At 59.6% G+C, this 50,278-nt stretch carries 51 protein-coding genes (1 of these 51 only partly in view); 27 read left to right on the top strand and 24 right to left on the bottom strand.

Features of this window, described 5'->3' with window-relative positions; all coding sequences use genetic code 11:
* Positions 1-232: 232 nt before the first annotated feature.
* The 3 genes from K0F88_RS23710 to K0F88_RS23700 all read right to left on the bottom strand — a co-directional run bounded on the left by K0F88_RS23710 (position 233) and on the right by K0F88_RS23700 (position 2,683).
* Positions 233-949 (bottom strand): hypothetical protein, encoded by a 717-nt coding sequence (locus tag K0F88_RS23710; RefSeq protein ID WP_219096720.1) that lies wholly within the window; start codon positions 947-949, stop codon positions 233-235.
* A gap of 283 nt (positions 950-1,232) precedes the next feature.
* Positions 1,233-1,595, bottom strand: a complete 363-nt coding sequence (locus tag K0F88_RS23705) for a DUF6124 family protein (protein ID WP_094467760.1) — start codon at positions 1,593-1,595, stop codon at positions 1,233-1,235.
* Between the two features lie 515 nt (positions 1,596-2,110).
* Positions 2,111-2,683 (bottom strand): cytochrome b, encoded by a 573-nt coding sequence (locus K0F88_RS23700; RefSeq protein ID WP_094467761.1) that lies wholly within the window; start codon positions 2,681-2,683, stop codon positions 2,111-2,113.
* Between the two features lie 205 nt (positions 2,684-2,888).
* Between K0F88_RS23700 and K0F88_RS23695 the strand changes: the two genes are divergently transcribed.
* The 7 genes from K0F88_RS23695 to K0F88_RS23665 are packed head-to-tail and all read left to right on the top strand — an operon-like array spanning position 2,889 to position 9,234.
* Positions 2,889-3,566: a thermostable hemolysin gene (locus tag K0F88_RS23695; RefSeq protein ID WP_219096719.1), complete on the top strand. Its 678-nt coding sequence runs from the start codon at positions 2,889-2,891 to the stop codon at positions 3,564-3,566.
* Positions 3,556-5,037: an AMP-binding protein gene (locus K0F88_RS23690; protein ID WP_219096717.1), complete on the top strand. Its 1,482-nt coding sequence runs from the start codon at positions 3,556-3,558 to the stop codon at positions 5,035-5,037. Before K0F88_RS23695 ends, K0F88_RS23690 begins: the two co-directional genes overlap by 11 nt.
* Positions 5,034-5,708 (top strand): TenA family transcriptional regulator, encoded by a 675-nt coding sequence (locus tag K0F88_RS23685; protein ID WP_219096716.1) that lies wholly within the window; start codon positions 5,034-5,036, stop codon positions 5,706-5,708. Before K0F88_RS23690 ends, K0F88_RS23685 begins: the two co-directional genes overlap by 4 nt.
* Positions 5,695-6,504, top strand: a complete 810-nt coding sequence (locus tag K0F88_RS23680; protein ID WP_219096715.1) for an SDR family oxidoreductase — start codon at positions 5,695-5,697, stop codon at positions 6,502-6,504. The genes K0F88_RS23685 and K0F88_RS23680 overlap by 14 nt, the downstream gene beginning before the upstream one ends.
* Positions 6,501-7,145, top strand: a complete 645-nt coding sequence (locus K0F88_RS23675; protein ID WP_219096714.1) for a tetratricopeptide repeat protein — start codon at positions 6,501-6,503, stop codon at positions 7,143-7,145. Before K0F88_RS23680 ends, K0F88_RS23675 begins: the two co-directional genes overlap by 4 nt.
* 11 nt (positions 7,146-7,156) lie before the next feature.
* Positions 7,157-7,819: a response regulator gene (locus K0F88_RS23670; protein ID WP_219096713.1), complete on the top strand. Its 663-nt coding sequence runs from the start codon at positions 7,157-7,159 to the stop codon at positions 7,817-7,819.
* Positions 7,816-9,234 (top strand): ATP-binding protein, encoded by a 1,419-nt coding sequence (locus K0F88_RS23665; protein ID WP_219096711.1) that lies wholly within the window; start codon positions 7,816-7,818, stop codon positions 9,232-9,234. The genes K0F88_RS23670 and K0F88_RS23665 overlap by 4 nt, the downstream gene beginning before the upstream one ends.
* 190 nt (positions 9,235-9,424) lie before the next feature.
* Here K0F88_RS23665 and K0F88_RS23660 read toward each other — a convergent pair whose 3' ends face one another.
* Positions 9,425-9,640, bottom strand: coding sequence for a DUF4287 domain-containing protein (locus tag K0F88_RS23660; protein WP_094467769.1), 216 nt, complete (start codon positions 9,638-9,640; stop codon positions 9,425-9,427).
* A 222-nt stretch (positions 9,641-9,862) separates the two neighbouring features.
* Between K0F88_RS23660 and K0F88_RS23655 the strand changes: the two genes are divergently transcribed.
* On the top strand, positions 9,863-10,261 hold the full coding sequence (locus K0F88_RS23655) for a carbohydrate-binding module family 20 domain-containing protein (protein WP_219096709.1): 399 nt from the start codon (positions 9,863-9,865) through the stop codon (positions 10,259-10,261).
* Positions 10,262-10,486: 225 nt separating this feature from the next.
* Here K0F88_RS23655 and K0F88_RS23650 read toward each other — a convergent pair whose 3' ends face one another.
* Positions 10,487-11,371 (bottom strand): LysR family transcriptional regulator, encoded by an 885-nt coding sequence (locus K0F88_RS23650; RefSeq protein ID WP_219096708.1) that lies wholly within the window; start codon positions 11,369-11,371, stop codon positions 10,487-10,489.
* Between the two features lie 133 nt (positions 11,372-11,504).
* On the opposite strand from K0F88_RS23650, the gene K0F88_RS23645 reads away from it, so the two are divergent.
* Entirely contained in the window at positions 11,505-13,166 is a 1,662-nt protein-coding gene (locus K0F88_RS23645; RefSeq protein ID WP_219096707.1) for a GMC family oxidoreductase, read from the top strand.
* A gap of 141 nt (positions 13,167-13,307) precedes the next feature.
* Complete coding sequence (locus K0F88_RS23640) at positions 13,308-14,930, top strand: MFS transporter (RefSeq protein WP_219096706.1); 1,623 nt, start codon at positions 13,308-13,310, stop codon at positions 14,928-14,930.
* A 58-nt stretch (positions 14,931-14,988) separates the two neighbouring features.
* Here K0F88_RS23640 and K0F88_RS23635 read toward each other — a convergent pair whose 3' ends face one another.
* The 8 genes from K0F88_RS23635 to K0F88_RS23605 all read right to left on the bottom strand — a co-directional run bounded on the left by K0F88_RS23635 (position 14,989) and on the right by K0F88_RS23605 (position 20,934).
* Entirely contained in the window at positions 14,989-16,290 is a 1,302-nt protein-coding gene (locus K0F88_RS23635; protein ID WP_219096705.1) for an MSMEG_0569 family flavin-dependent oxidoreductase, read from the bottom strand.
* A gap of 52 nt (positions 16,291-16,342) precedes the next feature.
* Positions 16,343-16,480, bottom strand: coding sequence for a hypothetical protein (locus tag K0F88_RS32575; protein ID WP_257605337.1), 138 nt, complete (start codon positions 16,478-16,480; stop codon positions 16,343-16,345).
* A gap of 27 nt (positions 16,481-16,507) precedes the next feature.
* The gene (locus tag K0F88_RS32570; RefSeq protein WP_257605336.1) at positions 16,508-16,678 is read right to left on the bottom strand and encodes a hypothetical protein; all 171 of its coding nucleotides are present in this window, start codon (positions 16,676-16,678) and stop codon (positions 16,508-16,510) included.
* 1 nt (position 16,679) lies between these two features.
* The gene (locus tag K0F88_RS23625) at positions 16,680-17,702 is read right to left on the bottom strand and encodes a sll0787 family AIR synthase-like protein (protein WP_219096704.1); all 1,023 of its coding nucleotides are present in this window, start codon (positions 17,700-17,702) and stop codon (positions 16,680-16,682) included.
* A complete protein-coding gene (locus K0F88_RS23620) occupies positions 17,695-18,255 on the bottom strand; it encodes an MSMEG_0567/Sll0786 family nitrogen starvation N-acetyltransferase (RefSeq protein ID WP_219096703.1) in 561 nt (186 codons plus the stop codon). Before K0F88_RS23620 ends, K0F88_RS23625 begins: the two co-directional genes overlap by 8 nt.
* Before the next feature lie 14 nt (positions 18,256-18,269).
* Positions 18,270-19,352 (bottom strand): MSMEG_0568 family radical SAM protein, encoded by a 1,083-nt coding sequence (locus K0F88_RS23615; protein ID WP_219096701.1) that lies wholly within the window; start codon positions 19,350-19,352, stop codon positions 18,270-18,272.
* Positions 19,339-20,316 carry a Nit6803 family nitrilase gene (locus K0F88_RS23610; protein WP_219096700.1) on the bottom strand — a complete coding sequence of 326 codons (978 nt, stop codon included), beginning with the start codon at positions 20,314-20,316 and terminating at the stop codon, positions 19,339-19,341. The genes K0F88_RS23615 and K0F88_RS23610 overlap by 14 nt, the downstream gene beginning before the upstream one ends.
* A gap of 135 nt (positions 20,317-20,451) precedes the next feature.
* Positions 20,452-20,934, bottom strand: coding sequence for an MSMEG_0572/Sll0783 family nitrogen starvation response protein (locus tag K0F88_RS23605; RefSeq protein ID WP_007969977.1), 483 nt, complete (start codon positions 20,932-20,934; stop codon positions 20,452-20,454).
* 254 nt (positions 20,935-21,188) lie between these two features.
* On the opposite strand from K0F88_RS23605, the gene K0F88_RS23600 reads away from it, so the two are divergent.
* The gene (locus tag K0F88_RS23600) at positions 21,189-23,084 is read left to right on the top strand and encodes a sigma 54-interacting transcriptional regulator (RefSeq protein ID WP_219096699.1); all 1,896 of its coding nucleotides are present in this window, start codon (positions 21,189-21,191) and stop codon (positions 23,082-23,084) included.
* Positions 23,085-23,175: 91 nt separating this feature from the next.
* Positions 23,176-24,321 (top strand): FMN-dependent L-lactate dehydrogenase LldD, encoded by a 1,146-nt coding sequence (gene lldD / locus K0F88_RS23595; RefSeq protein WP_219096697.1) that lies wholly within the window; start codon positions 23,176-23,178, stop codon positions 24,319-24,321.
* Positions 24,322-24,381: 60 nt separating this feature from the next.
* On the opposite strand, the gene K0F88_RS23590 is transcribed toward lldD, so the two are convergent.
* Positions 24,382-24,750: a DUF427 domain-containing protein gene (locus K0F88_RS23590; protein WP_094467774.1), complete on the bottom strand. Its 369-nt coding sequence runs from the start codon at positions 24,748-24,750 to the stop codon at positions 24,382-24,384.
* 531 nt (positions 24,751-25,281) lie between these two features.
* On the opposite strand from K0F88_RS23590, the gene K0F88_RS23585 reads away from it, so the two are divergent.
* The 8 genes from K0F88_RS23585 (at position 25,282) to K0F88_RS23550 (ending at position 31,539) form a co-directional block, all read left to right on the top strand.
* Positions 25,282-25,704: a hypothetical protein gene (locus K0F88_RS23585; protein ID WP_219096696.1), complete on the top strand. Its 423-nt coding sequence runs from the start codon at positions 25,282-25,284 to the stop codon at positions 25,702-25,704.
* 60 nt (positions 25,705-25,764) lie between these two features.
* Positions 25,765-26,832, top strand: a complete 1,068-nt coding sequence (locus K0F88_RS23580; protein ID WP_219096695.1) for an SGNH/GDSL hydrolase family protein — start codon at positions 25,765-25,767, stop codon at positions 26,830-26,832.
* A 173-nt stretch (positions 26,833-27,005) separates the two neighbouring features.
* Complete coding sequence (locus tag K0F88_RS23575; RefSeq protein WP_219096693.1) at positions 27,006-28,955, top strand: DNA topoisomerase III; 1,950 nt, start codon at positions 27,006-27,008, stop codon at positions 28,953-28,955.
* 116 nt (positions 28,956-29,071) lie between these two features.
* Positions 29,072-29,701 carry a glutathione S-transferase family protein gene (locus K0F88_RS23570; RefSeq protein ID WP_219096692.1) on the top strand — a complete coding sequence of 210 codons (630 nt, stop codon included), beginning with the start codon at positions 29,072-29,074 and terminating at the stop codon, positions 29,699-29,701.
* A gap of 50 nt (positions 29,702-29,751) precedes the next feature.
* Entirely contained in the window at positions 29,752-30,255 is a 504-nt protein-coding gene (locus tag K0F88_RS23565) for a GNAT family N-acetyltransferase (protein WP_094467777.1), read from the top strand.
* Between the two features lie 145 nt (positions 30,256-30,400).
* Positions 30,401-30,613 carry a hypothetical protein gene (locus tag K0F88_RS23560; RefSeq protein WP_158491239.1) on the top strand — a complete coding sequence of 71 codons (213 nt, stop codon included), beginning with the start codon at positions 30,401-30,403 and terminating at the stop codon, positions 30,611-30,613.
* Positions 30,614-30,774: 161 nt separating this feature from the next.
* Positions 30,775-31,104: a hypothetical protein gene (locus tag K0F88_RS23555; RefSeq protein WP_094467778.1), complete on the top strand. Its 330-nt coding sequence runs from the start codon at positions 30,775-30,777 to the stop codon at positions 31,102-31,104.
* A gap of 132 nt (positions 31,105-31,236) precedes the next feature.
* Positions 31,237-31,539: a hypothetical protein gene (locus K0F88_RS23550; RefSeq protein WP_094467779.1), complete on the top strand. Its 303-nt coding sequence runs from the start codon at positions 31,237-31,239 to the stop codon at positions 31,537-31,539.
* Positions 31,540-31,766: 227 nt separating this feature from the next.
* Here K0F88_RS23550 and K0F88_RS23545 read toward each other — a convergent pair whose 3' ends face one another.
* The 3 genes from K0F88_RS23545 to glsB form a co-directional block, all read right to left on the bottom strand.
* Entirely contained in the window at positions 31,767-32,114 is a 348-nt protein-coding gene (locus tag K0F88_RS23545; protein ID WP_010459553.1) for a BON domain-containing protein, read from the bottom strand.
* 74 nt (positions 32,115-32,188) lie between these two features.
* The gene (locus K0F88_RS23540; RefSeq protein WP_094467783.1) at positions 32,189-33,691 is read right to left on the bottom strand and encodes an aldehyde dehydrogenase family protein; all 1,503 of its coding nucleotides are present in this window, start codon (positions 33,689-33,691) and stop codon (positions 32,189-32,191) included.
* 84 nt (positions 33,692-33,775) lie between these two features.
* Positions 33,776-34,684, bottom strand: a complete 909-nt coding sequence (gene glsB, locus K0F88_RS23535) for a glutaminase B (RefSeq protein ID WP_219096691.1) — start codon at positions 34,682-34,684, stop codon at positions 33,776-33,778.
* Positions 34,685-35,062: 378 nt separating this feature from the next.
* On the opposite strand from glsB, the gene K0F88_RS23530 reads away from it, so the two are divergent.
* From K0F88_RS23530 to K0F88_RS23515, 4 genes are read left to right on the top strand one after another with little or no spacing between them, the layout of a single operon-like run.
* A complete protein-coding gene (locus K0F88_RS23530) occupies positions 35,063-35,266 on the top strand; it encodes a hypothetical protein (protein WP_059405530.1) in 204 nt (67 codons plus the stop codon).
* Positions 35,267-35,323: 57 nt separating this feature from the next.
* The gene (locus K0F88_RS23525; RefSeq protein WP_077750138.1) at positions 35,324-35,839 is read left to right on the top strand and encodes a DoxX family protein; all 516 of its coding nucleotides are present in this window, start codon (positions 35,324-35,326) and stop codon (positions 35,837-35,839) included.
* A 54-nt stretch (positions 35,840-35,893) separates the two neighbouring features.
* The gene (locus K0F88_RS23520; protein ID WP_094467786.1) at positions 35,894-36,517 is read left to right on the top strand and encodes a glutathione S-transferase family protein; all 624 of its coding nucleotides are present in this window, start codon (positions 35,894-35,896) and stop codon (positions 36,515-36,517) included.
* A 37-nt stretch (positions 36,518-36,554) separates the two neighbouring features.
* The gene (locus tag K0F88_RS23515; RefSeq protein ID WP_094467787.1) at positions 36,555-37,253 is read left to right on the top strand and encodes a dienelactone hydrolase family protein; all 699 of its coding nucleotides are present in this window, start codon (positions 36,555-36,557) and stop codon (positions 37,251-37,253) included.
* A gap of 64 nt (positions 37,254-37,317) precedes the next feature.
* Here the strand turns inward: K0F88_RS23515 and K0F88_RS23510 are convergent, their stop codons facing one another.
* The 4 genes from K0F88_RS23510 to K0F88_RS23495 all read right to left on the bottom strand — a co-directional run bounded on the left by K0F88_RS23510 (position 37,318) and on the right by K0F88_RS23495 (position 41,318).
* A complete protein-coding gene (locus K0F88_RS23510; RefSeq protein WP_219096690.1) occupies positions 37,318-37,602 on the bottom strand; it encodes a hypothetical protein in 285 nt (94 codons plus the stop codon).
* Positions 37,603-37,604: 2 nt separating this feature from the next.
* Complete coding sequence (locus K0F88_RS23505) at positions 37,605-38,573, bottom strand: nitrilase-related carbon-nitrogen hydrolase (protein WP_219096688.1); 969 nt, start codon at positions 38,571-38,573, stop codon at positions 37,605-37,607.
* 104 nt (positions 38,574-38,677) lie between these two features.
* Positions 38,678-39,610, bottom strand: coding sequence for a GlxA family transcriptional regulator (locus tag K0F88_RS23500; protein WP_219096687.1), 933 nt, complete (start codon positions 39,608-39,610; stop codon positions 38,678-38,680).
* Between the two features lie 115 nt (positions 39,611-39,725).
* Positions 39,726-41,318: a triacylglycerol lipase gene (locus K0F88_RS23495; RefSeq protein WP_219096686.1), complete on the bottom strand. Its 1,593-nt coding sequence runs from the start codon at positions 41,316-41,318 to the stop codon at positions 39,726-39,728.
* Positions 41,319-42,173: 855 nt separating this feature from the next.
* Between K0F88_RS23495 and K0F88_RS23490 the strand changes: the two genes are divergently transcribed.
* On the top strand, positions 42,174-45,671 hold the full coding sequence (locus tag K0F88_RS23490; RefSeq protein WP_219096684.1) for a DUF4818 domain-containing protein: 3,498 nt from the start codon (positions 42,174-42,176) through the stop codon (positions 45,669-45,671).
* A 50-nt stretch (positions 45,672-45,721) separates the two neighbouring features.
* Here the strand turns inward: K0F88_RS23490 and K0F88_RS23485 are convergent, their stop codons facing one another.
* Positions 45,722-46,342, bottom strand: a complete 621-nt coding sequence (locus K0F88_RS23485; RefSeq protein ID WP_094467789.1) for a cell wall hydrolase — start codon at positions 46,340-46,342, stop codon at positions 45,722-45,724.
* A gap of 166 nt (positions 46,343-46,508) precedes the next feature.
* On the opposite strand from K0F88_RS23485, the gene K0F88_RS23480 reads away from it, so the two are divergent.
* Entirely contained in the window at positions 46,509-47,360 is an 852-nt protein-coding gene (locus tag K0F88_RS23480) for a CAP domain-containing protein (protein WP_219096683.1), read from the top strand.
* 31 nt (positions 47,361-47,391) lie between these two features.
* On the opposite strand, the gene K0F88_RS23475 is transcribed toward K0F88_RS23480, so the two are convergent.
* Positions 47,392-47,628, bottom strand: coding sequence for a hypothetical protein (locus tag K0F88_RS23475; protein ID WP_094467791.1), 237 nt, complete (start codon positions 47,626-47,628; stop codon positions 47,392-47,394).
* A 275-nt stretch (positions 47,629-47,903) separates the two neighbouring features.
* Here K0F88_RS23475 and K0F88_RS23470 point away from each other — a divergent pair, with 275 nt between their 5' ends.
* On the top strand, positions 47,904-49,667 hold the full coding sequence (locus tag K0F88_RS23470; protein ID WP_094467792.1) for an L-lactate permease: 1,764 nt from the start codon (positions 47,904-47,906) through the stop codon (positions 49,665-49,667).
* Positions 49,668-49,726: 59 nt separating this feature from the next.
* On the opposite strand, the gene K0F88_RS23465 is transcribed toward K0F88_RS23470, so the two are convergent.
* Positions 49,727-50,278: the 3' portion of a LysR substrate-binding domain-containing protein gene (locus K0F88_RS23465; protein WP_219096681.1), read on the bottom strand. 327 nt of this gene lie beyond the right edge of the window; 552 of the gene's 879 nt are visible here — the last part of the coding sequence; its start codon lies off the right edge, out of view — the gene reads right to left on this strand; the stop codon is at positions 49,727-49,729.

Raw genomic sequence — 50,278 nt, 5'->3', positions numbered from 1 at the left:
GCAGTCATTCTTGTTTTTCTCTTCATCGCATTACCTTAGGTTCGAACGTCCGCTTTTGGCCGATTTCTGCCTGTCACGACCGGCTGAAACCGACTCAAAGCCGCCGCTGGCCAAAGGCAGAAAACGGCCAATAGCAGCAGCTCGGCACGCCGAGACGTTAGGAGCAGCCTCATATAAGTAAATGACTAAGCAATGCATACCTGGGTTGGTCGCTAACGTGTGGAGATCTTCTTCATTGGATAGTTTGGTTTAAGGTCGTGATTATCTGCAATGCCGTACCAAAACCAAAAAGGCTAATGCTTCGGTCTTTGTTCGACTCGTGTGGCCATTCCACATACCTAGTCAGCACAGAGGTCCCCCCTTTCATCGCGGATACTAGAGCAGCCTCCTGTTGTGGGGAAAAGCCAGGATCAGCACGAGCAGTGACAGGCGCCGCGTTGTCGATGCGCAGCGCTATAGAAGAGCCGGGGAAGTGATCATTCCCTATCTGCACAAAATAGGACGAAGCGCCGGAGACACCTACGATCAGGCTTGTTCTGGACATTGCACAATAATGAGTATCGCTCATGCCATCTTGCATGCAGCGAAGATCCCAGTTTTCATCATAGTTGTCCTTCAGGATATCAAGCACGTTAGTCGGCAGCCCTTGTACTGAGCCGCTGCCATAGGTGTAGTCGAAACGGTATTTGGCACCGTTGAGCGTTCCCGACTCTACGCGATGAAGCACATTGTTCCTTCCCGACATCAGGTCGAAAGATACGTGACAGACGACTTTTCCTCCTTGGAAAATCGGACCTACAATATTGATCATCTCAGGCGCGGCCACTGTTGGCTTATTCTTTTTGTACCCAGACTCATACTGCGTATCGGGGCACTGTGCTGCTTGGATTACATGCGGTGCGAGGGCAGCAACCACAATTGCGAACGTGATGGGCCTAAAATTGTACATTTCATTAATCCCTTAATATGAATGGTCTGCATAGGAAAAATCAGGCCCTATCCTATACCTGAGTTACCCCCAATCCATCCCTTGCTGTGCTGTAGGCGCCACAGTAGGCGGCACACAGTCACCTGATTCGGGTCGGAAGCAGCCCTTCGCGACTGCTGAAATGGGCCGATAGCAGCCAGCAATGAGTCAATTTCGCCCAAAAGCTGAGCCTCATGGATACAGTTGCCGACTTGCCCTCCCCTCTGTGACGACGGACGAACCCACCGCCACAGAGGGATTGCCCTTACTCCTTCACCTCAACCTTATCCAACGCCTGATTCACCGCCAATTCCCCCAACATCACCACCTGAGTAATCCCCAGCAGCGTCTTGCGATGCGAGTTATCCAGCAACGCCGCGAAATTGCTGAGCATGGTAGTCGCCGAGCCCAGTGATTCGCTGGCGTTGGCCAGCAGGGATTCGGTGTCGTATTTGGGGTTGGCGAGGAACATGGGTTCGGGTTCGTGGGTGCTGGCCATGATGTTGGCACCTGGGTTGAGGTAGTGGTCGAGGGCGCGTTCGGCGGCTTCGTGGAGTTTTCTGGAATCGAGGGATTCGTAGGGGGATGCTGGATTGTTGTCTGGTGGGTTTGGTGTTGGTTTGATCATGGTGAAACCTCTAGCGCGAATATTTCAAGGAGCCATCACCCTCTCGCTACCAAACGGAGGGTGGCGGCCATACGCGGGTTGGTAGACCGGTCGCACTAGAACCCGGCGCCCACAAGTGGGCCCCACGCATGACCACCATGAACGCAAAGTCTTGTGAAACCGACTGCGTAAAGGTGAAGCCATGAGTCTAGAACGATCCGGGCTACCAAACCCGCTCACTGTTTTTCAGTGACCCAGCCACGATAGAACCCCTGTCCTAGACGCACAAGCCGGCGGATTCTGGCGCACGCGTAGGCAACGACGCAAGGCGTTGTAGCCGTTAGGACGTAACACTGAGTGTCTTTAAACGTGGGCCTTGAAACCTGTTTAAGTGCATCAACAGTTGGGCAAAACATCCGAGCCTGGATATGGGGTGTCAGGTCTGGCGTCATCGCGGGCAAGCCCGCTCCCACAGGGTTTGTGGCGCGCTCGACGTCTTGGGGTGGCAATGTATGCGGCCTGCACCGGGTTGGGGTTTATCGCTGGCGCTGGTTGATGGGATTACTGGATCGGCCGGGCAGCATGCGGGTCAGGGTGTTGTCGCGGACCCAGTAGTGGTGAAACAGCCCCGCCGCTGCGTGCAGGCCGATCAGCCAGTAACCGGTGCTACCCAGCAGCTCATGCCAGTACTTGAATTGCTTGGCCAGGTCCGGATCAACCGCCACTGGCGATGGCAGGTAGAACTCGAAATAGGGCATCGGTTTGCCGCCGGCCGAAAGCATCAGCCAGGCCAATAACGGTGTGGCGATCATCAAGACGTACAACGCCAGGTGCATCAGGTGCGAAACGCCGGTCTGCCATTTGGGCAGTGCCGGGGTGATCGGTGGCCGAGGCGTCAGGCGTCCGAGCAAGCGCACCCACACCAGGGCGAAGATGCTTAAGCCGAAGAGGCCGTGCAGCCCGAGAAACATGGCTCTCAACGGTTGGCCCTTGGGCAGCAGGCCTTTGATTTCGATGCAGGCGTACACGCCCACGAACAGCGCCAGCATCAGCCAGTGCAAGGTGATTGAGAGTTTTCCATACCGATGGGTCATTGATTCGCGGGTCATAACGGGCCTCTTGAATGTCATTGCCGGCGGCCGAGTCATTCGTGCGGCCGGGGTGCGGTGTGTCAACGCACCGACGGGGCACACCCTGCCCGCGAAGTCTTAAGGCAATCTGAAGACAGCGGAAGATGATCTTTTTGTCACCTTCAGATTCCGTTAAGAAATGGCTTCGATACTTCTCCCACACTTACTCGGGAGGCGTCTTCCAATGCCTGACTTTGAATGGAATATTCCTCTACCCCTGCGCTTCGGCCAGGCCGAAACCCCGCCGATGAGCCTGGCCAGGGCGTTGCCGGACGACTTCGAGCGCCCGGTCTTTGAAGCTTTTATTCAGCAGCGTTTTCGTAAGGCCCATGGCGCCGACATTCGTCATTTCATGCCGGAGCTGTTTGGCGTGAGCGATGCCGCCGGCACGCTGTGTGCGGTTGCCGGTGTGCGCATGGCCAATGCTGAATCGTTGTTTCTGGAACGTTATCTGGACGAGTCGATCGAGCCGTTGATCAGTGCTGCGGCCGACCGCCCGGTGGATCGTGCCGGTATCGTCGAGGTCGGCAATCTGGCCGCCAGTGACACCGGCAGCGCGCGGATGAGCATCATCGCCATCACTTACTTGCTGGCCATGGGCGGCCTGGAATGGGTGGCGTTCACCGGCAATATCGGTCTGGTGAACAGCTTTCATCGCCTGGGCTTGAAACCGGTGACGCTGTGCGCGGCCGACCCTGAGCGGCTGGGGGACGAACGCCAGCACTGGGGCAGTTATTACGAGAGCAAGCCTTGGGTGCACGTCGGCAACATCCGCGCCGGTTTCATTCATTTACGCAACATCGGGATGTTCAATCGCCTGGGTTTGTCCTCGACTCTTGAGGAGTCCAGCCATGTCGCCTGAAGTCGAGCGTTTCAAACAGACCCTGCGCAGCCATGCCGAGCGCAAGACCAGCGCCATCGCGTTGTGGGGTGACAATCAGAAGGTGGATTACGCCACGCTGTATGCCGAAGTGGTGTATCGCCAGCAACGGCTGCGCGATGAGCAGGTCAAGGTGATTGCGCTGGCGCTGGACAATGGCGTCGACGCGATGCTCTGGGACCTGGCCGCGCTGTTCGATGGCCTGACTTGCCTGACGTTGCCGCCGTTTTTCAGCACCGCTCAGCGTGCCCATTGTCTGGAACAGAGCCAGGCCGAACGGGTGATTGCCGAACCCGCGCTGGACGACGAATTGCAAGCGGCCGGCTACGAGAAGACCGGTGAGTTCTGGCGCCGCACGTTCAGCGGCCCGAACCGTATGCCGGAAGGGACCGCCAAACTGACGTTCACCTCGGGCACCACGGGTACGCCCAAAGGCGTGTGCCTCAGCGCCGAGAGCTTGTTGACGGTCGCTCGCGAACTGAATCAGGCGAGCAAACCCGCTGATCCGCAGCATCATCTGGCGTTGTTACCCCTGGCGATTTTGCTGGAAAACCTCGGTTGCTACGCCGCGCTGTATGCCGGGGCCAGGTTGAGTTTGCCCAGTCAGAAAACCCTGGGCATTCAGGGGGCCAGCGGTGTTGATGTGCCGCGTCTGCTCGGTTGCCTGGCCACCCGGGCGCCGGAGAGCCTGATCCTGGTGCCGCAGTTGTTGCAGATGTTGGTCAGCGCCGCCGAGCAGAAAGCCTTCAGTCCTTACTCGTTGCGGTTTGCGGCGGTGGGTGGTGCGCGGGTGTCCGAGGAGTTGTTGCACCGCGCGCAACGCATCGGCATTCCTGTTTACGAAGGTTACGGCCTGTCGGAGTGCGCCTCGGTGGTGTGCCTCAATCGCCCCGAAGCGCGCCGCCCCGGCAGTGTCGGCAAGCCCCTGCCCCACGTAACGATTCGCCTGGCCGAGGACGGCGAAGTGCTGGTCAAGGGCTCGACCTTGCTCGGTTATCTGGGAGAGGCGCCGCACACCGATGAATGGTGGCCGACCGGCGATCTCGGCGAGTTCGACCCGGACGGCTTTCTCTACCTCAAGGGTCGCAAGAAGCACCAATTCGTCACCAGTTTCGGGCGCAACGTCAATCCTGAATGGGTCGAGGCCGAATTGACTCAGCGCCGCCATATCGCCCAGGCCTTCGTCTACGGCGAAGCCATGCCGCACAACCATGCGCTGCTCTGGCCCCACCGCCCGGACTGCACCGATGCCGAACTGGCTGCCGCCGTCGCCGAGGCCAACGAGGTCTTGCCCGGTTATGCGCAGGTCCATCACTGGACACGTCTCGATCAACCCTTCACCCCTGCCAATGGCTTGCTCACCGCCAATGGCCGCCCGCGCCGTGACGCCATCGTCGAGCGTTACCGGGCGCAACTGACTGAATCTGTACTTTCCGAGGAATCCGCATCATGAGTTTTTTCGACACGCTGCAAGAAGCCACGCAACACGAACGCCATGAACTGTTCAACCTGCCGGTCATTCGCGATGCCCTTGAGGGCAAGGTCAGCCTCGAAAGCTACCGCGCTTTTCTGGCGCAAGCCTATTACCACGTGCGCCACACTGTGCCGTTGATGATGGCGTGCGGGGCGAAATTGCCGTCGCGCCTGGAATGGCTGCGCAAAGCGGTGTGCGAGTATATCGAGGATGAATACGGCCACGAACAGTGGGTGCTGGACGATATCGAAGCCTGCGGCGGCGACCGCATTGCCGTGCGCGACGGTCGTCCGAGCCTGCCGATTGAATTGATGGTCAGCTACCTCTACGACCTGATTGCCCGCGACAACCCGGTCGGCCTGTTCGGCATGGTCAACGTGCTGGAAGGCACCAGCATTGCCCTGGCGACCCATGCCGCTGGCAGCATCCGCGAGCGTCTGGCGTTGCCGGAAAGCGCCTTCAGTTACCTGAGCTCCCATGGCTCGCTCGACATCGAGCACATGCAGACTTATCGCCGGTTGATGAACACCCTCGACGATCCGGCCGATCAGGCGGCGGTGATTCACGCCTCCAAAGTGGTTTACAGGCTTTACACCGACATGTTCCGCGGCTTGCCGCGTGACGGGGAGGCCCTGCATGAAGTTGCATGAAGCCCGCGTGGTGCTGACCGGTGCCAGCGGCGGCATCGGCCTGGCGATCGCCACTGCGTTGTGTGCCAGCGGTGCCCGGGTGCTGGCGGTGGCTCGGCACCAGGAACCGCTGCTGCCTTTGCTTGAACGCTATCCGCAACACCTGTGCTGGGTCGGCGCGGACCTGACCGTGCTGTCCGACCGACGCAAGGTGCTGACCGCGGCCGAAGCGATTGGCGGGGTCAACTTGCTGATCAATGCCGCCGGGGTCAATCATTTCGCCATGCTCGAACAGCTGGAGGACAGCGACATCCACGCGATGCTGGCGGTGAACATCAGCGCGCCGATCTGCCTGACCAAAACCCTGCTGCCGCTGCTCAAGCAAGCCGAGAGCGCGATGGTGGTGAACGTCGGCTCGACTTACGGCTCCATCGGCTACCCCGGTTACGCCAGTTATTGCGCGACAAAGTTTGCCTTGCGCGGGTTTTCCGAGGCCCTGCGCCGGGAACTGGCGGACACCCGGGTCAGCGTGCTCTACGTCGCCCCGCGTGCCACCCGCACCAGCATGAACAGCCCGGCGGCGCAGGCGTTGAACGATGCGCTCAAGGCCAACGTCGACGATCCGCAAACTGTCGCCGCCGCAGTGATGCATGCGATTGCCGGTGACCGGCGCGACTTGTACCTCGGCTGGCCGGAGCGCTTTTTTGTGCGCCTCAACAGCCTGCTGCCCAATCTGGTGGACCGTGGCTTGCGCAAGCAATTGCCGCTGATCCGTCGCCTGAGTCAGAAGCCCGACAACGAGACCCTCAAACCATGAAGAAAATCATCGCTTGCCTGCTGCTGGGGGCTCTGAGCCAGAGCGTCTGGGCACTGGAACCCGCCGATCAGCAACGCCTCCAGGGCATTCAGCAAAGCTGGGCGCACATTCAATACGAAGTCCCGGAAGCGCAACGCACCGCTGCGTTCGAGAAACTGGCAGCCCAGGCATCCGCGTTCACTCAGGAACGTCAATCGGTGGCCGAAGCCTGGATCTGGTCCGGCATCGTCAACAGCAGCTGGGCCGGTGCCCAGGGTGGCCTCGGTGCGCTGAGCAAGGTGAAGGCGGCGAAAGCCGATCTGGAGAAAGCCATGACGCTGGACCCCAAAGCCCTGCAAGGCTCTGCCTACACCAGCCTCGGCGCGTTGTATGACCGCGTCCCCGGCTGGCCCATCGGTTTCGGTGACTCGGACAAGGCCGAACAGTTACTCAAGCAGGCCTTGCAACTCAACCCGAACGGCATCGATAGTCTGTACTTCTGGGGCGATCACCTCTACCGTGAAAAACGTTACAGCGAAGCTAAAGTCGCGCTGCAAAAGGCCCTGCAAGCTGCTCCAAGGCCAGGCCGGGAAATCGCCGACGCCGGGCGTCGCAAAGAGATCGAAACGCTGCTGGTGGACGTGAACAAGAAAATCGACTGACAGGAGTCCGTGTGCGCTTATTACTGATTGAGGACGACGTGGCCCTCGGCGAGGGCATCCATCAAGCCTTGGGCCGCGAAGGTTATACCGTCGACTGGCTGAAGGACGGCACCAGCGCCTTGCATGCGCTGCTCAGTGAAACCTTTGACCTGGCGGTGCTCGACCTCGGTCTGCCGCGCATGGACGGGCTTGAAGTGCTGCGGCGCTTGCGCGACAGCGGCTCCAACCTGCCGGTGCTGATCCTCACCGCCCGGGACGCGACCGAAGACCGCATTGCCGGGCTGGATGCCGGGGCCGACGATTACCTGATCAAGCCCTTTGATCTGGCGGAACTCAAGGCTCGCCTGCGGGCCTTGTTGCGGCGCAGTGCCGGTCGCGCCCAGGTGCTGATCGAACACGCCGGCATCAGCCTGAACCCCGGCACCCAGCAAGTCAGTTATCAGGGCGAGCCGGTGGCGTTGACGCCCAAGGAATATCAGCTGCTCCACGAATTGCTCTCGCCGCCGGGCCGGGTCATGACCCGCGATCACCTGATGCAGTTGCTGTATGGCTGGAACGAGGAAGCCGAAAGCAACACCCTGGAAGTGCACATCCATCACCTGCGCAAAAAATTCTCCACCGACCTGATCCGCACCATTCGCGGTGTCGGATACCTGGTGGAGGAGCGCCGATGACGTCGATCCGGCGCCGCACGCTCACGCTGATCATTGGCCTGATGCTGGTCGGGCTGGCGGTGATCAGCCTGTTGAACCTGCACGACAGCAATCACGAAATCGCCGAAGTCTACGATGCCCAACTCGCGCAAAACGCCCGGCTGTTGCAGGGTGTGATGCGCATGCCGATGGCGAGCAAGGAACACGCCGATCTGTATCAGGCCTTCAACAAGGCGCTGGGCGAGGCCGAGCCCAGGGTCGACGGCCATCCCTACGAATCCAAAATGGCCTTTCAGGTCTGGAACCGTAACGGTGAAGTGCTGGTGCACACCGCCAGTGCCCCCTCCTTCAACGCGCCTCCGTCGACACCCGGTTTCAGCGATGTGGTGGACCTCAACAACCGCCATTGGCGTGCGTTCCTGCTGGTAGACAAACAGAACGACCTGAGAATCTGGGTCGGCGAACGGGACGACGTGCGTTCGGATCTGGTGGACCGGATCCTGCGCCATACCTTGGGGCCCAATGTGCTGGGCAGCCTGATTCTGGCGGCGATGATCTGGCTGGCCATCGGCTGGGGCCTCAAGCCGCTGGAAGACATGGCAGCGACCTTGCGCGCGCGGCACAGCGGTTCGCTGGAGCCGCTGCAACTGACCCCGTTACCCAGTGAACTGGAGCCGATGCAAGCGGCGCTCAACCGCATGCTCGCGCAGATTCAGGAAGTGATGGGCCGCGAGCGGCGCTTTATCGCCGATGCCGCTCACGAAATGCGCACACCGCTGGCGGTGCTGCGTGTGCATGCGCAAAATCTGCTGGAGGCCGGCACCGAGCAAGAGCGCCGCGAATCCCTGGAGTTTTTGATTGCCGGTGTCGACCGCACCAGCCGCCTGGTCAATCAATTGCTGACCATGGCCCGCCTCGAACCCAAAGCCATCGCGCCGGTACTGCGCAGCATCGACCTGGCCAACACCGTGCGCGACAGCCTCGTGCAGCTCACGCCGTGGTTGCTGAGCAAGAACCTTGAACTGGCCTTCGACGTCACCGATCGCCCCTTTGAAGTGGTGGCCGACGCCGCCGCTATCGACATCGCCTTGAACAACCTGATCAGCAACGCGGCCAACTTTTCCCCTGAGCATGGGGTGATCACGGTGCAGCTCAGTCAGGCGGACGGCTTCTATTCGCTGAGCGTCGAGGACCAGGGGCCCGGCATCGACGAAGCGGATCGCGGGCGGTTGTTCGAACGCTTCTACAGCCGTGGCAATGCCCATGGCGCGGGTCTGGGCCTGACCATCGTCAACACCATCGCCACCCGGCTGGGCGGACGCATCACCCTGACCAACCGCCCGGAAGGCGGCTTGCGCGCCACGCTGTCGATTCCCGACAGCCAACCCCGCGATCCGCTACAACGCACCACGCGCGAGTTGCCGCCGAATGCTTGAGTGATCCGGACAGGATGTGGTGAGCCAGCTGACGCCATCGCGGGCGAGCCCGCTCCCACAAGGATTTGTGTCGACCGCAACACTCAACAACGACACCAAACCCTGTGGGAGCGGGCTTGCCCGCGAAGACGGCGGCACATCCAGCCTCCCTCTGACAGTCATACCCCGCAGCAAGCCATTTACAGTTCCCTCACTTTTTAGCACTCGCCAAATAATGCGCCACCAACGCATTGGCATGCCCATGCCCCATTCCATGCTCATCCTTCAACCAAGCCACCATTTCCATATGCTTCTTGCCACTCACCGTCCCGAGCAGCTCCAGCCAATGGCTGATGGGTTGCCCATACTTTTTCTCGATGGACGGGAAGTACGACGCCGGGCCTTTCACTTTTGTCTCTTCGGTCATGCTGCAAGCTCCCTTTATCACGACGGAGTGTCGGATAACGCTCCTTGTCGTCATCCCTCGAATTGAAGGCCAGGATGGCTGCGCAGTCCAGTGGGAATAATCAGTTAATAAGCAACGATGGAAGCTATCGCAAAGCGCTCTAACGAACTGTCAGTTCTTACAGGTCATTTTTAGTTTGGCCGGGGATACGCTGTCCCCCTGGAGTGAATTGAGGGATTCATCATGTTTCGCAATCATCTATTGCCGCTGGGTGTTTTCATGTTGGCGATGCTGCCCGTTCACGGCAATGCCGCAGGCGCCCAGTGGACGCCCATCACAGACGAAGTGGAATTCAAGTGCGCTAACGGCAACACGACGCCGGGCTACAGCGTTTATGTGGTTGGCAACCATCCGACGTTAGGGAACTGGGACCCGGCCAAGGCTGTAAAACTCAACGATAAACCCGGCTACCCTACATGGACCGGCAAGGTCCTTTTTCCAGGCGCGGACGACGGCAAAGATGTGGAATGGAAATGTATCGTGCGCAACGAGACCGTACCGACCGACGTGCAGAAGTGGCAGAACAATCCCAACAACATCGTTAAGTTGGCTTTCACTGCGAAGAGTGTCGGCACGTTCTGAAGCGTGAGTAAGCGTCTGGAAAAATGAATCTGACACGCTCCCGCTCCTGTGGCGAGGGAGCTTGTCGGAACGCCGCACCGTCCCGTTCGGTCGCGAAGCGGCCCGGTCTCTCCTGAAAAACGCAGGGGACTGCTGCGCAGTCCAGCGGGAGCAAGCTCCCTCGCCACAGGGGTTGTGTTGGTTGCTTCATTGTTTGGCTGATCAGCGTCTGTGATGGGTGCCAGGCTATCCCATCAACAACCCCTGCTCCGCCTCGCACAACTCCACCACGTAATCCCACATCACCCGCAGCCTTACCGACTTGTGCAGCTCGCGCCGCGTGCTGATCCAGTAACTGCGCTCGATGCTTTCATCCGGAAACAACGGCACCAGCTCCGGATCGGCGCTGGCCATGTAGCACGGCAACACCGCGATCCCCAGCCCCGAGCGCGCCGCTTGTTGCTGGGCGATGACGCTGGTGCTGTGGAACACCACCTGCGGGTTGCGGCAGAAGCTGTTGAGGAACATCAGTTCCTGGCTGAACAGCAGGTCGTCGACGTAGCCGATCCACGCGTGGCGACCGAGGTCTTCGCGGCTGAGCAGCGGCGGTGCCTTGTCGAGGTACGTCTGGCTGGCGTAGAGCGCCAGGCGATAGTCGGTGAGTTTTCGGGTGACCAGCATGTCGGCGGCCGGGCGTTCGAGGTGGATGCTGATTTCGGCTTCGCGGTTGAGGATGCTGACGAAGCGCGGCACGGCCACCAGTTCCACTTCCAGTCCGGGGTAGCGTTCGAACAGGCCGTTCATGCGGCTGGCGAGGAACATGATGCCCAGCCCTTCAGTGACGCCGACGCGGATTTTGCCCAGTGGCGCGGTGGATTGGGTGATTTCCTCTTGCGCCAGCAACGCGACGTTTTCCATGGCTTCGGCGTGTTTGAGCAGCGCTTCGCCGGCCGGGGTCAGTTCGTAGCCCTGGGCGTGCTGGACAAACAGCGCGGTGCCGAGGCTCTTTTCGATGGCCTCGATGTGCCGGGCAACAGTGGCGTGAGTGGTGTTCAAGCGGCGTGCAGCGGTGAGCAAACGTCCGCTGCGCTGCAACTCGAGAAAAAACCGCAGGTCATTCCAGTCGAACATGAGTCGTCCTTGGGTCTACGCTGTGTGAGGCGCTGTCTGAAAACGCACAGCGGCTGCGCAAAAACTAACATTCTTTTGACGAAAGCTAACAACTAGGATGACCGACAACAAGAACAACAATACGAGGTCAGGGATGCAGACTTCCCTTGATGAATTCGACTACATCGTGGTCGGCGCCGGGCCGGCCGGGTGTTTGCTGGCCAATCGGCTGTCAGCCGACCCGCAACACCGCGTATTGCTGCTCGAAGCCGGCGGCCGCGATAACTACGCATGGATTCACATCCCCGTGGGTTACCTGTTCTGCATCGGCAACCCGCGCACCGACTGGTGCTTCAAGACCGAAGCGCAACCCGGCCTGCAAGGTCGTGCGCTGAGTTACCCGCGCGGAAAAGTGCTGGGCGGCTGTTCCTCAATCAACGGCATGATCTACATGCGCGGCCAGGCCGGCGACTATGACGGCTGGGCCGCTGACGGCAATCCGGGCTGGAGCTGGAACGACGTCCTGCCATTGTTCAAGAAAAGTGAAAACCATTTTGCCGGCGACTCGGAGTTTCACGGCGCCAGCGGCGACTGGCGGGTCGAGCGTCAGCGGCTGTCGTGGCCAATTCTGGATGCGTTCCGCAGCGCCGCCGAGCAAAGCGGCATTGCCAGCATCGATGACTTCAACCAGGGCGACAACGAAGGCTGCGGCTATTTTCAGGTCAACCAGAAGGCCGGGATTCGCTGGAACGCGGCCAAGGCGTTTCTCAAACCGATCCGCAATCGCGCCAATCTCACCGTACTGACCGACGTTGAAGTGGACCGTGTGCTGCTGGAAAACGGCCGTGCTTCGGCGGTCAGCACTCGCTACCAAGGTCAGGCGAAAACCTTCAAGGCGCGCAAGGAAATCGTGTTGTGCGCAGGCTCCGTCGGTTCACCAAGCATCCTGCAACGCTCCGGCATCGGCCCTCGCCCGCTCCTGGAAAAACTGGGGATCGGCGTGGCCCATGAGCTGCCGGGCGTGGGCGCCAATCTACAGGATCACCTGCAACTGCGGCTGATCTACAAACTGGAAAATGCGCGCACCTTGAACCAGATCGCCGGCAGCGTGTGGGGCAAGATGGGCATGGGCCTGCGCTATCTGTACGACCGCAGCGGCCCGCTGTCGATGGCGCCGAGTCAGCTCGGGGCGTTTGCCCGGTCGGGGCCGGAGCAGACTTCGGCGAATCTTGAATACCATGTGCAGCCGCTGTCGCTGGAGCGCTTCGGTGAACCGCTGCACGCCTTCCCTGCTTTTACCGCGTCGGTTTGCGATCTGAGGCCGCAGAGTCGGGGGCGGGTGGAGATTCGTTCCGCCGATCCGCAGGAAGCGCCGCTGATTCAACCCAATTACTTGAGCCATCCAGAGGATTTGCGGGTGGCCGCCGATGCCATTCGCCTGACCCGACGCATCGTCGCCGCCCCGGCCCTGCATGCGTTCAAACCGGTCGAGTACTTGCCCGGCGACAGCTTGCAGACTGAAGAAGAATTGCACGAAGCCGCTGCGCGGATTGGCACGACGATTTTCCATCCGGTGGGGACCTGTCGGATGGGCAATGATAGGGATGCGGTGGTCGATGCCGAGTTGCGGGTTCACGGCATTCCCGGCCTGCGCATCGCCGATGCTTCGATCATGCCGCGCATTACCTCGGGTAATACGTGCTCGCCTACGCTGATGATTGCCGAAAAGGCTGCGCATCTGATCCTAAACCCTGCTGTACACACCGAACCTGTGGGAGCGGGCTTGCCCGCGAAAGCGGTGGATCTTCAACATTGATGTGCACTGACACTCCGCCATCGCGGGCAAGCCCGCTCCCACAAAGGATCGCGCTGGATTTACAGACGTAGAAATTACCCGCTGCAAGGAACACGCAACACCAGTGGAACAACAAAAACAATCACTGTGAGGGATACCGATATGTCAGAACATGTTCAGCCCCTGGATGCCACGCGCAGCGTCGACACCAGCCCCGATACTCGCAAAGTCATCTTCGCGTCGTCACTCGGGACGGTGTTCGAGTGGTACGACTTTTTCCTCTATGGCGCCCTCGCGGCGGTGATCAGCAAGCAGTTTTTCGCCGGGGTCAACGACACCACAGCGTTCATCTTCGCGCTGATGGCGTTTGCCGCCGGTTTCATCGTCAGGCCGTTCGGCGCGTTGGTGTTCGGGCGATTGGGGGACATGATCGGGCGTAAATACACGTTCCTCGCCACCATCATCCTCATGGGCCTGGCGACCTTCTGCGTCGGGTTGCTGCCGACCTACTCAAGCATCGGCATCGCCGCGCCAATCATCCTCGTGGTGCTGCGCATGCTTCAGGGCCTGGCCCTGGGCGGTGAGTACGGCGGCGCCGCGACCTATGTCGCGGAACACGCGCCGATGGGTAAACGCGGCTTCCACACCAGCTGGATTCAGTCCACCGCCACCCTCGGCCTGTTGCTGTCGCTGCTGGTGGTGCTCGGTTGCCGCTACTTCACCGGCGACCAGTTTGAAGTATGGGGCTGGCGCATTCCGTTTCTGTTTTCCATCGTGCTGCTGGGCATCTCGACCTGGATTCGCTTGAGCCTGCACGAGTCGCCGGCCTTCGTGAAAATGAAAGAGGAAGGCAAGCTCTGCAAGTCGCCGCTGCGCGATTCCTTCGGTAAATGGGAAAACCTCAAAGTCGTTTTGATTGCCCTGTTCAGCATCAACGCCGGGCAAGCGGTGACCTTTTATGCGGCGCAGTTTTACGTGCTGTTTTTCCTCACGCAGTTCCTGAAGATGGACCCGGCCCTGGCCAACAGCCTGCTGATTGTCAGCGTGATCATCGGCGCGCCGTTCTTCATCTTTTTCGGCTGGCTGTCGGACAAGGTCGGACGCAAACCGGTGCTGATGATCGGCCTGTTGCTCGCAACTGCGTTGTACTTCCCGATCTTCAAATCCATCGCCCACTACGCCAACCCGGCCATCGACCAGGCCAGCCGCCAGGCACCGATTACCGTGCTGGCGGATCCGGCCACCTGCACGTTCCAGTTCGATCCGGTGGGCAAGGCGAAATTTGACAGCCCGTGCGACAAGGTCAAAACCTTCCTGGTGAAACAGGGCCTGCCCTACAAAACCGAAGCGGCACCTGCCGGCAGCGCGGTGCAGGTCAGCGTCGGTGACGTGAAACTGGATGGCTTCGATGAAGCGGCCTTGCGCGGTGCGGTGACCTTGGCGGGCTATCCGTCACAAGCCGATACGCAACAGGTCAACAAGCCCATGATCGTGGGGCTGATGGTGGTGCTGATCATCATCTCCGCCATGTGCTACGGCCCGCTGGCGGCGCTGATGGTCGAACTGTTCCCGACCCGTATCCGCTACACCTCGATGTCCCTGCCGTACCACATCGGTAATGGCTGGTTTGGCGGCTTCCTGCCGACCGTGTCGTTTGCCTTGGTGGTGTATACCGGGGACATCTTCTACGGACTGTGGTACCCGGTGGTGATTACCGCGGTGAGCCTGGTGGTGGGGATGATCTGTCTGCGTGAGACCAAAAACGTGGATCTGGACACCAACTAAGGGCAATACACACCCCACAACGCCCCGCCATGCGGGGCGTTTTCAAGTGTGGCGGCGATCACATCGCAAGGGTTCGTTTTGCCTGCTGCCTTGGTTCAACGTGCAGCGCCTTGATGTAATCCACCAGATACCGCGCATCCTGCGCGACCCCGGAAAAACGTCCTGAGCCCCAGGTGTATAACCACGGCAACCCGAGGAAGTACAAACCCGGCTGCGCGGTGATTCCGCGCTGGTGCCCAGGATGACCGCGACCGTTGAACACCGGGGCTTCGACCCAAGTGAAGTCCGGACTGAAGCCGATGCACCAGATGATGCTGGTGATGCCTTCGTCCACCAGATCCAGTTCACCGCGTTCCTGCCCTGGCACCCAGACCGGCGTGTAAGGCGCACCCGGCGGAGCGTCAATCGCGTGCTGTTCGATGTACTTGTCGATCGACGTATTGATGCGGTTATAGACCGCATCGGCGCTGTCCAGGCTCTCGCCCAGGTTGTGGGCGAATTGCATGCGAGTGCCCTGCAAGCCCTCCAGTCGACCGAACAATTCCATGCCTTCGCGAGCGAAGCTGCGCAGGTCAATGTCTCGCCCGCCGTCGCGCCCGGTGACGTAATGGTTGGTGTTGTCGCGCACGCCTTCACGCAGCGGGTGCGTATCGACACCAATCTCGTAATAGCCCATCTCCGCCAGCCAATCGACCACGTCCTTGCCACGGTAGAAACGCGCACAACGCGGCGCATCCCCCACCGCCAGATAGACCTTGCGACCCGCCAGGTGCAAGTCTTCGGCAATTTGCGCGCCCGACTGCCCAGAACCGACCACCAGGACATTGCCTGCTGGCAAGGCTTGCGGGTTGCGGTATTGCTCGGAGTGAAGCTGATGAATGCCGGCCGGCAGACGTTCGGCCAGGCGCGGGATGATCGGCGTGTGGTAACCGCCCGACGCGACAATCACCTGGTCGGCTGTGAACTCGCCTTGCGAGGTGTGAACCTCATACCCCCCAAGGCTGCGGGGAACCACGCGCTGCACCGTGACACCTTCGCGGGCCGGGGCGTTCACCGACTGGACGAAACCGGCCAGGTATTGATTGATCTCGTCCTTCTTCATGAAGCCGTGAGGATCGCTGCCGTTGAAATCATCGATGTAGGTGTAACCCGGCAATGCGCATTGCCAGTTAGGCGTGACCAGACTGAACGCATCCCAGCGCTGGTTGCGCCAGGTGTGGGTCAGGCTGTGTTTTTCCAGCACCAGATGATCGATACCTGCCTGTTGCAGGAAGTAGCTGGCGGACAATCCGGCCTGACCGCCGCCGACGATGATCACGCTGTGGTGGGGAGGTTTGATTGAGGTGAGGTGGCTGGTCATGGCGCGCTCCGGTGCTCGGTAACGAAAAGGGTTATGAGAGAAAATCGTTGAATCAGAATGAGCCCCAGCCTGCGCCGATCACCTGCCCGGCGCCTTCGGTACGCATGCTGAGAACGTCCACCTGCCCCGCGAGATGAACGGGGTCGACGAGATAGCTGGCCTGGCCCTTGAGCGAACTCAGGGTGTCCATGGCCGAACTGCAATAGAAACCTTTGACCTACTTGACGCGCTCCGAGGCATTGTCCAAGGCACTTTCGAGGCGTTGCAGGAAGTCCGTCAGCGGGTAACTCGCGCCCTCCTCCAGGTAGTGGAAAATCACGGTGGAGGGCGAGTAACCGGTCGCTTCCTTGCCATTGGGCCAGCGGATTTTGAAGTTGACGGCGGGCATGTCAGTGCTCCTGATGAGTGAGTGTTAAGGGCGTCAGATCGAGGTCGCGGTAGCTGAAGCCGGTGAAGGTTTGCTCGCGCAGGTTCCAGAATTCGCCGTGCCGGTCGCCGAGCTGGACGTTCAACACACCACTGGTGTTGACCCGACCGATGCGCTCGCAGCGCACACCTTCGAAGGCAAATGCGGTCTGTACCTGCGGCCAGTCGCGCTCATCCAGCGTCATCAGGAAACCGTAACTGGGGAACACTTGTAGCCAGCGCATGAGGTCGGCATCCGGCGGACGTGGCAACGCGGTCAAATCGACGGTCGCGCCGCAGCCGGTGGTTTCCAGCAACATCAACAGGCTGCCCAGTATCCCGGCGTTGCTGATGTCTTTCGCCGCGTGCAGCAGTTGTGCGTCAGCCAGGCGCGGCAACACGTCGAGCTTGCTGCGCAGGCGCTCGGCGGGTACGCCTTCGAAGGCTTTCCAATACGTGCTGTCGGCATGCCAGGCGCCTTCCAGGTCCACTGCCATGGCGATGACCTGGCCGGGGGCGACATGCAGGGTCGACAGCAGTTTTTGCGCAACACCGGTGATCGCCACGGCCAATGCGGTCGGGTTACCTGCCGAGAGGCTCGTATGCCCGCCCGCCAGCAGCAAGCCATAGGCCTCGCAAGCGGCACGAATCCCCACCAGTATTTGCTCGGCAGCGACGTTGTCGTGATGCCAATACGCATTGACCACCGCTGTCGCGCGACCGCCCATAGCGGTGATGTCGCTGACGTTGGCCATGACCGCCGACCATCCGGCAAACCACGGCGACGCCTCGACGAAGGCCGGCAACATGCCCTCAATGGCCAGCAGCTGAAAATGATCGCCACAGGCAATCGCTGCGGTGTCATCGCCGGGCAAGGCGTAAAGCTGCTCGCGGGTCAGCGATTGTCCGGCGCCACCGATCACCGCCGCCGGGTGCTGGATCGCCTGTTTCGAGCGCATCGCCGGGGTGTTGCGCAAGGTATCGAGCAGCGCTGTCAGATCAGTCATGTCGAGCCACCTTCAGCGCGCGCAACGAAACCTGACGCGGCATCAGCGGGTAGTTCGGCAGATCCGCCTGCATCAAACAATGCGGCTGACCGAGCAACTCGAGTTGTTCGAGGGTTTGCCAGCGCAGGCCATGAAAATAGACTTCGTTCTGCGCCTGCACCGTGGCGCGAAAAACCTCGCAGCCCAGCTCCTTGGCCCGCGACACGGCTTCGTTGACCAGCGCTTTGCCAATCATGCTGTGCCGCCGATACGCCGGGGCCACGCACAACCGCCCGCCAAACCACAGGCCCGGCTCCGGCTGATAGATGCGCACCGCGCCCACCACCTGATCGGCGATTCCGCAATTACCGGCCAGGGCGACGATGGCGATCGCCTGGAAATCATGGCTGTCCTTGTCCTGTATCAGCAGTTGTTGCTCATCGGAAAACACCGAACGTCGCAAGGCGAAATAGGCCTGTTTCTCCCACTGTTCGCTGGCGGATTTGACCAACAACTCTCCCGCGCGAAACGGTTCGAAAGTACTGTCGACCAAGGCATAGGCGAGATTCGGCATGGGAATTCTCCGGTTTATTCGTAGCTTTTCAGGGCCGAGCACGCGCCGCATTTGGCGCAACCGGCGTTGATCTGATCGGAGTGCAATCCGTGACGGCGCAGGCTCGCGCCGATCTGCGGATACAGGCGGGCCATCATCGCGCTGTCGGGTTTGGGGTGATGGGCCAACGGCGTGCCGTCGATGGGCACGAACGGCACCACGAACGGATACACACCCAGCGCGCATAAACGCTCGCTCATCGCGCTGATGGCCGCTTCGCTGTCGCCCAGGCCGGCGAGGATGTAGGTGCTGACCTGGCCACGTCCGAAAACTTCGACTGCCGCGCTGAAGGCTTCGAAATAACGGCTCAGCGGCACTTCGGCCTTGCCCGGCATGATCCGTTGGCGCACTTCATCAGTGATCGCTTCCAGGTGCATGCCGAGGGACACCACGCCGCTGTCGGCCAGGCGTTGGAACCAGCGATCGTCGTCCGGCGGTTCGCACTGGGCCTGAATCGGCAGATCGACCGCAGCGGTGACCGCAGCCGCGGACTCACACAGAATCGCCGCGCCCCGGTCCGGGGTTTGCGGGGTGCCGGTGGTCATCACCATGTGTTTGACACCATCGAGTTCCACTGCGGCTTTGGCCACTTCCGCCAGTTGTTGCGGACGTTTGCGGGCGATGGTTTTGCCGGCAGCAAGCGATTGGCCGATAGCGCAGAACTGACACGAACTGCCGCGATCATTGAAGCGAATGCAGTGTTGCAACACCGTGGTCGCGAGCACGTCGCTGCTGTGCAGCGTGGCGATTTTCCAATAGGGAATGCCGTCCGCAGTGCTCAGACCGTAGAACTTCGGCACACCGGGCATCTGCACTTGGCCGACCTGCAAGCCTTCGCGAAAGATCAGCGCCTGGCTGCCATCGGCGCTGGGCTGCGCTTGATAGGGTGAATCCTGAGAGGCCTGATTGAGGATCGGCACCATCATGGTCCGGCTGCCGAAGCTCAGTGCTTTGTGGTCAGAAGGCCCGGCGCCACCTTGTCGAGACAAGCCGTTTTGCGCGGCAGGCCAACGCACGCCATGGCATTGCAGCTCGGCCAGCAATTCATTGGTTTGCATGATCGAACTCCTCGGTGGCCACGGCCGCAAAGTGCGCGCCGCGCTCGTGCACATGGACCGTCGGCGTGCGGTCGATCAGCAGGCTGAGCAATTCCGGACGGCTGTAATGCCCGACCGAATCCATCATGCGCTTGCGCTTGTCGATCAAGGCCAGATCGAGGTCGGCAATTACTACGCCTTCGCCGGAGCGCAGCGGCTCGCCCAGTAATTTGCCCTCGGGAGACACGATCGCGGTGAAGCAGCCACCGGAAATCGGGCCGAGGCCGCAACCGGTGTCCTGCATGATCTGGCCCTGCTGATCGGCATCCAGCCACGCGGTGGCGTTGACCACGAAGCAGCCGGACTCCAGAGCGTGATGGCGGATGGTGACTTCGATCTGCTCGGCAAAAATATCGCCCACCAACGAGCCGGGAAACATCGCGGCATGGATCTGCTCGCCTTCTGCCATCAAGGCATAACGGGCCAACGGGTTGTAATGCTCCCAGCACGCCAGCGAACCGATGCGCCCGACCGCGCTGTCGATGGCGCGCAGGCCGGAACCATCGCCCTGCCCCCAGACCATGCGCTCGTGGTAGGTGGGGGTGATTTTGCGTCGATGCTGAATCAGGCTGCCGTCGGCATCGAAGAGCAATTGCGCGTTGTAGATCGTGCCGCCATCACGCTCGTTAACGCCGATGGAAACGACCATCCCTGCCTGCTTGCAGGCTTCGCCAATCGCCAGTGTGGCGGCGGATGGAACGGTGACGGACTGATCCAGCAGCTTGAGGTGTTGTGCGCCCATGGCAAACGCGGGCTGCACAAACGAAAAATACGGGTAGTAAGGCACCACCGTTTCCGGGAACACGGCGAACTGCACGCCTTGTCGACCAAGGGCGATGATCTGTTGGCAAACCTTGTCCACGGTGCCTTCGCGGCTGTAAAGCACCGGGCTGATCTGTACGGCGGCTGCGCGAATGATGGGCATGATGGGTCCTGAAGTAAGTTGTGCTCGGAAGATCGACGCGGTCCTGTGGGAGCTGGCTTGCCTGCGATTCAGGCGGCGCGGTGTATCAGACACACCGCCATCGCGAGCAGGCTCGCTCCCACAAAGGTTTCGCTGTCAGGCCGTCCAGGTATCGATGATCATCGCGCCCTCACGGCGCATCAGCAGGCGCAGGTCCATCACGTCCAGCGGGTTGATCGGGCGGATGCCTTCGATCAGCGCCTTTTCGGTCTGGCCGTACAACGCTTGCAGCGCGAAGCGGCAGGCGTAGACCTCACCGCCCTCTTCCATGAACTGGATGAGTTGCTTGTTCACCGCCAGGTGACCGGGGAACGCTTCGGCACCCAGGGTCGGAAAACCCCGTTGCACGCCCAGTTGCACGCCCGGTCCGTACAGCAGGATTTTGGTTTCGAAGCCTTTGCGCAGCAGGCGCTTGGCCTGAAGCATGTTGACCAGGCCGATGGAGCCCTCGAAGGCGATGGTGTGGAAGGTGATCAGGACTTTTTCGCCGGGTTCGGCCTTGATGTCCTCGAAGACTTTCTCTTCGTAATTGACCAGGAAGTCGCCGTCTTTGTAATGGGGAATATCCACGGTTGGCATAGTGTCGCTCTCCAGTTGCTTGGTGCTTGAACGCCAGCCTGTTTTGGCTGCCGGGTTGCAGGAGATAGAGCGAACGCCGTGCCAGAAAATAAAACTAATTCCCGTGCAGTCGTAAGTGTTTGATTAGGTTGAGAATCGCCATCTGATCCGCTTTTTCATGGCGCATCTGAGGCTATCGGTGAATCACGCATTCCCGTAGAAATACGAATATTCGTAGCGACAAATCACGAGATTTCGTAGCAATGACCGAAGCCATGAACGAAACAGACTCTCTCAACGGCTGGGCCGACCTTGCGTATTCATCGCGACACATGGTGTTCGAGCATTGCGCCGAAGCCATTGCGCTGCTCAATCCGTTTGCCGATCGCCTGGGCGACCTGAACATCGCCGCCTGCAAATTGCTCGGCTACCCGCGCCAGGAATTGCTGGAGCTGCCCGTGAGCAAGCTGTTCGGCCATCAACTGGCTGACCTGATCGTGTTCACCCAGGCCGTGATGGACAAGGGTCGCGGCTGGACCGAAGAGCTGAGCTGCAACTGCAAGAGCGGTGAACGCATCGAACTGGAAATCTCCGCCACCACCCTGCAGATCAAGGGTGAGCAACAGTTGATCCTGGTGATGCGCGAGCTGAGCCATGAGAAATACCAGCGCGACCAGGCCCACACCGAGCGCACCATGCGCGGCGGGCTGATCGAGTGGCGCAACATCCTCAACCTGTTCCAGGAAAGCGAACGCGATAACCAGCTGTTGCTCAGTTCGGTCGGCGACGGCATCTACAGCATCAACAGCGAAGGTTTGGCGACCTTCGTCAACCCGGCGGGCGCACGGATGCTGGGCTGGGAACCGCAGGACATGATCGGCAAGAACATCCATCGCATTCACCACCACACCCATGCCGACGGCAGCCATTACCCGGTGGAAGAGTGCCCGATCTACAAAGCCGTGCGCGACGGCGTGGTTCATGAGGGGCGTCAGGAGGTGTTCTGGCGTCGGGACGGCAGTTCGTTCCCGGTGGAATTCACCAGTACCCCGGTGATTTCCGATGGCCGAATCGTCGGCGCGGTGGTGGTGTTTCGCGACATCACTGAACGGCGCAGCACCGAAAACCAACTGCAAAGCGCCCTTGAAGAACTCAAGGTGCTCAAGGATCGACTTGAGGAGCAAAACGCCTACTTGCAGGAAGAGATTCACATCGAGCACAACTTCCGCGAAATCGTCGGCCAGAGCGAGCCGATCAAGAAGATCATCAAGCAGATCGACGTGGTCGCTCCAACCGATGCCAGTGTGCTCATCAATGGCGAGTCCGGGACCGGCAAAGAGTTGATTGCCCGCGCGATCCACCAGGCCAGTCGCCGCAATGCTCACCCGCTGATTCGGGTCAATTGCGCGGCGATCCCTGCAGAACTGTTTGAAAGCGAGTTCTTCGGGCATATCCGTGGCGCCTTTACCGGCGCCGTACGGGATCGCGTCGGGCGCTTTGAACTGGCCGATGGTGGCACGCTGTTCCTCGACGAAATCGGCGAAATCCCGTTGGAGCTGCAAAGCAAATTGCTGCGGGTGTTGCAGGAAGGTCAGTTCGAACGGGTCGGCGAAGAGCGCACGCGCAAGGTCGATGTGCGGATCATCGCCGCGACCAACCGCGATCTGCGCCAGGAAGTCGCGGCGAAACATTTTCGTGAAGACCTGTACTTCCGGCTCAACGTGTTCCCGATCCAGTCGCCGGCGCTGCGTGACCGTCCGATTGATATTGCGCCGCTGGCGGCGCACTTCCTCAAGCAGACCGGCAAACGCCTGAACATGCCCGGCAGGCGCCTGCGCAACAGCGACATCGAGCGCCTGCAACGCTATTCGTGGCCGGGCAATATTCGCGAATTGCAGAACGTCATCGAGCGCGCGCTGATCACCTCGATCGGCGCTGATCTCAACCTGGATCTGCCGGATGAATCGACACTCGATCAGGGAAGTGTTTCCCTGAACCTCACCCACCAGACCATTCTGACCGACGCGCAAATTCGAGAACTGGAGCGCAGCAACATGCAAGCCGCACTCACCGCGACCAAGGGCAAGCTCTTCGGCAAAGGGGGCGCGGCGGATCTGCTGGGCATCAAGCCCACGACACTGGCTTCCCGGCTCAAGCGGCTGGAGAGTTAGGCCGGGATAAAACAACCTTTCGTTGCATACGCTAACCTGATTCCACGGCTCGATGCCGTCACAGCCCCGACCCATTTCAGACCGAGGCCCCATGATCATTTCATCCGCATCCGACTACCGCGAGGCAGCACGCCGCAAACTCCCGCGTTTCCTGTTCGATTACATCGACGGCGGGGCTTACGCAGAACACACACTGCGGGCCAACAGCGCCGACCTGACAGGCATCAGCCTGCGTCAGCGCATCCTGAAAAACGTCGAAACCCTGAGCCTCGAAACCACCCTCTTCAATCAACCGCTTTCAATGCCGGTCATTTTGGCGCCGGTCGGTCTGACGGGCATGTTCGCCCGCCGAGGTGAAGTGCAGGCGGTCAGAGCGGCGGAGAACAAAGGCATCCCGCTGTGCCTTTCAACGGTGTCGGTGTGTTCGATCGAGGAAGTCGCGGCGCAGACCCAGCAATCCATCTGGTTCCAGCTGTACGTGTTGAAAGACCGGGGATTCATGAAAAACGCCTTGGAGCGTGCGAAGGCCGCCGGGGTGAAGAACCTGGTGTTTACCGTCGACATGCCCACGCCCGGCGCCCGCTACCGGGATGCGCATTCGGGCATGTCCGGGCCGTTTGCGTCGTCGCGGAGAATGCTTCAGGCCATGACCAAACCGGACTGGGCGTTCAACGTCGGCGTCATGGGGCGTCCGCACGACCTGGGCAATATCTCGAAGTACCTGGGCAAAGCCGTCACGCTCGAAGATTACATGGGCTGGCTGGCCAACAATTTCGACCCGTCGATCAGCTGGGCCGATCTGCAGTGGATTCGTGATTTCTGGGAAGGCCCGATGATCATCAAGGGCATCCTCGATCCTCAGGATGCCAAGGACGCGGTCAGTTTTGGCGCGGATGGCATTGTGGTGTCGAACCACGGCGGGCGGCAGCTGGACGGCGTGCTGTCCACCACCAAGGCGTTGCCGCCGATCATGCAGGCGGTGGGCAATGATTTGACGGTGCTGGTCGACTCGGGCATCCGCTCGGGGCTTGATGTCGTGCGGATGCTGGCCATGGGCGCGAAAGGCGTATTGCTGGGGCGATCCATGGCCTATGCGCTGGCGGCCGACGGGCAACGCGGGGTAGAGAACATGCTGGATATTTTCGCCAAGGAAATGCGCGTAGCCATGACCTTGACCGGAGTGACGTCGATCAGTCAGATCGATGAATCGACGTTAGTCGAAGCTGTACGGGGCTGAACACAAACGCTGAAAACACCCCAGCTCCTACAGAAGGCCGCCGTGGCGTTTTCGCGAGCATCACTCAACGTCTTTGAGCAGCTCAAACGTAACTTGATCGGGATAGAACGCCACATAGCCGCGAATCTGTTCGACCGACACTTTGGGGTCTTCATAACGCCACACCGCATTAGCGCCCTCATGCCCGGGGATTTGCAGGCTGTAATAGGTGGCGTCGCCCTTGTACGGGCAATAGGTCGTGTGGTCGGTGCGGGCAAAATACTGTTCGTCGATGTCCTCCCAGGGAACGTAGTACACCGGCGGATAATTGGCCTCGAGCAGCACCAGCGCACGCGAGGAGGCGGCCACTTGAATACCGTGAAACTTCACCAACAGGAAGCTAGGCTCCTCGGCGATGGTGATGACAGGACTAGGACCGGAGCTTTTCATGGAATGCGTTCCTCATGACGGTGATGGACCTGTGGGGGACGGCTCGCGCTGCGGCCCCAAAACCTGAGACCTCGAATGTCAGGTATAACCCAAAATTCGCCAGCGCGACGGCTTCGCAGCCGAACGGGGAAAATGGCCATCGCCCAATGGCCAGTGTCAGAGCGCCATCGCTGGAACAACCATGTCTGCAATTTGCCGGACTTGGGAAGGCGTAAACAAGTGATCGAGGCACGTACACAAGAAACCTGACTACGCTGAAATATCGTCTACGATTGTTTTCAGCGTTCACTTCCCTACTGCGCAGATAAGCGTTCGTGGCGTGGGGTTTCGAGTCTCAGACATCTGAGGGTCCTCCACATGCCTGCCAACGCGTTTTCCCCCGCTCAAAACGTTATCGCCCTGGGTGCTCGCGCGGGGCCACCGGAATGCGGGCTCATCCCCCTGCCACCCTCCTTTCTCTCCCGGCGACGTCATGACCACGACGTTGCCGACCTGTACGACTGATCCACTCGCCACCGCCGGAGAATGGTCATGCCAGATTCGCTCACTGCGCCATCGGGGGCCGGGACGCTGCTCTATCGCGGCGACGTGAACGCGTGCAATCCCTGGTTCAAGACATCGGTGCAACTCACCGCTGGAGAGCGCTATTTCTTTCGGGCGTCAGGGTCCTGGACCGACTGGACCCAGGTGCACGATGCCAACGGCCTGCGCATGGCCAACCTGCGACGTTTCGAACGCTTCATTCGCTGTCGCTCAGCGGATGCCACCTGGTTCACGCTCGTGGGGGCAATAGAAAAGGATCGCGAGAGTTTTTTTGCCATTGGCGATGGACGTCGATGGTCGGAGGGCTGGGTGGCGCCGGCATCCGGTCAGCTGTTCTGCTTCGCCAACGACGTGCGATTGATGTACTTCAACAATCACGGGGCCATCACCCTGGAGGTGTGGGCCACCTGAAAAACAGATCACGCGCTGATCTGATCGTTGCGCCTTCAACCCAACAATAAGGATGCCGTCATGAATTACGAAAGCGAAGACGCGTTATCGAAAATAAACCTGGCGATCTACCAACACGAGCAGGTGGGTCAACCCTTGCCGAAGGGAGCCAAAGGCTTTTTCTTTGGTTCAAATGGCGTGAACGTGGTGGCCCAGGGCGACTCCTGGTTTGACTACCTGCCGGGGGTCGACATCATCAAATGGCTGAAGTTGACGTCCGGCTACAAAATCAAAAGCTTTGCTACGGGTGGTGACACGCTGGAAAACATGGTTTACGGGACCGAGTTCAAGGAAGGTGCCTGGACCCGCAAGACACCGGAGTTTGCCGAGGTGCTTGCCGAAATCAAAAATACCAAACCGGCCTTCTTCCTGTTTTCCGCCGGCGGTAACGATATTGCCGGGGATGAGTTCGCAGCGTTCCTGAATCACGCCGACTCCAATCCACCCGACCTGATGCGTACCGGCTATGTCGATTACGTCATCAACACGGTGTTCAAAGGCGCCTACGAAAACATGATCAAACGGGTCAAGGCGGCACACCCGAAGGTCAAGATCATTTTCCACGGTTATGGCCGGGCCATTCCCACCGGGAAAGGTGTAGTCAATTTCGGCAACTATCGCTTCATCGGCCCCTGGATCCGGCCGTCAATGACCAAAAAAAACATCCTTGACCCAGTTGTTCAACGCAAAATCGTTGCCGACTTCATCAACAAGCTCAATGAGATGCTGAAATCTGTCGCCAGCAACAATACGGACGTTTATTACCTGGATCTACGGGATCACATCAAGGACGACGACTGGATCAATGAGCTGCATTTGAACAATCCCGCCTACCGGCGCGTGGCCACCCTGTTTGAAGACCTGATGGACTCCCTGCTGTCGAAAAAAGACAGCGCCATTCAACTGGCCGCGAAGGCTGTCGCCATCAAGTCGTTCCAGCTACTGGAGCAATCGCTGGTAACGGCGCCAACAGGGGAGCCGGCGCCCATCCTGGCACGACGGATGCCCCCGAAATCCGCGGCACTCGGCGCACGGTCCAGAGGCGTTAAACCGGCCAAGTCCAAAGCGGCGGCGAAGCGTAAATCCTAGTAGAACCACTGGCCGTCGGTCGCTATGCGGCCGACGAGGCCGATGGGTATCCATCACCCCTCGGCAATCAATCGCAACGCATCTGCTGTACATCCATACAGATAATGATTGATCCATTGCTCATCACCGGCCATTCTGTGCGCCTCTTGCACACTTGATGAACGATGGTGGTTATGCAGCTGTACCTCTGTGAAAAACCTTCCCAGGCCAAAGACATCGCGGCGGTACTCGGCGCCAAGCGTCGGGGCGACGGTTGCTGGCTGGGAACGGACGTCACGGTGACCTGGTGCATCGGCCATCTGCTGGAAACCGCGCCGCCGGACGCCTACGACGCGCGCTACAAGCGTTGGGTGCTGGCGGATCTGCCGATCATTCCGGAAAAGTGGAAGATGACGGTCAAACCGCGCACCGCCAGCCAGTACAAGGCGGTCAAACGCCTGCTAGGCGAGGCTGATGAGTTGGTGATCGCCACCGACGCCGACCGCGAGGGCGAGATGATTGCCCGGGAGTTGGTCGAGCATTGCCGCTATCGCGGGCCGATCCGGCGACTGTGGCTGTCGGCGCTGGACGATGCGTCGATCCGCAAGGCGCTGGCGGCGCTCAAGCCGGGGGCCGAGACGTTCAGCCTTTATCATTCGGCGCTGGGACGTTCCCGGGCCGACTGGTTGATCGGGATGAACATGAGCCGCCTGTTCACGCTGCTGGGGCGTCAATCCGGTTATCAGGGCGTGTTGCCAGTGGGCCGGGTGCAGACGCCAACCTTGCGGCTGGTGGTGGATCGCGACCGCAGCATTGCCGACTTTGTGCCGGTCGCCTATTGGGCCATCGACGTGCAGCTGTTGCACGACGGCACGGCGTTCACCGCCCAGTGGCGTGCGGCATCCGACGTTTGTGACGATCAGGATCGCTGCCTGAATCAGGCGCTGGCCCAGCAAGCGGCTGCGGCCATCAGCAGCGCGGCGAGTGCCCGGGTGGTCAAGCTGCGCACCGAGCGGATGCGTGAAGTCGCGCCGTTGCCGTTCGACTTGGGCACCTTGCAGGAAGTCTGTTCGAAGAAGCTCGGGCTCGGCGCCCAGGAAACCCTCGACATCGCCCAAGCGCTCTACGAAACCCACAAGGTCATCACCTACCCGCGTAGCGACTGCGGTTTCCTTCCGTTGAGCCAGCACAGCGAAGCCCCGGGCATTCTCGCCGCGCTCCGCCAGGCCGATCCGTCCCTGAACGCCTTGAACGATCACCTGGAGCCACAGCGCCGCTCACGGGCCTGGAACGACGCCAAGGTCACGGCTCACCACGGCATCATCCCGACGGCGGCGGCCAAGCATCTCGATCGACTGGTGGGCAAGCAACGGGCGGTCTACACCCTGATTCGCGCGCGCTATCTGGCGCAGTTCCTGCCCAACCATGAATACGATCGCACCCAGGCCGACTTCGACTGCGCCGGTGAAGCCCTGCGCGCCGTTGGCAAGCAGATCGTAGAGCCCGGCTGGAAACGCGCCCTGCCCGAGGCGCTCGCCCCGGCCAAGGGTCGCGAGGCTCCGGCACCGCAAACACTCCCGGCATTGGCCGAAGGCCGTGACTGCGCGGTGGCCGATGTGAAGCTCAAGGACCTCTGGACGCAACCGCCCAAGCCGTTCACCGAAGGCGACCTGATCAAAGCGATGAAGAACGTCGCCAAACTGGTGGAAGACCCGCTGCTCAAACAGAAGCTCAAGGACACCACCGGCATTGGCACCGAGGCGACCCGCGCCTCTATCATCCAGGGCCTGCTCGACCGCGGTTACCTGATCAAGAACGGCAAGGCCCTGGCCGCGACCCCGGCCGCCTTCAGCCTGATCGATGCGGTGCCGCGCGCCATCGCCGACCCCGGCACCACGGCCATCTGGGAACAGGCGCTGGACATGGTGCAAAGCGGCGAGATGAGCCTGGAAGAATTCGTCACCAAACAAGCCGCGTGGATGAGTAAACAGGTCGCCCGTTGCGCCGGCCTGAGCCTGACCATCAGTGGACCGGCGAGCCCGGCCGGCCGTGGCGCCACCCCATGGAAAAACAAACGAAAACCCGCCAAGCGCAAGCCGTCGACAGGCGCCAAACGCGCGGCGAAACCGGCCAGCAAAGCTTGAGGGCACTTCGAATGGACCGTGATGGTCTAGTGTTCTTCAAGCCCGGCGATGGCCCCATTTTCTGAAACGGCATCGCAGCCTCGTTTCACTCGACAGCTGCTACAGGAACCTTGTTTATGATTATCGTGCACCACCTGAACAACTCCCGCTCCCAACGTATTCTCTGGTTGCTGGAAGAACTGGCCATTCCTTATGAGCTGAAACGCTATCAACGCGACCCAAAAACCAATCTGGCCCCGCCGGAATTGAAAGCGATCAACGCCCTGGGCAAATCGCCGGTCATCGAAGATGGCGCGCAGAAACTGATCGAGTCTTCCGCGATCATCGACTACCTGATTCGTCGTCATGGCCAGGGGCGCCTGCAACCCGATCCGTCTACCCCCGCCTACGACGAATACGTCCAGTGGCTGCACTTCGCCGAAGGTTCGGCCATGCTGCCGCTGATGTTGAACCTGTACGTCGGGCGTCTGGGTGAAGCCGGTGCGCCGCTGCACCCGCGCATCAACTCCGAAGTGGCCAACTACCTTGGCTACCTCGATACGGCCTTGAGCCAGTCCGATTATTTGCTGGGTGACACATTCAGCGCCGCCGATATCCAGATGAGCTTTATCGGCGAGATTGCCCGCGCCCAAAGCAAGCTGGGCAACTACCCTCATGTAGCGGCCTGGGTTGAACGTTTCCAGGCACGCCCTGCTTACGTGGCTGCGTTGAAGACCGGCGGGACCTACGACTTCGCGCCTCACTGAGTGATGCCGAAAGGGCCACGGACGGCCCTTCGATCTGGAGAGAACCCAGCATGCCCTCGATAGCACTGCATGCCGCACACCGCGACGAACTGGAAACGATTGAAAACCTGATGCAGTTCTACATGCATGACTTCAGCGAGTTTCTACCGCTGAAACTCGGCGAGCACGGTTTCTTCAATATCCGGCCGACACTGGATTACTGGCGTAACCCCGCAACCCGGCCGTTTCTGATCAAAGTGGAGGGAGAGCTCGCCGGTTTCGTGACGGTGGACGACGGCGTTCATATCGAGGGTGCCGAGCACAACATCGGCTACTTGTTCATCAGCCGACGCTTTCGTGGCCAAGGTGTCGCGAAGTTTGTCGTGTCCACCCTCTTGAGCCGGTTCCCCGGTCAATGGCAGATTTTCCATATCGACGCAAACCCGCCTGCACGGCGCTTCTGGGCCAAGGTGATGCCCGAGTTCGCAAGCGATGAATTCACCCTGCATCAACGGTCGGTAGACGGTTATCCCTGCACCTTCTATCGCTTCCAACATCTGCTGCCATCGTCCTGACCCGGGTGTTGCGTCGCTGCTTTTTAATTCCAAAGCGCTTTGTCCGACAATATGTAGTGACTAAAAATAATCACTACATAACGGTTGACGCCTCCGATTTGCCCTTGCATGATGCAGACATCTCCCCGATCGGGAGTACAGCAACATGTTTGAGCAAGCTCGTCTGACCGCCGAGCTGTTTTTCCCGGATACACGCTGCCCACAAGGCAGATTGAAGAAGCTGACCTGGCCCGAACGTCCAGTACAAGGACGAGAAGCGCTGGCGATCAATCCTCATGAAGCTTGTGGCCGACCCTCAAAAGTCGGCGGCGGCCTCCAGGTTTTCGCTGCTTCTCTTCGTTGTGACGCTATTGCGTAGCAGTTATTCAACACGACTACATGCAACAGACGCGAGACCCCGTCGAATTGACGGCCGACCGCCGACGTCCTGGTTTCGGTGCCAGGGATCAACTAACCGATGGGCTACCTGTATTAGCGAATCAACTTTGAAAGATCACCAACTTGGTCAAGGGGCATATTATGAATCTGAACAATCAACCTACTATCGATGAACTGGCTCATCTGTTCGCGGCGCAAAAAGACAGCCACGACAGCCACATTCTGTGGATCAGCAAATCGGGCCAGGTTCAAATCGACTGCCTGTCGCCGCACGCCCATGAAGCGGAGTTCGACCAGAACAACCAGAACCTGTTGGCCCGACTGAAGATGTACCGTCGCGGCCAGGGCTATGTCGGCAAAAAAGCCGCGGCTGACAAGGACTTCATCGGTCATGTTCTGCAAACGCTGAAACAGGCGTGGTCCTCGATGCAGAACCAGAACGAAGTTCGGGTGATTGACCGGTTCTACTGATATCCCCCACTGCTCATCAATAAAAAAAGGCCCCGCTCGTCCTATCGAGCGGGGCCTTTTTTTGTTTGTCGCGAGCGTAATAAATACAGCTATCGTTAAGCGTATTCGCTGTTGTGCCCATGGAGACTTGCGATGAAAAGTTCCCTGACTTTCCTGTTATTACTGGCTACCGCAACTATTGCTCAAGCAAACAGTGTCGAAGGCGTTCCTTCTTTCGATGTGGAATGCCCCGGAAAAATCATCATTCACGCGGATCAGGACGGTCCGGTGTTGATCAACAACAAAGAAGCTGACACAAAAGCCATCAGCGAGCGTCGCTTCGAAGCCAAGGGTTCGGGCATCACGATTTCGATCGTTCTCGCCGATGACGACTCGGTGACCGTGAGCTCCACGGGCAAGGCGCCCAATGGCGTCTGCCAATCACTGGACGACTGACTCCGTCGCCACCGCCCCTAACACCAGTTTCATAAACGCCACTGACGCCGCGCTGTGAGAGTTGTTCTTGCGCCGAATCACCTCCAGCAAGGTGCTCACCGAGCCTTTCGGCCTTTGCTTCAGCTGGGGGAAACCCAAAAAATTCAATCGATTGTTGCTTGATCTGAAATGCCCGCGTCGCAGCGCTCCCTGTTCACGGGAGCGCTGCACTCACAAGGTCGCCCTGATCAGTGATCGTCTTTTGCTGACGATGATGGCCGACGCTCGGCGGTTTCTTCGGCGTTAGGGGGAACTGGATTACTGCCTGGCGTGAACACGTGGGTCAGCAAGTCCCTGGCATCGATTTCCACGACGCCCGGCACCGAACGGGCCAGCGCAACAGCCTGCTCACACTGTTTATGGGTGTTGACCCGACCGCTCAACGCCACCGTACCCGCAAGGGTTTTGACATGGATCTGCAGGCCGAGGCTGGGTTCGGCCAAGGCCAGGGCCGACTTAACCCGGCCGGTGATCCATGTGTCGTGCACGACCGTTTCCAGATCGTGGGAGTAATGCCGAAAAGAATGAAGTTTCATGACGCAGCCCTCACTCAAGACACAGACGCAAACACACCTTAATTATAGTGCGATCGTTGCCTGTGCCCGGAATGTCAGCGTTTGACCGACAGATCGGTCTGGGTCATGCGACTGCGAATGGTGAACACGCCATCTCCCGAAAGAATCGCGCTGCGGGCAAACAGGCGACCGCTCTCCCAGTTCGAAAGCCCCAGTTCCGGCTTGTTCAGCGCGTACTGCCCATCGACCCAGCGGGTAATCCCGTTGCCCACAAACGGCGCGTTGACCGCGTTGTAGAAACGTTCATGCGCGGCCCCGTCTTCGCTGATCAGCGACACGGTGAACTGCGGGCTGTAGCGATTGAACAAGGCGATGGCGCTGTCCAGGTCATCGACGATCTTGAGGCTGACTTCCGGGGTCTCTTCCCATTCCCACTCGCGCCCCAACTGATCCTCGGGCAACGGTTCGGCCAGTGCCTCGGTCTGGTAGCCTTCGGCGCGATACACCTCAACGCTGCCGGTTTGCCATTCAGTCGGCAACCACGATTCGCTGCCCTCGACGATATGCAACTTGCAGCCTTGGCCCCGGGCGGTGCCGGCCTGCTGGAGGGCGTCGAGAAACACCGGCACCAGCTCAACGGCGCGGTCGCGCTGGATCAGGCAGACGTTCAAGGTATTGCAGACTTTGCGGTCCAGAGAATTGCGCACCACGGCGGCGAAGCGCTGGGCATCAGCGTCTTTGTCGGCGATCAGCCAGGCGCCACCCGTGCCGTGCAGACTGACGGCGGTGCCGGCCTGTTGGGCGATGCTGCCCAGTTGACTGACCGCCCGGCCCGAACCCCGGGCCACGGCCAGCGACAGACGTCGGTCGGCGAACATCGCCCAACCGGCGGCGTGATTGACGCTTTCTACCAACGACACGGCGCCGTTCGGCAAACCGGCGTCGCTGAGTGCCGGATTCAATGCGTGAGTGACGATGGCCTGAGCGGTGCCCAACGCATCGCTGCCAATGCGCAGCACGGCGGTGTTGCCGGTGCGCAACACACCGGCGGCGTCGGCGAACACATTCGGCCGGCCTTCGAACACGAACGCGACGATGCCCAGCGGCGACACCACTTGTTCGACTTTCCAGCCGTCGTGCTCGACGCAACTGATGACCTTGCCGCGAGTCGCCGACGCATCGCGCCAGGCGCGCAGGCCGGCGATCATGTCGCGGCGCATGCGCTCATCGGCCAGCAGTCGCGTGGTGGAGCGCCCGCGGGCCTTGGCACGCTCAATGTCGGCCAGGTTGGCGGCCTCGATCAGCGCCCAGCAATCGGGAGTTTCCAGCCGTTGGGCAAACAGATCGAAGAACGTGCTGATCGCCTGATCCGAGACGCTGGACAGCGCGCTGAACGCCGCTTCGGCGCGCTCAATGGCGACGGCCGCCGCTTGCTGGTCAGCCACCGGAATCAGCAACAACTCGCCGCTGACCTGCTCCACCAGCAAATGGTCCCCGGGCTGAAAGCGCGCGGCCAGTTCGGGGCTGACGACAGTGACACGATTACCGGCAAAAGGGATCGGCGTGCCAGCGACTAGACGTTCGAGCGCAAAAGACATGAAGCGGTTTCACCATGCTGTGGGCGGCTGGAAAATGTATAGGAAAATCCACGGAGCGTCATTAACCGCTCAGGCCCTAATGCCTCAGAACACCGACCAGCCGATCCGCTGGCTCAACAATTCCAGCGCCGCCATGCCGGCCAGCGAGTTGCCGGCGGCATTCAGTTCCGGTGACCAGACGCACACCGTGAACTGCCCCGGCACCACCGCGACGATTCCCCCGCCCACACCGCTTTTGCCCGGCAAACCGACGCGGTAGGCGAAGTTGCCGGCTTCGTCGTACAGCCCGCTGGTGGCCATGATCGAGTTGACCTGCTGGGTCTGGCGGGCGGTGAGGATCTGTTCGCCGCTGTGTTTGCAAAACCCGTCGTTGGCCAGGAAGCAGAACGCCCGGGCCAGGTCCACGCAATTCATGCGCAGCGCGCAATGGCTGAAGTAGCTGCGCAGCACGGCCTCGACGTCGTTGTGAAAATTGCCGAACGACTGCATCAGGTACGCCATGGCCGCGTTGCGCGCGCGGTGCTGGTATTCGGATTCGGCGACCTTGCCGTCCACCATGACCTGCGGGTTGCCGGACAACCGACGGACGAAGTCGCGCATCGACAGAGCCGGCGCGGCAAAGCGTGACTGGTTGATGTCGCAGATCACCAGGGCACCGGCGTTGATGAACGGATTGCGCGGGCGGCCGCGCTCGAATTCCAGCTGCACCAGCGAGTTGAACGGTTGCCCGGAAGGCTCGTGGCCCAGCCGTTCCCAGATCGCCTCGCCGGAGTGATCGATGGCCTGCACCAGGCTGAACACCTTGGAAATACTCTGCACCGAGAACGGCGTGTCGGCATCGCCCGCGCAATACAGCTCGCCATCGTTGCCATACACGGCAATGCCCAACTGATTGGCCGGCACCGTGCCGAGGGCGGGAATGTAGTCAGCCACCTTGCCCTGACCGATAAGCGGCCGGACAGCATCAAGGATCTCGTTCAACAGCGCTTGCATGCCGGGTTCCGAAGTCTCGCCCCGTGGGATTGCGGGGACACGGAGGCTAGACGCCATTGGCTGGCGCTGGATCACAGATTGCTTAAACACCTCGCTCAAAATCTCCAACATCCCTGTGGGAGCGGGCTTGCCCGCGATTGCGGACTGCCAGTCAACATCATCGTTGAATGACACACCGCTATCGCGGGCAAGCCCGCTCCCACAGGGATGCGATGGTGCCTGTGTATCGGAGTGTGTACAGACGCCCTTGTGACACACCCCATCCATAAAACCCCGCACCAAAGACACATCGCAGATACACCCGCTTGATGAACTGTGCGTGTCGATTGGCCCTGCCGATCAAAGCGCTCAACTCACTCAACGCTACGGAGTATCACCATGTTCAAGCTCTCGACTTCTTCCCTGACCCTCGGCCTGATCATCGCCGGCGGCCTGGCCCTGTCCAACGTGGCTTCGGCTTCCGAATCCGAAGCGTTCAGCATGAAACAACTGGCTCACGGCTACAGCCAGGTCCAGGCCGACACCGCGGAAAAGCCCGCTGAAGGCAAATGTGGCGAAGGCAAGTGCGGCGCCGGCGAGTAACCCGATTGCGCGGGGCAACCGCTGCCCCGCCTTCCTGACTGAACGGAGATCAAGCTCATGAACACCTCACTTTCATCGGCCGTGAAAGGCCTGCACCTGAACCTCGACCGTGCCGGCAGCTGGCTCGCGCCTTTGACGCTGCGATTGTTCATTGCCTGGGAATTCTTCGAGTCGGGCCTGGAAAAATGGAACGGCGAGAACTGGTTCGCCGACATCCAGGACGCCTTCCCGTTTCCGTTCAACCACGTGCCGGCCACGCTGAACTGGGAACTGTCGATGTGGGCCGAACTGATCTGCGCCCTGGCCATCCTGGTCGGCTTCGGAACGCGGGTATCGGCCATCATTCTGATCGTCGTCACGATTGTCGCGACCGCTGCCGTTCACTGGCCGGCCGATTGGTCTACATTGAGTGAGCTTGCCCAGGGTTACGCCATCAGCAACAAGGGTCACGGCAACTTCAAGCTGCCGCTGATCTACCTCGCCGCCATGATGCCGTTGTTGCTCTCGGGTGCCGGCAAGCTCAGCCTGGATGCACTGTTGGCCCGATTTTTCTGGCGTCGCACTCAGCATTGACCGACCAGAGGCTCGGGCGCGTCCTCCACTCCCTTGAAAAACGGAGCAATCGCCATGAGCCTCACTCTCTACGGTTTTGACGGCAGTACCTATGTGCGCACAGTGAAAATGCTGCTTGCGGAAAAAGACGCGGACTTCGACCAGGTGCAGGTCAACGTGATCAAAGGCGAGCCGCACCTGCCGGAACATCTGGTGCGGCACCCCTTCGGCAAGGTGCCCGTCATCGACCATGACGGCTTCCGGGTCATCGAAACCGGCGCGATCGTGGCCTATCTGGACGAAGTCCTGCCCGGACCCTCCATCACACCGGATAACGCCCACGACCGCGCTCGCACCCACATGGCCCAGGGCATCTACGATTCCTATGGCTACGGCAACCTGGTGCAGGTGTTCGGCTACCATCTTTTTCCTGACTTCATTGGCGGGCAGAATGAAGAGTCGCGCCGCAAAGGAATCGAGAACTCGAAACGGGTGTTGCGCGAGTTGATGAAAATAAAAGGCACCGATCCGTATATCGCAGGTCTTGAACCCAGTATCGGTGACTTTTACCTGGCACCGGGCTGCGCCTACATCGCGATGACGCCGGATGCGCCTCAGGTGTTTTCGGTGGACGGTTTCGACGGATGGTGGAAACGTATGCAGTCTCTGCCAAGCTACAAGGCCACGCAGCCGAAATAAGCCTCAACCCCACTCACTTGCGTAGACAGGAGCCACCATGAGCGTGACCACCCAATGGATCGAGATCGACAGCGACGAAGGCACCTTCGGCGCTTACCTGGCGATTCCGCATACCCGCAAAGGTCCGGGGATCGTGCTGATCCAGGAAATCTTCGGCGTGAATGAACACATCCGTTCAGTCGCGGAGCAATATGCCGCCGATGGTTACCTGGTGATTGCGCCGGACCTGTTCTGGCGCAATGGCCACCGCATCGAACTGACTTACGACGAAGCCGGCTGGAAACGCGCCGTCGAGCTGATGAACGCCACGGACATCGAAAAGGCGCAGAGCGACATCAAACTGGCCATCGAAGCGCTGGATGCGCAACCTGGCCTGGACGGCGGCATCGCCTCCATCGGTTATTGCTTCGGCGGCTTGCTGTCCTACCTCACCGCCACCAATGGACTGGTGGATGTGGCTATCGCCTACTACGGTGGCGGCATCCAGAATCATTTGGACCGTGCCGATGAAATCGAGGTGCCGTTGCTGATGCACTTCGGCGAACAGGACAGCCACATTCCACTGGAAGCCGTGGAAAAAATCGCCGAGCGTTTCGACAACAACGACAACGTGGAAATTGTTGTCTACCCGGAGGCCGAACATGGTTTTAACTGCTCGCACCGCGACAGTTACAACCAGCGTGCAGCGGCTGAGGCGCATGGCAATACGTTGATCTTTTTGGGGCAGGAGTTGTAAAAGCCGACGCCATGCAAAAGGCACCTTCATCAAGCGATGAAGGTGCCTTTTTTCTGCGCCACGCTTACTTGATCAGCATTCCCAGCGGACTCAGCGGCCCGATCGGCATCAGTTCGAAGGTCAGCAAATCGACTGCCCCCAGCGGCAATGCCTTGAGCAAACGATCAGCCTCATCGACCGAATCAACGGTCATCAGGAAGATCACCCCCGCTTCGTTGTCGCGCATCCAGAACTGTTCCATCTTGCCGTCCAGGTACAGTTGCAAGGTAGCGGGCACTTCGGCGGGCAGGTAAGCGACGCGCTGTTCGGCGGTCAGGGGTTTGAGTGTTCCGATGGCCATGACTTTCATGATCACACCTCTTCCGTTTGCGCAGTGACAGACAGCTTCGGCTGGTCGTTGCGTTCGTGAACATGGCGATGGGGCGTGCGGTCGATATTGAGGCTCAGTATTTCCGGGCGGCTGTAATGACCGCGGCCGTCCATCTGACGTTTACGGATTTCGATCTGGAACAGGTCGATGTCAGCGATCACTTCGCCCTCACCTTCCGTCAGTGCGCCGACCACTTCACCTTGAGGATCGATGATCGCGGTGTAGCAACCGCCGGAGATCGGACCGATCTCGCAGCCGGTATCGGCCATGATTTGCGCCTGCTGTTCCGGGTACAACCACGCGGTCGAGTTCACCACGAAGCAAGCCGATTCCAGGGCGTGCATGCGGATGCTGACTTCCATCTGGCGGGTGAACAGCGGACCGGCGAATGAGCCCGGGTACATCGAGGCGTGAATCTGTTCGCCATCTTCGATCAAGGCGTAACGGGCCAGCGGGTTGTAATGTTCCCAGCAGGCCAGTTGGCCGATACGCCCGACCGCGCTGTCGGTCGCACGAAGGCCTGAACCATCGCCCATGCCCCAGATCATGCGTTCGTGATAGGTCGGCGAAATCTTGCGACGCGCCTGAATCAAGGTACCGTCAGCATCGAACAGCAACTGGGTGTTGTAGAGCGTGCTGCCGTCGCGTTCGTTGACGCCGATGGACACCACCATGTTGGCTTCTTTGGCTGCCTTGCCGATGGCATCAGTGGTTGCGGAAGGGACAACCACGGCTTGTTCCAGCAGTTTGTAGTGCTCGGAACCCATTTTGAAAGGGCTCTGCACAAAAGAAAAATAGGGGTAGTACGGCACGATGGTTTCCGGGAAAACGGCGAACTGCACGCCCTTCTCGCCGAGTTCACGAATCTTGTTAACGACTTTTTCTACCGTGCCTTCACGGCTATAGAGAACAGGAGCAATCTGGACGGCGGCGGCTTTGACAATCGACATGGCGGTGATCTCGCTGAGGGAATGGGCTTCAACGAGATCAAGATTACGGCAATCATATTTCGTCTCAAATGCCTAATACACCACCTTTTAGGACATGCCCGGCGTCAAGCTCGGTTGGCGCGCTGGATCACTTGCGGCGGCTGCCCGAACGCCCGGATAAACGCCCGGCGCATGCGCTCGCGATCACCAAATCCGGTGTCGGTGGCCACCACATCGATGGAGTGCCGACCGGTTTCCATCATCAGCCGGGCGGCTTCCACCCGCAGGTTTTCGATGGCTTTGGCCGGAGATTGACCGGTTTCGGCATGAAACACCCGGCTGAACTGCCGTGGGCTGAGATTGGCTGCGCCGGCCAGTTCTTCGACCGACAGCGCTGATTTGAGGTTGTGTTTGGCATAGGTCAACGCGGCCTGGATACGATCGGTCTTGGGCTCGAGTTCGAGCATCACCGAAAACTGCGACTGCCCACCAGCCCGTCGGTGATACACCACCAGTTGCCGGGCCACCACACGTGCGACCTCGGCGCCCAGATCCTTTTCCACCAGCGCCAGTGCGAGATCGACACAAGCGCTCATGCCGGCGGCGGTCCAGATGTTGCCGTCGTTGATAAAGATGCGATCTTCTTCGACCTTCACTTTCGGGTACGCCCTTTGCAGTGCCGGGGCATGACACCAGTGAGTGGTCGCCCTCCGACCATCCAGCAAACCAGCCTCGGCCAGCGCAATCGCGCCGGTGCAGATCGAACCCAGGCGTCGGGTGGTCTGGCTAGCGTTGCGCAAAAACGCCACCATGCCCGCTGATGTCGGCCGGATCAGGTTGTCGCCCATGACCAACAACGTATCGAACGTGCGTTGGTCGAATGCGCTGGTTTCCACACCGAATCCGGCAGAGGTTTTCACTGAACCGCCCTGCTCGGAAAGCAACGCGATGCTGTACATCGGCTCGTCGGACGCCATATTGGCCAACTCGAAGGTGGCGCACATGGCGAGGCCCAGCACCTGGAAGCCGGGGTAAACGATGAGTCCGATGGTGTGCACGGCGACGGCCCCTTATGACCTTAAAGGTGGTGTGCCGACTTTACAGTCAGCAGACCTGCACTGTACGCCCGTCGCCATGCGCTGTGTAAGAACCGTCGATGACCTCCTCAGGGCATTAATCCCACGGCCGGACCTTCAACCGCAGAAGTCCCTTGATACCGGGCGCTCGGGGTTGATCAAACGGCAGATCAATTTCGATAAAGTCGTCGCCTGTTATATGGACCGTTTTAGTGATTGCGCTGTGTGGGTCTTCCATCCAGGCAAGGCTGACATTCCAGTCACCGTTCGCGTTTTCGGGTGGCGTCAACTTGACGATGGCGGTTCCTCGAAAAAGATCCGTGCCTTCATAGTGGGCATCGGGCCAGAAGCGATGATTGATGATGTAGTCCGGCACTTTGGCGGCAAAGGTCATCACATACGAAAGTGCCTTGTCCTTATCAACTTTGCCGCGTTTGGAGAGAAATACGCTGGACAAATACACCGTTCGCTTAGCGGTATCAGGGCCAGTGAGTTCTTCGTGTGAGCGACAAGCCGGCGAGTCTTCGATCGATTGTCGCCGCGTGAGAAACCAGCGCTTGCCTTTGGGGGCGGCACGAAATTCGAATTGGTATCCGGCTTCAAGTTTCTTGTGGTCATCCACTTCTTTCTGAATGACTTCGGGCAAGGAAACACTCTCGACCAACAGGCTGATATCGACCCGAACGTCTCCAAAGAGGAAACGCACCAGGTTCTGATAAGCCTCCTCGGAGTTGACGATGCCGAAATAGCCGGAGTGCGACCGATACGCATAAGCCGTGGCTACCTGGACCGGCTTAAGGTTTTCATCCAAGCCCCACAGGGACGCGTTATCGATCCGCACCAAGCCGTCGGAACCGTTGCCGACAAACGCCCGAACGACACCTTGCGCCACCTCGTAATCACCGCGATTGGTGCCGACCATGCAAAAGATCCGCTCCGGCTTTAATGCACCTTCGGGTATCAGATCCACCCGCCCCTTGAACTTGTGAGAAATATCCTGAAGATTCAGATACCTCGCCATGATGTCCCGGTTGAACGTGTTCTTCTGGTCATCTGTCAGCCAACTGGGGACGTTCAAGCCAAGCACATCGATGCCATTGTGCGGCGTGGCAAAGGTGAACAATTTGTTGACCGTCCTGCGTGCCTCTTCGAAGTCCGAGTCGATGCTTTGAAGGAATGCCCGGGCCACCAGGCCACCCATTGAATGCGCCACCAGATAGCATTGAAACTTTTTCGGGTCCATGACCGAACCATCGGCCTCGCGATACTGGCACACCAGGGTTTTGATTTTGAGGATCAAGGCGTTCAGCCGCCTGGCATATTCTTCGATATTTCGGGAGTTGCCATCCCCTAGATAAATCGATCCGTCATCGTAATACCGCAGTATCACGATCGAGCGCGGAGGGATGCCGGGGATGGGTTTGCCTTCGTCATCCTTGGGCGGTTCCCACCCTTCATCCATGATGTCCAACCCATTCTGGTAGACATGCTGGTACTGGTATTCAGTTGTCAGACGCACCAAGGGCGATTCGAAAACGAACTTCTCGGGACGCTGGGCCTTATTGGCAGTGGCGCGATACAACGTTGAACCGACGTTGAAACCACAGAACGGATCCGCGGCGGTTTCATTTCGTTCGTCGACCGTCATCGCGTAACCACGGATGTAAATGATGGGATAACCGTGTGGCATGTTTGCACGCCTCTTTTCGCAGTGGCAGGACGGTGCGTTGATGTAAGTTGGCTAGTTCAACCCGGCACCGAGTGTATTGATGGTGTTACAACCAAACTTCGATAGCACGCTACAGAGTTTCAATAAATGACCACCCCCATACTTCGATCATGGTGGTGATAATAGGAGCGCATCGAATTGGCCATGGAACATTTCGAAATCAGCCCGCCAGCGATATTTCGATTGGGCATTACCCATAGGGCTGTGGATCCAAATAAAACTCACACCCTCATAATCAGGGTATTTATTTAACAAAGACTTGCATCGATCTCCTATGAGCTGCTTTACACAACACTTCTGTAACAAACGTATGATTGGCCACCGACAGACATGGATCCAAAAAGTTCCACTCAAACCCGACGCCCTCACTGACAACGTGACCCGCCCTCTCAGTGCAACAGCTTTATTAATCCAAACTAAATAAATGTCCCAGAGCAAGGCGCCGGGCTCAAGACCGGCCCCGCCAACGTGGACCCACAAACTTCAACCCGCCAAAAGTTAAACTAGATATCGCACTAATATTATTTTGCAGCTTTATTACAAAACACTCTGATGGGCACTCAACGAACTGCAACTCGACCTTCCCTGATTAACCCCGCACGCCATTCAAGCGACGTATTAAATCAGTAACCATCCAACACGAAACATCGCACCTTCGTTTAACACCCGACAACTTCCCCAACATTCATTCACACTCAATAAAGCAGCCAGAAACGAATACCTCAACACGCAGGCTATTTTCAGCCTGCCACCCGCTTTCTTGATCAGGTCTATACATTAAAAGTAACAACCGGCCGACACTCCGAGGAAATGGCCATGGATAACAACAAGGATTCGGGTACTAACCTGGCGTTCTGGCTGCCAGGCAGCGCAGTTATCCTCAGCTTGGTCGTATCAACGTTTGCATTGACCCGTGAACCGTTTCTGGAACCACGGCCCCTCGGTGCACAGTTTCAGGCGCAATTGCCCATTGAAGCGCGGTTGTGGCAGGACCCGTTCGACGCGCTGGAGCGTTATCGCAAGAAGCTGAATGACAGTGACAGTCCGGACGCCAAGCAGTTGTGCAGTCCTTGGGTTTCCTTGCCGCCCGGGGCATCCACTGCTCCGGACATCATGGTGTCGCTGGTGGAAGGCGGCCCTTACGCCGACGAAGTCGAGCGGCGGCGCCGTACGCGTTACGCTCTGCTTGCCGGGTTCAAGAACTCGCACCGGGTGCCAGATCAGGAACAGTACATCCATTGTCTGAGACTCAAGGCCGACCTGTCGGTTGATCCCTCCGCCACCGAGAGGTTTCTGGACGTTCCCTATGAAATCTTTGTCTCCAACCCGCTCGATCCGCCCGCAGCGCTTGACGGAACTCCGACGCCACCGAACCAGACGGTTGTGTTCTGGCTGAAACAAGACGCGCTGGGCTCGCAGCCGCTGCAACAACTGGAAAAATTGCGCCAAAGCCTGGCGTGCAAGACAGCCTTGAACGGTTGCCCACTCGCCTGCGCCGGTGTGACCGACAATCACACCGTCCTCAAAGTCATCGGCCCCGCCACCTCAACCATCCTGCGTGGCATGTATCAGGATGAAGCCAACGCCCAGGCAACCGCCAATGTCGAGATCTACTCCCCCTTGGCCACCGCCGACAACATAACGCTCAACAGCAGCATCAACATCCCGACCCCATCACCACCCGGCAAACTGCCCATGAAGTTGCTGCGCACCGTCAGCGACGACGGCACCATGACGCAATTGATCCTGGAGGAAATGAAACTGCGCGACGTAAACCCGGCCGCCGGTTTGCGTTGCAGCAAAGACAATTTGCAGCGATTCAAAACCAGGTGCGTGGAAGAAAGCTGGCCACGGCCGTCCGACCGTATCGCGTTGATCTCCGAGTGGGACAGTTTTTACAGCCGGGCACTGATCGAAAGCTTCAAGGGGTGGGTTGCGGGTGAAGCCGGGCTGACGGAGAAAGATGACAAGACGGTGGTCGACAGGTGGGTGTTGCGCTTCAGCTATCTGCGTGGCTTGGACGGACGCCTCCCGGAGGAATCCGCGAGCAGTGATAAAACAGCCAGCACCGATGCCAGCAAAAACGCCAAAGACGCGAGCAAAATCGACCTCAGCCCACTGGAGAAAGCCGACGGCAATTCCCAGCTGGATTACCTGCGACGCCTCGCCGACCACATCGCCCGGGAGGACGAAGCATATCGACGCAACGGCGAAAGCGGCATCGGTGCCATCGCGATACTGGGCGTCGATGCCTACGACAAACTGCTGGTGTTGCAGGCCCTCAAAAGTCGCATGCCGTACAAGTTGTACTTTTCCACCGACCTCGACGCCCGCATGTTGCAACGAGGCCAGGCAGAAACCACCCGCAACCTGATTCTGGCGGCACCTTACGGGCTGGCGCTGACACGCGCCCTGCAACAAGACGTGCCGCCGTTTCGCGACAGCCTGCAAAGTTCGGTGTTTGTTTCTGTGCTGGCGGCCTTGGCGCCACAATCCTTCGATGCCAAACGAGCGAAATTCGACTACTCGAAATCGGATTTGCTCTCGCCCGGCATCTATGAAGTCGGCATCAGCGGCTTTATCCCGCTGGCGAGCCCGGTGACGCTTAAACGCCCCACCAGTTGCGAAGCGCCGACACTCTTATCCAAGTCAGACCACGGCATACTTCCACACGACCTTATGTCGTTACGCTGCCTTCAGGATCCCTCGCCCCCGCCCTATCCGGTGGCCTCCCAGTCCGTGCGTGATCGATTCATGCATGCCCAATCGTTCTTCTGGGCCGGGCCACTGACGTTCATGCTGCTTTTAATCACCGGGTTCATTGTCTGGCGCTGGATCTCGGGAGCGAAAGTCGAGCCCGACGCCAAGCTTGACTGGGTGCGCGGTGTGCCCATGACGCTGTATATGGTCGCGGCAGCCTGTGCATTTATCGCCACTCGCTTCTGGCACGCGGAGTTTCTCTGGTTCACGTTCGTGCTGATTCTGCTGGGAATCATTTCTTCGAACCTGACACGCCGCTCCGAGCAGTCGGCACACAACGACTCGACTGCCACACCTGGCAGCGGCTTTTATGACTCTCCGGCGTGGTACATCGTTGTCCCCCTCGTCGGTTTTATCCTTGCGTTGATGCTGGCGTATCAGATGCGCAGCACATTGACCGGCAACGGGCTGGGTGAACCGATGTTCCTGTTTGAAGGCATCAGTGCCTGGCCAACCGTGGCGCTGCGCGTGGCCGCCGTACTGATCTCTCTCTCGGCACTGGCATGGGGCTGGCGCAACCTGCGCATAAACAGGGTCGAGATCGAAAAGAACTACCATCTGCTGAATTACATGCGCCGATATCAAATAGGTTTGTGCGCGCAGGTTCTACGTTTTATTCGCAGAGGCAGGCGCTGGAACTTGCGCCGCTGGTGCAACGAACTGGGGCATTTCCTGCTACTGATTTTTTTCCCGCTGATGAGCGCCAATGACAAATGGTCGAAGACCTGCACATCCCCACAGGCCACTTGCGGGGACGGGCGGCAGATGATTTCCATCGCGCGTTTCTGGGGTGAGCATTGCATTTGCGGGTCGTTCGGTGCCCGGATGCTGCGCGCCCTTCTCGCCACGTGGATTTTCGTCGTGGTCACCAGTGTGCTGTTTGTGATTTGGCCAATGGAGCGGATTCCCGTACGCGGCGAATCGATGGGATGGCTCATCAGTTGGCTGATACCTACCCTGGTTTTTCAGGTGCTGGTGTTCTGGGTCGTGGATGCCAATCTGCTGCTGACGCGATTTATCCGCCACCTGAGCGAGCATCATGCGATCTGGCCCAAAACGTTGCAGCGCGAACATCAGAAGATCTTCGGCATGCTCAAGCATCCCTGCATCGACGAGTGGGTGGATCTGCAACTAATCGCCAAACGCACCTCGGCGGTCAGCCGCCTGATCTATGCGCCGACGGTGGTCATGTTGATCCTGTTGGCGTCTCGCAGCAGCCTGTTCGATAACTGGCCGACACCGCCCAGTATCATCATCACTTTCCTGCTGACCGCGCTGATATTGCTGGTGTCCGCGCTGTCGTTGCGGCGGGCGGCGGAAAAGGCACGTACCGTTGCATTGCGTCGTCTGGATACCTATTTGCTGGAAACGCCGAAAGCTCGAGATCCCGTTCGCTACGAAAAATTCCAGATGATCCGCGACCGCATCGCGACGCTCAACACCGGTTCGTTTTCACGCTACTCCGAAGAGCCTCTAGTCAGGGCGCTGTTGCTGTCACTGACCGGCATAGGAGGTTCGGCACTGGTCGATGCGTTGAACTACGCGAAGTTCTAGCAGCATGTCATGGGCGCCCATTGAGCGCCCATGGCCTTCTAAATGACGACCTACTTCGCCGACCCATCATGCGGTTTGTAAAACCGGAACATCCCGGTTTCAGCGGTTTTGATGTACTCCTTGGCCCAGTCCGGTTTCACCGTGCGGTCATGAAAATACATCGCGCCACCGGTGCGATCCGGGAGCTGCTTGTTCAGCGCCTTGCGCGCGATTTCCTTGGCCAGGGCATATTGCGTCTCTTCCTGGACCGTGTCTGGGCGCCCGTCGCACCACCACGAAAACTGGCAGCTCTTGGTCTCGGAACCTTGCTTGACCACCGCGCACACGGTGTCGGGGAAACCGGCGTGGCCGAGGCGGTTCATGACCACGTTGGCGACCGCTTCCATGTCGGCGGTGTCCTTGCCTTTGGCCTCCCAGTAGATGGAGCGAGCCATGCAGGTGATGGGATCGTCCAGCGGTGACTTGCCGACGGGATCGACCGCCTGGACTTCAGGTTGGGTGATTGCCTCGGATTTCGGTACGGGCAGATCGCCGCCCTTCTCCGCGGCTTTCTGCTCAAGCACTTGGGCCTTGTCTTCAGCCACTTCCTTTTTCTGCTGCTGGTCGTCGGCAATCACCTGGCCTGCGATTAGGGTAATGACGAGAAACGTAGCTGACCATTTGAGGAACATGATGGAGACACTCTGTGTGGCGTCGAGGGAAGCGCCCGTTAGGCGACTTGGCTTCAGTGTAGTAGCCAAATCATGTCAGCAAGCGGACAACAAAGCGCAAAAAGGCATTGCGCGGCATGGGGTGGAATCGCGCATCATGGGCGCAGTCAAATCAAGGGAGATTTCCATGCGCGTCCTGTCATCCGCTCTGCGTTTTGCCGTGTTGCCGCTGGGGTTGGTGTTCGCCGCCAACGCCATGGCGACCGAAGAGACGCAACTGGTCGAGTCGATCAACGTTTACCGTAGTCAGGTGCAGCGTTGCGCCGGTCAGGCGTCACCGGAATTGCCGCCGTTGACCAACGATCAGCGTCTGGTGCTATCGGCCAGCGGGCCTGTCGATTTGCAGCAGGCCATGGCTCGGGCGTCGTACCCGATGGTCAACGTGCAGGCGATCACATTGTCCGGCCCGCGAGATGCGCAGTCCGCCATCACGGCGATCAAGGAGAGCTTTTGCCAAGTAGTGCTGAACCCGCAATTCATCGATGTCGGGGTCAGCCACGAGGGACGCGACTGGCGCATTGTGCTGGCACGACCGCTATTGACCGCGCGCCTGGGCGACGCTGCGGCTGAAGGCCAGAAGCTCCTGGAATTGCTCAACGCCGCCCGTACCCAACCCCGTCAGTGCGGTGGTCAACCGTTTGCCGCGACCACACCGCTGGCCTGGAACGCGACGCTGGCGACCGCCGCCCAGGAACATACCCGGTCCATGGCCAATAACAATTTCTTCGACCACAAGGACCGCGACGGCCGCACACCGGGGGATCGCGCAGAACTGGCGGGTTACAACTATCAAGAGGTCGGCGAGAACATCGCTGCCGGGCAAGACACCCCGCGCAAGGTCGTCGATGGCTGGCTGGCCAGCCCCGGGCATTGCGCCAACCTGATGAACCCACAGTTCCGCGAACTGGGCGCGGCCTATGCGGTTGATCCAAAGAGTGACGCCGGGATTTACTGGACAGCCATGTTCGGTACGCAGTAAAGGCGATGGTCAGAGCGGTGGTTCACCGCTCTTACAACGTGTGTTGTTGGTTGCCGATGTCTTTGGCTTTTTCGATTGCCCACTCCAAAGCCGCTTCCATGTCCAACAGATGGGGGGACGGGTGATGGTCCTCTTCAATGACCGAGCCATCCGGCCGGTAAACACCGATGAACATTTTCAGGGAGCCGTCCTTCAATATTTCGGCCTTCACTTCGATCTTGCATCCGTTGGATAGCGTTTCCTTGTGTTCCTCATGGCGTTCAGTCATCGCTGGATCCTCTCGTCGGTGATAGCCGAGTCACGGGTTAATCGGGAATAACCCCCTTCTGTGCAAGCCGTTTCAACGCGTTGATCATGATCTCCTCATTGTTGACGACTTCGGTAAAACCCGCACGCCGATTTTTGTTTCACACAACACCCTGTAGCAGTGCCGCGGACGACTGCGACTAACCTCCCGGGACAGCGGCGTAATGCCACCTATACTCCATTCCACCAACCCCGCCCGGGGCCTGCACAACCAACAATAAAAAGCAGAGGTGGAACATGGTCTGGCAGCAAATCTACGATCCCTTCGGTAACCCGGTGCTTTCTACCATCATGGCGGCGGTGCCGGTGGTGGTGATGCTGGCATCCCTGGCGTTTTTCCATATCAAGGCGCATCTGGCGGCCTTGCTGGCCCTTGGCTCGGCTTTGTTGATTGCCATTTTTGCCTTCGGCATGCCGGCGAACATGGCGGGCTCGGCGGCACTCTACGGCGCCGCCAACGGCCTGCTGCCGATTGGCTGGATTGTGCTCAACATCATCTTCCTGCATCGGCTGACCACCGAAAACGGCTCGTTCAAAGTGCTGCAGGATTCCCTTGCGCGCATCACTGACGATCGACGCCTGCAACTGCTGCTGATTGCCTTCTGCTTCGGCGCCTTCTTTGAAGGGGCTGCCGGGTTCGGCACGCCGGTGGCGGTGACCGGGGCGATTCTGATCGGCTTGGGCTTCTCGCCGTTGGCTGCCTCTGGCCTGGCGTTGATCGCCAACACCGCGCCCGTGGCGTTCGGTGCACTGGGCACGCCCATCATCACCCTGGCCAAGGTCACCGGCCTGGATGAAATGGAGCTGTCGATGATGGTCGGCCGGCAGTTGCCGTTCTTCTCGGTGCTGGTGCCGTTCTGGTTGATCTGGGCCTTTGCCGGCTGGCGCAAAATGCTGGAAATCTGGCCGGCCATTCTGGTCGCCGGGGTCAGTTTCGCCGTGCCGCAGTTCCTGGTGTCCAACTACCACGGGCCGATGCTGGTGGACGTGATCGCCGCGCTGATCTCCATGGCGTGCCTGACCGGTTTCCTCAAGGTCTGGAAACCGGCCACGATACACACCTCGGCCGCCCTGACCGGGCGCGTCGACAACTCGAAAATCGACGAGGAACATCAGCAAAAAGCCGAGACCAGTGGGGCCTTCGCCAGCGATGCGAAACCGGCGGTGATGCGCGCCTGGATGCCGTGGATCATCCTCACCGTGTTCGTGTTCGCCTGGGGCACCCAGGGCTTCAAGAACATGTTCGACACCCGCCCGGCAATCGATCCGGCCACTAACTCAGCCAAGCTCGACCCTCAGGGCAAACCGATGCGCGAAGCCAACCCGATCTTCGCCCCGATCGTGACCTTCACCACCATTCACCAGCAAATCGAAAAGGTGCCGCCCGTGGTGCCCGCGGCTAAAACCGAGGAAGCGGTCTACAAGTTCACCTGGTTCACCAGCACCGGCAGCGGCATCCTCCTGGCGGCCATCGTCGGCGGCCTGCTGATGGGCTATTCCATCCCGCAACTGGCACGCCAATACCTGCGAACGCTGTGGGTGGTGCGTTACTCACTCATCACCATCGTGGCCATGCTTGCGCTCGGTTTCCTCACCCGCTACTCAGGTCTTGACGCCACCATGGGCCTGGCCTTCGCCGCGACTGGCATCTTCTACCCCATGTTCGGCACCCTCCTCGGCTGGCTCGGCGTGGCGCTGACCGGCTCCGACACGGCCTCCAACGTGCTGTTCGGCGGCTTGCAACGAGTGACCGCCGAGCAACTGGGCATCAGCCCGGTGTTGATGGCCGCGGCCAACAGTTCTGGCGGGGTCATGGGCAAAATGGTCGACGCCCAGTCGATCGTGGTCGCGTCCACGGCAACTCGCTGGTACGGGCATGAAGGGGAGATTCTGCGTTATGTGTTCTTCCACTCGATTGTGCTGGCGATTCTGGTTGGGGGCTTGGTGACGTTGCAGGCTTATGTGGCGCCGTTCAGCAGTATGGTGGTGGGCGGGCACTAGACGTCAAACGGTCCATAACCCGGGCGAGTTCGCCCGGGTTAGGGCTTGCAACGCACGGATCAAGTCAGACGCCCCCCCGACATCAACCCCTCCGTCAGCAATGACACCAACGGCTGCACCAGATGCTGAGTCCGAACATCATCGCCAACCACCGCCACTTCGGTGCTGGGCAAGGTCGGTAACTTCTCCGACGGTTCCAGTATCCGCATTCCTTCCTGCAAAAACGAAGTCCCCAACGCCGTAATCCCCAACCCTCCCGCAACTGCCGCCTGCACGCCCATCAAATTGCTGGCCAAGCATGCGGATGCCCATTCCCGCCCGACCGTGGCCAGGGCTTCGATCATGATTGCGCGGTATGCACAGGGTGGACGCATCATCACCAGGCGCACCGGTTTCGACGATTCGATTTCGTAATCCTTCGCGGCAATCCACACCAACGGTTCGCGCCAGATGACCCGGCCTCTTGTGGTGCCGGAACTGAATTTTCGCTTGGAAATAACCACGTCCAGTAGCCCGGCTTCGTAGTCGGTGAGCAGGTCGTCGCTCAGGCCGGTGGTCAGTTCCAGTTGAATGTCGGGGTACAACTGGGTGAAGCGCGACAGCAGCTTGGG

The sequence above is a fragment of the Pseudomonas sp. UMAB-40 genome (genome assembly GCF_900095275.1).
Classification (GTDB): Bacteria; Pseudomonadota; Gammaproteobacteria; order Pseudomonadales; family Pseudomonadaceae; genus Aquipseudomonas; species Aquipseudomonas mandelii_B.
Note: the sequence above shows the minus strand (reverse complement) of the source record. Positions and strands in the feature narration are given on the sequence as shown.

Coding starts and splice junctions, on each gene's coding strand:
- K0F88_RS23710 (WP_219096720.1), bottom strand. CDS start 949: ATGTACAATTTTAGGCCCATCACGTTCGCAATTGTGGTTGCTGCCCTC.
- K0F88_RS23705 (WP_094467760.1), bottom strand. CDS start 1,595: ATGATCAAACCAACACCAAACCCACCAGACAACAATCCAGCATCCCCC.
- K0F88_RS23700 (WP_094467761.1), bottom strand. CDS start 2,683: ATGACCCGCGAATCAATGACCCATCGGTATGGAAAACTCTCAATCACC.
- K0F88_RS23695 (WP_219096719.1), top strand. CDS start 2,889: ATGCCTGACTTTGAATGGAATATTCCTCTACCCCTGCGCTTCGGCCAG.
- K0F88_RS23690 (WP_219096717.1), top strand. CDS start 3,556: ATGTCGCCTGAAGTCGAGCGTTTCAAACAGACCCTGCGCAGCCATGCC.
- K0F88_RS23685 (WP_219096716.1), top strand. CDS start 5,034: ATGAGTTTTTTCGACACGCTGCAAGAAGCCACGCAACACGAACGCCAT.
- K0F88_RS23680 (WP_219096715.1), top strand. CDS start 5,695: ATGAAGTTGCATGAAGCCCGCGTGGTGCTGACCGGTGCCAGCGGCGGC.
- K0F88_RS23675 (WP_219096714.1), top strand. CDS start 6,501: ATGAAGAAAATCATCGCTTGCCTGCTGCTGGGGGCTCTGAGCCAGAGC.
- K0F88_RS23665 (WP_219096711.1), top strand. CDS start 7,816: ATGACGTCGATCCGGCGCCGCACGCTCACGCTGATCATTGGCCTGATG.
- K0F88_RS23660 (WP_094467769.1), bottom strand. CDS start 9,640: ATGACCGAAGAGACAAAAGTGAAAGGCCCGGCGTCGTACTTCCCGTCC.
- K0F88_RS23655 (WP_219096709.1), top strand. CDS start 9,863: ATGTTTCGCAATCATCTATTGCCGCTGGGTGTTTTCATGTTGGCGATG.
- K0F88_RS23650 (WP_219096708.1), bottom strand. CDS start 11,371: ATGTTCGACTGGAATGACCTGCGGTTTTTTCTCGAGTTGCAGCGCAGC.
- K0F88_RS23645 (WP_219096707.1), top strand. CDS start 11,505: ATGCAGACTTCCCTTGATGAATTCGACTACATCGTGGTCGGCGCCGGG.
- K0F88_RS23640 (WP_219096706.1), top strand. CDS start 13,308: ATGTCAGAACATGTTCAGCCCCTGGATGCCACGCGCAGCGTCGACACC.
- K0F88_RS23635 (WP_219096705.1), bottom strand. CDS start 16,290: ATGACCAGCCACCTCACCTCAATCAAACCTCCCCACCACAGCGTGATC.
- K0F88_RS32575 (WP_257605337.1), bottom strand. CDS start 16,480: ATGGACACCCTGAGTTCGCTCAAGGGCCAGGCCAGCTATCTCGTCGAC.
- K0F88_RS32570 (WP_257605336.1), bottom strand. CDS start 16,678: ATGCCCGCCGTCAACTTCAAAATCCGCTGGCCCAATGGCAAGGAAGCG.
- K0F88_RS23625 (WP_219096704.1), bottom strand. CDS start 17,702: ATGACTGATCTGACAGCGCTGCTCGATACCTTGCGCAACACCCCGGCG.
- K0F88_RS23620 (WP_219096703.1), bottom strand. CDS start 18,255: ATGCCGAATCTCGCCTATGCCTTGGTCGACAGTACTTTCGAACCGTTT.
- K0F88_RS23615 (WP_219096701.1), bottom strand. CDS start 19,352: ATGCAAACCAATGAATTGCTGGCCGAGCTGCAATGCCATGGCGTGCGT.
- K0F88_RS23610 (WP_219096700.1), bottom strand. CDS start 20,316: ATGCCCATCATTCGCGCAGCCGCCGTACAGATCAGCCCGGTGCTTTAC.
- K0F88_RS23605 (WP_007969977.1), bottom strand. CDS start 20,934: ATGCCAACCGTGGATATTCCCCATTACAAAGACGGCGACTTCCTGGTC.
- K0F88_RS23600 (WP_219096699.1), top strand. CDS start 21,189: ATGAACGAAACAGACTCTCTCAACGGCTGGGCCGACCTTGCGTATTCA.
- lldD (WP_219096697.1), top strand. CDS start 23,176: ATGATCATTTCATCCGCATCCGACTACCGCGAGGCAGCACGCCGCAAA.
- K0F88_RS23590 (WP_094467774.1), bottom strand. CDS start 24,750: ATGAAAAGCTCCGGTCCTAGTCCTGTCATCACCATCGCCGAGGAGCCT.
- K0F88_RS23585 (WP_219096696.1), top strand. CDS start 25,282: ATGCCAGATTCGCTCACTGCGCCATCGGGGGCCGGGACGCTGCTCTAT.
- K0F88_RS23580 (WP_219096695.1), top strand. CDS start 25,765: ATGAATTACGAAAGCGAAGACGCGTTATCGAAAATAAACCTGGCGATC.
- K0F88_RS23575 (WP_219096693.1), top strand. CDS start 27,006: ATGCAGCTGTACCTCTGTGAAAAACCTTCCCAGGCCAAAGACATCGCG.
- K0F88_RS23570 (WP_219096692.1), top strand. CDS start 29,072: ATGATTATCGTGCACCACCTGAACAACTCCCGCTCCCAACGTATTCTC.
- K0F88_RS23565 (WP_094467777.1), top strand. CDS start 29,752: ATGCCCTCGATAGCACTGCATGCCGCACACCGCGACGAACTGGAAACG.
- K0F88_RS23560 (WP_158491239.1), top strand. CDS start 30,401: ATGTTTGAGCAAGCTCGTCTGACCGCCGAGCTGTTTTTCCCGGATACA.
- K0F88_RS23555 (WP_094467778.1), top strand. CDS start 30,775: ATGAATCTGAACAATCAACCTACTATCGATGAACTGGCTCATCTGTTC.
- K0F88_RS23550 (WP_094467779.1), top strand. CDS start 31,237: ATGAAAAGTTCCCTGACTTTCCTGTTATTACTGGCTACCGCAACTATT.
- K0F88_RS23545 (WP_010459553.1), bottom strand. CDS start 32,114: ATGAAACTTCATTCTTTTCGGCATTACTCCCACGATCTGGAAACGGTC.
- K0F88_RS23540 (WP_094467783.1), bottom strand. CDS start 33,691: ATGTCTTTTGCGCTCGAACGTCTAGTCGCTGGCACGCCGATCCCTTTT.
- glsB (WP_219096691.1), bottom strand. CDS start 34,684: ATGCAAGCGCTGTTGAACGAGATCCTTGATGCTGTCCGGCCGCTTATC.
- K0F88_RS23530 (WP_059405530.1), top strand. CDS start 35,063: ATGTTCAAGCTCTCGACTTCTTCCCTGACCCTCGGCCTGATCATCGCC.
- K0F88_RS23525 (WP_077750138.1), top strand. CDS start 35,324: ATGAACACCTCACTTTCATCGGCCGTGAAAGGCCTGCACCTGAACCTC.
- K0F88_RS23520 (WP_094467786.1), top strand. CDS start 35,894: ATGAGCCTCACTCTCTACGGTTTTGACGGCAGTACCTATGTGCGCACA.
- K0F88_RS23515 (WP_094467787.1), top strand. CDS start 36,555: ATGAGCGTGACCACCCAATGGATCGAGATCGACAGCGACGAAGGCACC.
- K0F88_RS23510 (WP_219096690.1), bottom strand. CDS start 37,602: ATGAAAGTCATGGCCATCGGAACACTCAAACCCCTGACCGCCGAACAG.
- K0F88_RS23505 (WP_219096688.1), bottom strand. CDS start 38,573: ATGTCGATTGTCAAAGCCGCCGCCGTCCAGATTGCTCCTGTTCTCTAT.
- K0F88_RS23495 (WP_219096686.1), bottom strand. CDS start 41,318: ATGCCACACGGTTATCCCATCATTTACATCCGTGGTTACGCGATGACG.
- K0F88_RS23490 (WP_219096684.1), top strand. CDS start 42,174: ATGGATAACAACAAGGATTCGGGTACTAACCTGGCGTTCTGGCTGCCA.
- K0F88_RS23485 (WP_094467789.1), bottom strand. CDS start 46,342: ATGTTCCTCAAATGGTCAGCTACGTTTCTCGTCATTACCCTAATCGCA.
- K0F88_RS23480 (WP_219096683.1), top strand. CDS start 46,509: ATGCGCGTCCTGTCATCCGCTCTGCGTTTTGCCGTGTTGCCGCTGGGG.
- K0F88_RS23475 (WP_094467791.1), bottom strand. CDS start 47,628: ATGACTGAACGCCATGAGGAACACAAGGAAACGCTATCCAACGGATGC.
- K0F88_RS23470 (WP_094467792.1), top strand. CDS start 47,904: ATGGTCTGGCAGCAAATCTACGATCCCTTCGGTAACCCGGTGCTTTCT.